Below are 57,671 nucleotides of genomic sequence, written 5' to 3' on the forward strand. Positions count from 1 at the left end.
ATAAACCAAATGAGCCAAAAACATTTGGTATGTATGTAAATGAGAAGTGGTATAAGCTTACAGTGAAAGAGGAAACGTTTGATGCGAATGATCTCGTTAAAGGTTTAGATGTATCTATTCTGCAAGATCATTTATTAAGCCAAGTACTTGAAATACATGACCCGCGATCTGATTCACGTATCGATTTTGTCGGAGGAATCCGCGGATTGGAAGAACTAGAAAGCCTTGTAAAGAGCGGTGAATATAAAGCAGCATTCGCATTATATCCGACATCAATGGAAGCTTTATTAGCAATCGCAGACGCTGGAGAAGTTATGCCACCAAAATCAACGTGGTTTGAACCGAAACTGCGCAGCGGGTTGTTTGTACATTCATTAAAGTAAATAGACTTCTTTAGATTGAAAAACCGAAATGATTATAGTTTCGGTTTTTCTTATGTTAAAAGTGTTTTTGAGGAGGGATAGGGATGAAATTACAAGTAGGCGAAAAAATCACCTTCGAGCGAACTTTTACGAAAGAGGATGTTGTTTTATTTACAGAAGTATCGAAAGATGAAGGTGTTCATCATGTTACACCAGATGAGCAGGGGAGATTTGTTGTACAAGGGCTGTTAACATCAACGCTGCCTACAAAAATTGGCGGTGACTATAACGTACTAGCTCGCAAGATGGATTTTGAATTTTTACGTCCTGTTTTTAGCGGTGATACAATTCGTTGTGACGTAACCATTGAACAATTTGAACCCGATGAAAAACATCGTACAAAAATTATTGCGATGTTTATATGTAGGAACCAACTTGAAAAGGAAGTTATGAAGGGGAGTTTTTCGGGGATTATTCTTTAATTGATAGGAAAAGTAATGAATAGGTGGGGGCCATGTCACTTGGGATTAGGTTTTTAATTCCACTATAACGAAAATGATATGCACTGCTGCATACTGATAATATACTCTGTTATTTCTTATTTTGAATAAGCTCGTCAACAAAAAGGACATTCCTAGTATTACAAGAAATGTCCTTTCCACTAAATTATAAGGTATTTAGCTAACATTTAAACTCTAAAATTAGTTTACTAGTTTGGCCTGTAAACTGATAATGATAGGATCCTCTCAGGTTTTCTAAGTTACCGGTAGCTTTAATAATTGTTCCTGGGGAATCTAAATTTCCTTTATCAAATATTCCTTGCTCTATAGCTGTAAATGTCCCTTGTTGCCCCTTATAAACTCCTTCAAAGTGTAAAAATCCAGAAATTTTAGCAGTAGCTAAGTGACCATCATTTATATTGGAGTCTAAATAATATAATAAGTATTCAACAAAAGCTTTTCCTTTTAATTCACCATCAATATCATATTCGACATGTGCAATATTAATAGGGAAATCTTTTTTAGTATCATCGATAGGTTTTTCATCCCATTTACTTACCGTAAATGTTACTTCCATACACGTAATCTCCCTTCAATTATAAACTTTTAAAAAGTATCCATTCACAGTCATATCTCATGAGAGTGTTTTTATTCATTCCACGCCACTCTCTAAAATAGAGAAAGACCCATTTTCAAAATCAATTTCTGCCATCACGCCGTAAGGTAAAATAAACTTCGGTTCAGTATGGCCAAAATTTAAATTATAAAGAATCGGCAAATCTTCTAAGTTATGTTCTTTCATAACTTGCAGTATTTCATGTTTATATTCTTCATAATACATTTCGTCTTTTGGTTTACCAAAAATGATTCCTTTTGCTTTTTGGAGAATGCCTTGCGCTGCGTAATTTCGTAACCAATACTTTATATAGCTTGGTTCTGGATGGTCTTCAGAAGTTTCAAAGAAAAGGATGCTATTCTCCCAATGTTTTTTCTCAGGCCAAAGCTCCGTTCCTTTTGCAAATTCCAGTACTTCTATACAACCACCAATTAAGCGTCCTTGTACAGTCGTAGAGCCTTGAAGTAGCTCATATCCTTTGTTTTGTTGCATCGTACGCCTTGTATCCTTATTGACCTCGATCCATTCTAAACGCTCACTCGTCCATTCAGGAGCTGGTTGAATTTCGCCAATCGTTTCATTTGAAAAGAGAGTTCGCTTTACCATTTCAACCGTATATGGATTCATCTCTATATTTTCAGCGAAATCAGTTAAAATGGCTGGACCGTAAAAAGAGGAAATTCCTGCTTTATGACAAAATAAGTGTGAAACGGTAACGTCAGAGTAGCCCATAAAAATTTTCGGGTTTTCACGTATTACATTAAAATCTATAAAGGGAAGCAAGCGAATGCTATCTTCACCGCCAATATTCGCAATAATTGCTTTCACGCGCGTATCTTGAAATGCTTTCATTAAATCTTCTGCACGAGCCTGTGGGTTGCTATAAATGAATTCGCTACCTTTTAAACTATTCGGCATTGGAACAACGGTAAGACCGAAAACTTCTTCTAATCTCTTTACTCCTTGATCATATCGCCATCGTATCTCAGAATCACCTGCGCCTCCCCACGAAGGACTTACTGTTGCCACGATATCACCTGGCTGTAATCTGTTTGGTTTCTTTAACATGTTAACTCCGCTCCCACATAATGTAATGGACTACGACTATACAAACTGTAGTATTGAAAAATATGATGCATGACATTAGTTTCTTCATCATCAATCTGTTTACCTGCTGTGATTCAAGGATTTAGCATGCGTGTTGAATATATTTAAAAGTTACAGTATGCAACATTGTATGAGAAAGCTGGTTGCTATTTTCTGCAATGTGTAACTGCAATTATTACAAGTTGGTCGTATTCAATCCAAAAATAAAATCATCATGAATGGAGAGGTTACAGCTTTTCCTAAACAAGAAAGCTATCGCCTTTAGGCATCGGAGTGTCATTAAAGATCGTAATGTTCGTGGTGCTAAAGTGTCTGAAGTATAGGTAGTTTATTCGATTTTTTTGTTGGGATTTTTAGGGGAGTATTCTTTAATTATTAGATAGAGAGGTAAAATAAAAAATACACCTAATTACTAGGTGTATTTTTTAGACTTGAAAACCACATATGTATTGGGAATTTTTCTACGGCAGAGTGTATCACAATAGAAATCATGTATATACGTAATATTCGTTACATCAAATGGTTTCCTTGTAAATATATGAAAATGGTAAACAAAATAGATTTCAATTTGGGTAACTTAAATACTTGTACCAATTTCAGAATTAGCAGGAGCGCCGCCAGTATGGCCATGAGCTTCAACTTTTGGAGCAGGGAAATGTGCATGCCCTTCTTGTTTAGGAGCCCCACCAGTGTCACCGATGTTTAATGCAGGAGCGCCGCCAGTATGGCCCTCAGAAAAAGAAGGAGCTGGTGGAGACGGGAAGTGAGTATGTCCAGCTTGATTTGTGAAACCTGCGTTTAAGCCAAATGTAGTAATACCTGTAAATGCAATACCTACAGCGATTTTACCAATTGTTTTTTTCATTTCTTTAACCCTCTTTCATTTGATTTTTTTGCTATTGTACTATTAAAGAAGTATAAACTTGCTTTTTCATGTTGTTGTTTGTTATAAAACGCAAGAGCTAGTTTTTCAAGATACTCAGAAACATAGATATATAAAGATTCTTTATTGAAGTATTCAATTCCTTCTAAAACAATCGGTTCAATTTTGTCTAATTCAGTTTGATTCGTGAAAGCTTCTAGTATAGCAAAGTGATGTTTGTGCTCTTCATTACCAAGTTCAGAAATAAGTTGTTTTCCTATTTTAATGTAGTGGTTTGCTTTGTCGATAAGTCCTAATTTTTCATGTTCTTGTGCAAGTAAGAATATAGCTTTGTAGTGAGATGGGATTTTTTCAACAACTTGTGTCAAGTGACGGATCGCTTCTTCAGAAAGATTCTGGCTAGCATATAGATGACCTAGATTACCGCGCACATACAGTTGTAATGATTCTTCATTTAATTTTTGGAGAATATCTAACGCTTTGTTATAGCTTTCCTCAGCTTGTTCAAAATGTCCTACGTCTACATAAGAAGCACCAAGTACACTTAAACAGGAAGAAATATTTCTATCACATCCGTGTTGCGTTTCAAAAAATTCTAATGCTTTAGAAGCATTTACAATCGCAAAACTTGGTTGTTGTTGGTGACAATGATAAGCAGCGTATCGGTAATAGAAATCAGCTTGTTCAATTTGACTGTGTCCGGATAAAAGTGCCTGTGCTTTTAAGAAATATTCTTCCGCTTCTTGATAATGATTAATTGCTGCAAAATAAATCGCTTTATAATAATGATATAGATAAGATAAATGTTTATCTTCTGGTTTTTCTTGGTCTTCTATGATTTGAAAACTATCTTTCGTGATTGATAGTCCATCTGTCAGAGCTGTATGTCGGAACTGGAGTAATGCGTAATATAAATGATAAAGTGGAAATGTTTCTGTTTCTTTCAATAGCATTTCTTCATGTTCTTTTTTAGCTTCTTGAAATTGAATTTGTGCTTCCTTAACGTTTTGCGTTAAGATTGCATGGTACCAAGCTTCTAAATGTTTTGTTGTATATGTATGCCCCTTTAATGAAATGTTCATATTAGCCCCCTTGTATATTTTTCTATATAATTGTAACTATAATGGTAACACAATAAAAAGTAATTATATGGAATTTTTTGTTGATAAATAATATTCTGATTTTTTAAAACTTGTAAATCCATGTGTTTTTATAGTTTTGCCTATGTTTTTGGGGGGAAGGGATCAGAATTGACTATAGAATCTTAATAAAATGATGTCACATGTACAGTATTAAAATAAAAGTTGAGAAAGTATGCATGAGGTGTCAATAGGATGAAAAAATAAACCGCCTAGCTATGTAGCTAGGCGGTTTATGTTAAATAGTTTCACCGTGAGCTTCTAGTTTTGGAGCAGGGAAATGTTCGTGCCCCTCAAGTTTCGGAGCAGGAGTATCCCCATGAGCATCTAATTTCGGAGCAGGAGTATCCCCATGAGCATCTAATTTCGGAGCAGGAGTATCCCCATGCCCCTCAAGTTTCGGAGCAGGAGTATCCCCATGCCCCTCAAGTTTCGGAGCAGGAGTATCAGCATGGCTCTCAAATTTCGGAGTCGGCGTATCACCAACATTTAAAGCAGGAGCGCCAGTATTACCATGCGCTTCTAACGTAGGAGCAAAGAAGTCAGCGTGACTCTCTTTTTTAGGAGCCATTCCTTCTCCATGAGTATTTGTATAAGAAGGAGCCCAAGTATCTCCTTTATTATATGATGAAATAGGAGGTCTTCCATGATCATAAGCAGGAGCCCATGAATCTCCATGTGAATCTAATTTAGGAGCAGGAGTATCACCAACATTTAAAGCAGGAGCGCCACCGTAGTCCCCATGGCTTTCTAATTTTGGAGCAAAAGTTTCACCATGCTCCGCTTTTACAACGCCGCCATCTCCAATATTTACACCCAAAAGACCAAAGCTAAACACTGATAACCCTACAACAGCTGTACTAATTTTTCTTTTCAATCTATCTCTCTCCTTTTGCTATGGTTTTCCATTTTGTCTAAACGTGGTAGATAAAATGAAATGAATCGTAAAAAATTTCCAATTATATTACGATATACGAATAATTCTGTGTAATATTTTGTAAAACCTCCTTGAAATTTGAATTTTATGAAAATAAAATTCGACATGGTTCATTTTTCAACTAGTTGAATAAATTTTGATTGAGTTTTTATAAAGCTATTTGTTAACCTTAGGACCGAAAGTAGTTCTTAATTTCTTTATACCGTGGTCATAAGGTTATTTTAGCTTTGAATTAAATTAAAGCTCTCTTGCTGTATATTTCAAAGTTACAGTATGCAACATTGCATAAGAAAGATGGTTGCTATTTTCTACAACCTGTAACTATAATAGTTACAGGTTGGTCGTATCCAATCAAAAAATATAATCATCATGAATGGAGAGGTTACATATGGGTATGAAAAAATTAATTTTAGCAGGTGCTTTAGGGATCGCAGCATTATCAGGAACGAATTTACCAGGATTCGAACTGTCAAAAGTGAGTGCGGCTTCTATTGAGTCGAACTTCTCGACGTTAGAAGGACGAGTAATAGAAGTAGATAAAGGTGTGATTGTTGTAAAATCTAAGCAATATGAAGAGCCTGTTAGTGTATACGTGGATACTTTCTCAAATGTGAAAGTAGGGGATGAGGTTAAAGCTACTGGATCTATGATGCGTAATTTCACGGAATACATGATTGCAAATACAGTTGAAAATACTTCAAATAAATTAGGTATGCACATGAAAGAAGACGACTCTCCTGATTATGTGATTGGGGAAGTATCAAAAGTAGGATCGATGGTAGAGGAGGGAAACGGTTCTACTAAATATGTCGTAGTTGAGTATCCATCACTAAACGGGAAGAAAGTTATCATTGATGTTTTTTTAACGAAGGGACAAGTATTTCATACGGGTGAGACAGTGAAAATTGATATGAAGTATGTGGGCTGGGGTGGAAGTTCTATTAACTGGAACACAACGGATCATATTGAAAAAGTATATGAGGTAAAGAGCAACGTTGAAAATAATGATGATGTTTGGATCTGGTCTTAATTAGATTCTTATAAAAATGTATCATGCAGTACCCATCGAATGATCATATGTATGACAATTCGATGGGTACTTTTTGTTTTGTGTTTTTTGAGAATAATGGATTTTCGATTAGAATATGATGTTAATACTGGAGTGAAGGTGAAAACATACAATAGGGAATGAGGTGTTTAAGGATGGAGCAAGATGAGGTTTATTTACGAGCTAAAAAAAGGGTCGAGAATTTAAAAGCTTTTTACATTCATTTAACGGTTTATATACTAGTGAACGTAATGCTGTTTATTATAAATATAATCTCTGATTCAAGTAAATTATGGTTTTTATATCCACTTGCAGGTTGGGGGATCGGTATCGTTATACATGGTTTGACAACTTTTCCAGTTGGGATATTCGGAAAAGAGTGGGAAGAACGAAAGATTAAAGAATATATGGAGAAAGATAAGTGAATTTATTACTGGAATGTATGAATATAAAATTTTATATAAATCTCTATGATTACACGCTTGATGCGAAGTTTATTCTATAGCTTCGCCTATTTGCTTTGTATTCAAATTTTGCGCGAGTGAGAGTGTTTATATTCATTTTTTAGGCTGAATGGCTTGTGAAATCAAAACTTTATTTGTAGTACATAATAAATACAGTTGTTTTACTTTTTTAATTACTTGTGGATGTAGGATGAAGTTGATTTATTACCCTATATTAAAATAAAAATAAACCACTGTTCGATTTGAATATTCCACGATATAATGGTGAGAGTTTATGACAGAATAAATATTTACATAAGAAGTGAGGTACTGTATGAAAAAAAGAACGACAGACATTATTTTTATTATTATCGGTGCATTTCTTTTTGCGTTAGGTGTTAATTTGTTTGTTATCCCGAATGAGTTTGGTGAGGGTGGGGTAACAGGTATCACGATTATTACGTACTATTTATTTGAATGGTCACCGGGCTTAGTTAACTTAATTTTAAATTCGATTTTGTTAATAGCCGGTTATAAGTTTTTAAATAAGATTACAACAATTTATACGATTATCGCTGTAGTTACAAACTCGCTATTTCTTCATTTGACAGAAGGCTGGACGATTGCTTCGGATGAAATGCTCGTAAATGCCATTTTCGGAGGAATATTTATTGGATGCGGGATTGGTCTTATTATTCGCGTTGGCGGAACAACTGCTGGTACTACCATCTTAGCAAGGATGACGCATAAATATTTAGGTTGGAGCATTAGCTACGGTTTACTGTTCTTCGATTTAATCGTTGCGTTTTCATCGTATTTCATCATTGGTGCAGAAAAACTGATGATAACAATTATTATGCTATATGTAGCAACGAAAGTGATGGAATTTGTAATTGAAGGTTTAAATCCGAAGAAGGCTATTACGATTATTTCTGATAACCCGAATGAAATTGCCGGGAAGGTTACTACCTTAATGGGCAGAGGGGTTACCGTGTACTCAGGTCATGGCTATTACACGAAAACGCCGAAGGAAATTCTTTATGTTGTTATTAATAAGCAAGAAGTAGTGAAGCTAAAACGGATTGTTCAAACTACGGATCCAGCTGCGTTTATCGCTATACACGATGTTCGTGACGTATTTGGAGAAGGATTCGTTGATATTTCTAAAGCTTAGAACTTATTTTTCATTAAAATAATCTTAATACTAAAACGTAAGAATCTATTTTGAATAATCTTTTTTCAAAATAGATTCTTTTTCTTTTTCTTGCAAAAAAACCAATTGTTTCTTAATGTAAGAAATGTAGAAGGATGAACAAGAGAGGGTTTAATGAAGATGATACATATTTTATTAGCTGATGATGATAAGCATATTAGAGAGTTGTTGCATTACCATTTACAAAAAGAGGGGTTCAAAGTTTTTGAAGCAGAAGATGGAAAGGTAGCGCAAAGCGTTTTAGAAAAAGAAAATATTCATCTTGCGATAGTAGACATTATGATGCCGTTTGTTGATGGCTATACGTTATGTGAGGAAATCCGGAAGTATCATGATATACCGGTTATTTTATTAACTGCGAAAGATCAGTTAGTTGATAAAGAAAAAGGATTCATTTCTGGTACGGACGATTATATTGTAAAACCGTTTGAGCCAGCTGAAGTTATTTTCCGTATGAAAGCATTACTACGTCGTTATCAAATGCTGAGTGCTGATATTATTACACTGCACGGTACGACAATTGATCGAAAAGGCTTTGAAGTGAAGTGTAACGGTCAAACAATTCTGCTTCCATTAAAAGAATTTGAATTGTTATCGCAACTGGCTAGTTATCCTGGAAGAACATTTTCAAGAGAAGAATTAATTGAATTAGTATGGGGAATGGATTTTGAAGGAGATGAACGAACAGTTGATGTTCATGTGAAACGACTACGAGATCGTTTCTCAAAACGAACGGATGATTTTCAAATTACGACAGTACGCGGACTCGGTTATAAGTTGGAGTTGAAATAAAATGAAATCATTATACTCTAGATTTGTTTTTATGACGGTTGGGATCATGCTACTTAGTAGTATGATCGGTTTTTTATTAACAAATGTGTACTATCAAGTGAAGTTAAAACCGTATAACAGTGAAAAGATTTTAATGTACGCGGAAGAAGTTAAAGCGTTATATGAAAAACAAAGTGAAGAAAATAAAGAGGCGTACTTACAGTCTATTGCGAAATTAGGATATGAAATTTACATTGTAGATGACAAAAAGAATGGAAAGCGTATCGGTAATGCGTTTCGTAAAACGTCTATTAGTGATGATACTGTTCATAAAGTGTTGCAAGGGGAAACGTTTAACGGCGTTTCCACATATCCAACGCGCCTCTTTATTACAGGGTTTTTCGATAATGAATTAATTAATAGTGTCGGTGTACCAGTGCAACACAGTGATAAACAGTACGCTTTATTTATTCGTCCTGACATTCAGAACCAATTTGGCGAGATGCGAATTTTTCTAGCGGTATTACTCGGTTTCATCGTTGTATTAAGTATCATTTTTATAGCGATTGCAGCAGGTTATATCGTTCGTCCGATTCGTACATTTACGAAAGCGACGCAAAAGATTGCAAATGGTGAATATGATATCGAATTAGATGAAAATCGAAAAGATGAAATTGGTACATTAGCAACTAATTTTCAAAAGATGACGAAAAGTATTAAAGAATTAGATGAGATGAGACAAGAATTCGTTTCAAACGTTTCTCACGAATTCCAATCGCCGCTTTCTTCCATTCAAGGATTCTCGAAAACGTTACAGTCAGAAGAGATGAGTGCGGAAGAAAGAAACCATTACTTACAAATTATTGAGGGCGAAAGTAAGCGAATGTCTAGTTTATGTAAACAGTTACTTACGCTAGCTTCACTAGATAAAGAAGAGAAAGTATTACAAATAAAAGAATTCAATTTGCAGAAGCAAATTAAAGACGTTATTTTTATGCTCGAGTGGAAATGGCGTGAAAAAGATATCGCCGTTGAATTTGATGTGCCGGACATTACAATACAAGGTGATGAAAACTTACTTCATCAAGTATGGAGTAACATCTTTACGAATAGCATTAAGTTTTCAAACGACGGTGGAACGATTGAATTTGTTGTAGAAGAATTAGAATCAAGTGTGATGATCTCTATATCAGACAACGGAATTGGTATGGAAAGAGAAGAAATGGACCGTATATTTGATCGTTTTTACAAAGTAGATACAGCTAGGGCAAGAAACGTAGAAGGCAGCGGTTTAGGGTTATCGATTGTACAGAAGATTGTGGAACTGCATCAGGGGAACGTTTCAGTGTATAGCATGAAAGGGGAAGGGACTACTGTTCAGGTGGAGCTTCCGAAATAGATGCAGGGAAGAGATCATTTGGAATGGTCTCTTTTTTTGTTCGTTAGTCTACGTGTAAAGTGAAAAAATGGGAGTCATTTTCATTACATAATCGGACGAGTTTGTGGATTGGGAACAGGAGGAAGTTTATTTAAAAATGTAGAATCTCTACAGAGTTAGAAGGATTGTATTAAAACTTGAACCGTGTAGGGGGGGAAATTACTTTGAAACGAACTGACTTGTTATTAAACGTACTAGATTCAACATTCGATAAAGAGAGTTGGTATGCACCGTTTAAACATGCTATAGAAGGACTTACAGCCGAACAGGCTATGTGGAAACCATCTGGTGAGGCAACGAATACCATTTGGGAGAGCGTTAATCATCTCATTTATTACAAAGAGAGGCTTGCTGCAAACTTGGAAGGCCATGAATGGACACATTATCTTGACGGTAATGACACTTTTTATCTTACTAAGCAATCTAATAATGACACGGAATGGAAGGAAGTCGTTGAACGTTCTGAAAGTGCTCAGCGTAATTTAAGACAGGTATTAAGCGCAATTTCCGAAAAAGAGCTTGAACAAAATTCACTTGAGGGGAAATTATTAGACATCATGCTTCATGATGCTTATCATACAGGCCAAATTATTCAATTAAGGAAAATGCAGGGGTCTTGGCCATCAAATCGTTAATTGAACGTTATAGTTGGTGCTATTGTTATATTTTTAGTGAAGTACTGTACATTCAAAATTAAATAACTACAAACATAACCCCGTCCTATATTTAGAACGGGGTTATGTTTGTTTCTACTATAAAGCCGCACCTTTCCCGCGCTCTACTTTAAACCGAACCCCAAAAGTATCCGTTGTAATTTCATCAGCTTTCGGCAATGCTCGTAATTTCGGATGAAGTAGCCATACGAGAGAAATGAAGAAAATCCCTATGCTAGCTAGTGCGAAAATGAGTTGGCTACTAAATACATTCGCAGCATATCCACCAATTAAAGAGCCGAATGGCATAGCAACTGTGCCCATACTTCGCATGACTGAGTTAATGCGTCCAATATATTGGTTTGGAATTACAATTTGACTAATTGTTGCAAATAATATATTGGTCGCACCAATTGGAATCCAAGCTAGGCCGAATAAGAGAATAGATAGCCATTGAAACGGTACGATCGTAGAGAGAAACCAAAAGATAGCGCCAGTCGCAAAACCAAGAATAGAGACACGGCCAACATTACGTTTACCAACCCATGAACTGAATAATGCACCGATGAGACTACCTGCTGATATAGCAGCTAGAAAGAAGCCATATGATTTCACGCCTCCTAAAGAATCAGCGAAAGAAGGGAGTATCGCCATCGTCATACCGATTGAAAAATTAGCGACTACTGAACCGATTAAGAATACGCCCATTAATGAACGAAAGACGATGGAAAAACCTTCTTTTAAATCAGAGAAATATTGTTTAGTTGATAGCGATGTATTGGTTTCTGCTTGTTTTGGCATTTTTAATGAAAAGAACAAAAGGGCAGTAATCGCGAATGTAAAAGAGTCGATTACATATAAAGTGATGGCTCCAAGTAGTGCTACTAATATGCCAGAAAGCGTCGTACAAATTAAGTCAATGCCTTGATACGCAAATGAAAAGAGTGAATTTCCTTTTAATAATTGTGTTTTATGCAGTAGAAGTGGTAAAGCTTTTGATTGTGCGGGATAGGCGAATTGTTCGATAAAGGCTACGATGGGCATAATGATGAGTAGTAGTTGAACAGTTAATAGGTCGAAGTAGTGTGTAATAGGAATGATTAATATTAGGACACATTGCAGAACTTGTGTGATGACGAGGGTGTTTTTAATTGACCATCTATCAATGAATGGCCCAGTAAGAAATTGAAGTGCAGAAGGTAATAATGTAAGAAAACCAGCCAATCCAGAATAAAAAGGATTACCACTAAGTTCATATACGAGCCACATCGCAGCTACATAATATAAGCTATCTCCTATGTTCGTAAAAATTCTCCCTAAAAATAATAAGAGGAAATTCCGTTTTTTTAATATGTCCACTTTATCTACTCCTTTATAAAAAAATTATTCGGTAAAATAAATTTGACCGTTGGTGTAAAAAAAATCGTATTACGATTTTTCTTCTTTTTTAACAAATCGCTGCATTGCTCGTTCGTCGATTTGTAGTGCAGTAGTAGAAATGTAATAAGATTTACTATTTGGATCTTTATCCGCGTCTTTTGTGATCTCGTTTAATTCACCCATTAATTCATGAAACTTTTTCACCCACACTTGAAATTGTTCTGGCGTGGCATCAAACTCCCAGCAAGATGAAACGTAATTCCACTCAGCTGGATCTTCGCTTACTTTTCGTAATGTAAAAGCTTCTTCTGGTGCAGCGAGAATGTGGCTTTTTGTTCTTTCTGTCATTTGTAAAAAGATTTGGCGACCTGATTCGCTTAACATTTCTAAATGAGGTAATAGATCGGCGGCAGGGGTGAAGCCTCTAGCGACAGATTGATAAAATTTTTGAATGATGCCATTCTTTTCTTCTGTATAAACAATCTCTATAAAACCATTCTTTTCTAATTCTTTTAAATGATAATGAATTTTCGCCCTTGGAATGCCGAATTTCTCAGATAGTAATTGTCCTGTATAAGGACGTTCGCATAGACGCATCATCATTTCGACACGTAGTGGATCGCTTATTGCTTTTAGTTGGCTATAAGTAGTGAGTGTTAACATGGGCTTCAACATGATCAACTCCTTAAATGAAATTACTCGGTCAAGATTATTTGACTGAATTGTATCAAGGATTCTAATTATTTTCAATACTTTCTGAAAATTAAATCTTCCCCTCTGTAATCTTCTGTTCATATTCCGTTCATATTTCTTTTTTATGATAAGTGCATAGAAAGAAAGAGGAAGGAGCGAGCGAAATGTTTTTAGCTCTGCGTGAATTAAAACAATCAAAATTAAGATACGGATTAATCGGACTGATTATGGTGTTATTATCATTTTTAGTTCTTGTTATTTCAGGATTAGCAAATGGACTATCATATGATAATGCTTCATCGATTCAAAATATGGAGGCAAATAAGTTCGTTTTAGCAGGTGATGCGGAAAATAAATTACTTCGTTCACAAATTAAGAAAGAAGATGCAGATAACGTAGTTAATCAAGTAGGCGAGAAAGAGGCCGTTCCGTTTCGTGTGAAAGTTTCAACGTATGAAAAGAAAGATAGTTCGAAAAAAGTGGATATTGCCATTTTCGCAAGTGAACGAGATTCATTTTTAGAACCGAAAATTGTAAAAGGTGAGAAATTAGGTACAGCAAACAACGAAATGGTTGCTGATGAATCTATTAAAGAAAAAGGAATCGATATCGGGGATACAATTATTGATCCTGTTTCAAAGAAAGAATTTACAATCGTTGGATTTACGAAAGATCAAATGTTTAGCCATACACCAGTCGTTTATGTAAATGAAGACGTATGGGGATCTATTTCACAACCAAACCAAAAAGATTATAGTGCAATTGCGCTGAATACAGATAAAGAAATTAAAAATGCACACGTAATTGACAAAAAAGAAGTACTGCAAAGTATTCCAGGATTTAAAGAAGAGCAAGGAACATTAACGATGATCATTGCATTCTTACTTGTTATCGCTGCGTTACTAATCGGTGTATTCTTCTACGTCATTACACTGCAAAAAACACAGCAATTAGGTGTATTAAAAGCAATCGGTACAAAGAACTCTTATTTAGCAAATAGTTTAGTCGTGCAGGCGTTATTCTTATCAGTTGTTGCAATGGTAATCAGTATTGTTCTTGTACAAGGATTAGAACAAATTTTACCAGCGGGTATGCCGTTCTTATTAACAACACCGATGATTGCACAATACGCAGCAATCTTTATCGTAATTAGTATTTTAGGAACACTTATTTCGTTATACCAAGTATTAAAAGTTGATGCATTAGAAGCAATTGGAGGCGGGATGTAATGACTTCATTATTGAAATTAGACAAAGTAAGTAAAGTGTACGGAGAAGGGAATACGGAAGTAACAGCCCTTCATCCGATGTCACTTGATGTGAAAGCTGGAGAGTTTATCGGAATCGTCGGTCCTTCTGGATCAGGAAAAAGTACGTTATTATCAATTGCGGGTGCGCTATTATCACCGTCAAAAGGGGATATTTACATTCGTGAGAAAAATATTACGAAGTTATCGGAAAAGGAAATGACAGACATTCGTTTGAAAAAAATCGGCTTCATTTTCCAATTCGCAAATCTTGTTCCATATTTAAATGTAAAAGAACAATTACTTTACATTGCAAAGCTTAAAAAAGACAATAAACAAGAATCAGAAAAGCGTGTGGATCATTTATTAGCGGCATTTGGATTAGGCGAAAGAAAAAAACATTATCCAAATCAATTATCTGGTGGGGAAAAACAAAGGGTAGCAATCGCTCGTGCGTTTATGAACAACCCAGACCTAATATTAGCGGATGAACCAACGGCAAGCTTAGACTCAAAACGCGCACGTGAAGTCGTAGAAATGATGAAACGTGAAGTGAAAGAGAGCCAAAAAGCAGCAATTATGATTACACATGATGAAAGAATGCTTGATGTATGTGATCGTATATTGACACTTCGAGATGGGAAGTTAATATAAAGAAAAAAGACAATCGCACAAGTGTGCGGTTGTCTTTTGTATAAGTGCTTTATTTTGAGAATAACGCTTTAATTTTATTACGCGTAAGTAATAAAACGCCGCCTAATACAGATAACATACCTAAAGCCATATTGTTTGATTGCTCACTACCAGCGTTAGGAAGTTCTTTAGGATTATTGTTTGTGTTTGTAGTACCAGTCTTTGTTTCAGTTTGTTTTGATTGAGATACTTCATTAATTTTGTTATCTACATTTTGCTTCGTTGTATGTACCTCAGCTAATTTGTCTTCAATTTTTTTCTCAGTATGTTTAAAGTCGTTGATTTTAATATCTAAGTCTTGTTTTTTCTTTGTTAAATCATCTGAAACAGTTTGTTTCGCTTGTTTTATCTCGTTAATTTTATTTAGTAATTCTTCTCTAGCTTTTTGTAATTCAGCAAGTTTGTTTTTTACATCTTGTTTAGCTAGTTCTAAGTTAGCGGAAAGACTATCTAAATTGCCTTTAATTTTCTTAAGTTCCTCTAACGTGTTACCAGTATTCGGCTTATTTTCTTTTAGCTCAGCAAGTTTGTCCTCAGCAGTTTGTTTTGCTTTCTTTAACTCAGCTAATTTTTCATCTATCTGTTTTTTAACTTCCTTAAGTTCATTAACCTTTTGATCGATGTTCTCTTTATGTTGCTTAATTTCATTCACTTTTTCATCGACAGTTTGTTTATGCTCTTTAATCTCATTCACTTTGTTATCGATATTTTGCTTATGCTCTTTAACTTCAGCAACTTTGTCTTCTACTTGTTTTTTATGCTCTTTAATTTCAGCGATCTTATCTTCGGCGATTTGCTTGTCTTGCTGAAGTTTTGCATCTAACTCTTCTTTACGTTGTTTAATCTCATTGATTTTTTCATCAGCAATTTGTTTACGCTCATGTAGTTCATTAACCTTCGTATCAACATTTTCCTTAACTTGGTTAAGTTCATTCAATGTTTGATCCACGTTTTCTTTGTGCTGCTGCAATTTCGCATCTAACTCTTGTCTATGTTGCTTAATTTCAGCTAATCGATCTCCCGTACTTTGCTGAGGAGTAGCATCAGTTACTTCCGCATGAGCAGAGTTTGCGCCAGCAATCATTGCTAAAGCTAGTGTAGACGCAGCAATTGTTTGTTTTGTTTTCATATTTTTGTACCTCTTTCCTATGAATGCACTCTATTGTGTAAAATTGAGCATATAATAATAGATTATTACATCATTATATACCATGTACGATGTCTAGAGGAAGTATTTGCATAATAATCTATCATTATGTAATTCTCATAGTCTCCTATTTTGGAGTAGGGGACAAATCTTTAACAAGATGCACAATTTCTTCTATAGTAAAGTTTATATCCTTGCTATTGCGAATAACAAACAAATAATCAGCCTCGTTTTCTATAGGATCTACTACATCTTCTTGTAGTGATTCAGACTGTTGTCGATCGAGTACTTCTTTGAAACTAGAATAACTGCCTCTAAAAATATTCGTACTTCGCGTGCTTCGAGCTACTCTTTCGTAAAGTACATCATCTGGAATATCAAAATGAACGAGTATGCGTACATAGTCTTCTTTTGGAAACAATTCATTTAGTAAATACATCCGGCCATTTCGGCTTCTATTTGAGTTGCAAATAATAAGGTGTAAATTTGTATGTTCTTTTGCATAATCAACAATGAATTTCGAAAGACCGTGTTTAAAGGTATTGGCGCCTTCAGCCGGCTGTAATTTTTCATAATGCGAGTTAATAAATTCTGCTTGGTTATCTTGATCCATAACGAAAGAGTGGGGTACCTCTTTTTCTAGTTCTTGAGCAAATGTAGTTTTTCCGCTGTGTGTTTTTCCTACGGTAATGATCACTAATCGTTTCATATTGGCCTCCATATGTATTGTTGTAATTTGGAACATTCTGTGTGGATCGACAATTTTCCTGCTAAAGAATATACAAATTGTTGGAGTGATAGCAGGCTGGAAAAATTGACAAAAAAACTTATTTGTGCTATAATTTACCAACGTAAAAATAAAGTGTATAATAGGGTTCTCCTGGCCAGGGGAACCCTATTTTTGTTGTGAAAATGAAGGAGTGTATGTGCGTGAAAAAAGGTGAAGCAAGTGTAACGTCGCTAGTATCAGCTTTCGGAAGGGCGTATCATAGTGAATTTGATCGTCCTAAAATCTTTGATGATTATGTAGCTAAAGATTTCATTCCACAAAAGGAACGTAACGATATTGAAATGAACATGGTTCAAGGAATACATTTTTTTAATACAGACATTGCAGAGAAGTTTCAAGACAATCCACAAGAAATATTAAAATGGATTACACAAGTTCAATTATCACCAACACCTTTGGCACGCGCGGCATATTGTGAAAGAGTATTACTACATGAGATTACATTAGGAGCAAAACAATACGTCATACTCGGTGCGGGCTTAGACACATTTAGTTTTAGACACCGAGAATTAGAAAATAAAATAGAAATATTTGAAGTGGATCATCCTTCTACGCAAGTGTTTAAAATACAAAGAGTGAAAGAAGCAGAGTATGAGATTCCAAGCAACCTTCATTTTGTTTCGATGGATTTCACGAAAGATTTCTCTAAGAAAACATTAGCAAATGAAGGATTTGAAAATAAAAAAACTTTCTTTAGCCTATTAGGTGTTACGTACTATTTAACGAAAGAGGAGCTTTCTAGTTTAATAGAATATTTATTCGAGATGGTTCCAGAGGGAAGCTCTATCGTTTTCGATTATCCGGATGAAAACTTATTTACAGAAAAAGGGCTGTCCAATCGAGTTGAAAATATGGTGAAAATGGCTGCAGTAGGTGGGGAACCGATGAAATCGTGTTTTTCTTATACCGAAATGGAAGCACTGTTAGAGAAGGCGGGCTTACTCATTTATGAACACTTATCACCAAAAGACATTCATACATTATATTTTGAAGGACGAAACGATTATTTAAAAGCTTTTGAGACGGTGCATTACGTGCATGCAGTGAAGAAGTAGAGGATTAGTAGGCATGGGGAGGAATCTCTGTGTCTTTTTTTTGTATTAAATTCACTGCTCTCGAATAAAGAACAGTAACCCCCTAAGTATGTAGAACTTTGATTTTTATTACAATTTTGTAAGGTTAAGTAATAAAAATCGATAGAATGGGATACTCTGATTGACGGGTAGAATATTCTGAAAAAGGGGTAGAGCAAATGAAGAATAGGCAAAAAGCATCGATAATATGCAAAAGTATTTTATGTTTAATGATTTGTATATTCATTACGAATGAAGCATGGTTTACAAATGTGGTGAGGGCAGAATCGGGCACGTTGACTGATAGAAGTATAGAGGATTTCAAAAAAAAGCTGGATGAACAGGTACCAAAATGGCAGGAGAATTATGAGGTACCAGGGGTTGCAATAGGGATTGTACATGAGGGGCGTATTGCTTATACACTTAATTACGGTTATGTAGACAAAAAGACAAAAAAAGCGGTGAGTGATGATACATTGTTTCAAGCTGGTTCCATATCTAAAAACCTTACAGCATGGGGAATCCTACATCTTGTAGATGAAGGTCGTTTATCACTAGATGATCCCGTTGGAAAATATCTGACCAAATGGAAATTACCTAATTCAGAGTTTCATAATAATGAAGTCACAATAAGAAGATTGTTAAGCCATACAGCAGGGCTGTCTGCACATAAAGGATACCTCGGGGTTGCACCAGGGAAACATCTTGACTCTATTGAGGAGTCTCTGTCTGGAAAAGGAGGGCTTAATGAACCAGTGGAGGTTACCAATAAACCAGGTTCAGAAACAATTTACTCTGGTGGCGGATATACAATTTTACAACTTGTAATGGAAGAGGTTACCAGAATACCGTTTGATCGTTATATGGAAGAACAAATTATGAAACCTTTAGGAATGAAATCTAGTTCATTCTTACAACGTCCTGAAAACCATAACCTGTCGAAAGCTTATGGATATTTTGGAGAGGAGCTCCCTAGTTATCAATTTACCGAACAGGCTGCTGCAGGTCTCAAGACAAATGTTACGGATATGATGACATTGATACTTGCAAGCATGGATGCAAATAATAAAGGTAATGGTGTCATCAAAAGTGAACGTGTTACGGAAATGCAAAAGCCGGTATTAGGGGAGAATGGTTTAGGTATATTTGAAAAAAAACTATCTAATCAATGGAAATTACTTTATCATTCTGGTGACAATCGAGGGTGGCATTCTTTTTATGGTTTCATTCCTAATACAAAGGATGGATTGGTAATCCTTACAAATGGTGAAGGTGGTATAGATTTACGACAGGATATTTACCATGCATGGATTGAACATGAAACGGGAAAATTACCTGAAAGTTACTTCTCTCTAGCTGAGCAGAGAAAAAACAACTCTATTACATCAATTGTTATTGGAGCCACACTTGGTTTATATTTGCTGCTATTTGTAATTAGATTGTACAAAGGTAGAAGGACTTTCATTTTTAAGCAAGAGAAGAAATCCTACATCGGATTAGTAGTTAGGACATTTTTACTTAGTATTACTGCTATCCTCGTTTTTTGTGCTGCCTATTTGTGGAGAATTTTCAGCTTGAATTCTGGTAATACAATAAATTTTATTCTAATAATGGCATGGATGATAACATTATTAATTAGTGGCTTTTTCCCGAAAATTAGAAGTAATAAAAAACAACGTATGAAACGAAAAGATTTAACATCAAAATTTACATGTATGTAATGTTAAAGGCTAGAAAGCTAGATTGGCGTGAAGCTCGAATTGTGGGTTGCAATGAAAAGATAAAATCTCTTAAAAAACTCTTAATTTTTTATCCAATCTACCTTTACAATCCCTCCCTATAATGTGAAGTGGACAAGCACCTAAGAGAAAGCAGAACATGTCAGTTTGTACAATTATTTATTAGGGGGAGAATTTGTATGAAAAAGACAGTTGCTTCGTTAGCAGTTATGGCGGCATTATTGCCGACGTTTTCAGTTCACGCAGAAGGGAAAGAGCAAGTCCGAAAATCAGCTACAACTTTTAATGTTATTAGTGATATTCAAGGGGACTTAGGGGATTTTGACCACGTATTAAAAGATATGAACAAAGTGATGCCACTTTCTAGAGCACTTATTATGAATGGGGATATAACGTCAACTGGACAACAGTCACAATATGATAATGTGAAGCGTGTGCTAAACACAAATAAGCATCCAGAGAATGTATGGTCAACTGTGGGGAATCATGAGTTTTATGCTGGTAAATGGACAGTTGATGGAAAGCTCTCTCAAAGTACATGGCCAAATGGTGTAACGGAAGAAACGCTATTCAACCGTTACTTACAATTTAGTGGGCAAGAAAAGGTGTATCATAAAAAAGAATTAGACGGTTATCCGCTTTTATTTTTAGGAACTGAAAAATATATGAAATACCACGATTCAAAAATGTGGGATGAAGTATTTATGAGTGATGAGCAATTAGGTTGGTTAAAACAAAATTTAGAAGAATATAGTCAAAAAGATAAAAATAAGCCAATTTTCATTTTCTCTCATCACGTTTTACCTGATACAGTATCTGGATCAAGACAATCACCGTACTTACAAGATTATTTAAACGTCGATAAGTTGTACGATATATTAAAAGACTATCCGCAAGTTGTTTTCTTCACGAGTCACACGCATTGGGATTTAAACTTGCCAGACTGGGCTGGTAAAAAGAAAATTGCAGGCGGAGATAAAAAAGGATTTACTGTAGTAAATACAGGCGGAATTGAAACGGGCTGGATGTCAGCTGGACCAAATGGCGGAGAGAAGACTGCTCCTGATGGTTATTCATTTAAACAAGGGCTACAAGTGAAAGCATATGGTAACGACGTAATTGTAACAGCTTACGACTATAAACGTGATAAGGATATAAAGAAGCTATTAATTAGTGATGCGAAGGTCGCACAAATGGCACCAAATGTAACCGCTGATGATAGTAAAAATATAATCGTCGGTGCAACGGAGTATATGGAGTACTCTGTAGAAGGAACGAGTGAGTGGAATACGTATAATCCAGGGAATCCACCAAAATTTGATGGGGATAAAATTGTATACGTACGCCATAAAGGCGAAATGAATTTAGAACCAGGATTAACGCAGCTTCTTCGATTTTCGGCAAATAAGTGATTGGAAGAGGGCCCACTTTTTAATGAGTGGGTCTTTTTGTGTTGTCGCTTTTTGTCGATAAGTCGATATATTGAAAAAATCGTTGATATATTTCAAGTTATGAACGATATATGTGAAAAATCGCCGATATAAATTTCATGTACCGTAATGAAATTTATATCTTTAATGCAATTTCATGCACCAAAACCGAATTCCAATACATTTTTCCTCCAGAAAGGTGACTTCATCATTTTTACATGTAATAATAGTATCGTTACATACATTGTGAAAGAAGTACAAAGGAGCGTTATTAATGAATTTAGCTAAATTCCCGAGAAAAAAATATACAGAATCATATACACCAATTGAAAAATTAAACAATTTTTCTGAGGCACTTGGCGGGCCGACTATTTATTTTAAGCGAGATGATTTACTTGGTTTAACAGCTGGTGGTAATAAGACGAGAAAGTTAGAGTTTCTAGTTGCGGATGCACAGGAAAAAGGGGCAGATACGTTAATTACAGCTGGTGGTATTCAGTCAAACCATTGCCGTCTAACACTTGCAGCTGCAGTAAAAGAAAAAATGAAATGTATTCTTGTATTAGAAGAAGGGCTTGAGCCAGAAGAGAAGCCAGACTTTAACGGAAACTATTTCTTATATCATTTACTAGGTGCTGAAAAGGTAATTGTTGTACCAAACGGAGCAGATCTTATGGAAGAGATGCATAAAGTAGCGAAAGAAGTTAGTGAAAAAGGTAATACACCATATGTAATACCAGTTGGTGGATCAAACCCTACTGGTGCAATGGGATACGTTGCTTGTGCGCAAGAAATTATGGCACAATCATTCGATCAAGGAATTGATTTCAGCACAGTTGTTTGTGTAAGTGGCAGCGCTGGTATGCACGCTGGTTTAATTACTGGTTTTGCTGGAACACAAAGTAACATTCCTGTAATCGGAATCAACGTAAGTAGAGGAAAAGCAGAACAAGAAGAAAAAGTAGCAAAACTTGTAGAGGAAACGTCAGCTCACGTTGGGATTCCGAACTTTATCCCGCGCGAAGCTGTTACATGCTTTGATGAATATGTAGGACCAGGTTACGCGTTACCAACGCCAGAAATGGTGGAAGCAGTTCAATTACTTGCGAAAACAGAAGGTATTTTACTGGATCCAGTGTATACAGGTAAAGCAGTAGCGGGACTAATCGACTTAATTAAAAAAGGTACATTTAATAAAGAAGACAATATTTTATTCGTACATTCAGGTGGTTCACCAGCTTTATATGCGAATACATCTTTATTTGCGTAAGTGTAAAAAAGCATTGGGTATCCAATGCTTTTTTGTTATATAATGGAATTATTAGGGGTGAGGGGGAAGTATATGAGTTCAAATGTAAAATGGATTATATACACGATACTCAGCATTTCTATTTTACTAATTTTATTTGTGGCTTATGGAGTTTATTTATATTTCAATTAAGTGAAATGGTAACCAAACCAAAGGAAAAATAAAATGATCGCTGTGTTAAATAGAGTAAAACATAACCCGATAATGGCTAAAATTTTTTTCTCAGCTCGGCTACAAAAAGAGATGACCGCTAATAGGATTGCTATAACAGCGGAAGCTAATATGAAGTAGGCGAAAGGCACGACATATTCTACTCCAACTCGGTCTAAAATAGGTGTGAAGAGAAAGAGATTAATAGTAACGAATATACTTACAATGAGAAACGTATAACTTTTCCAAGTGTATGTTTGTAACTGCATGGAACGATACTCCTTTCTCTTTATTATTTCTATTTTTCAGTTTAAATTAATTACCTTTATTTTACAAATTAAAATATTTTGTATGGAAAAGAGGGTATTAATATGAAATTTAGAAATTGGTCTCTAGTTATTATTAGTATCTGTATATTCATAATAACCGGGTGTTCAAATGTACTAGAAAATAAAGATCAAAGAATCGAAGTGCAAAAACGTATTGGTGATAATGAATATGAAGATCTTAAGGTAGTGACAGATAATAATGAAGTGTTGCAAGTAAAGAAAATATTACATGATACTACTTTTGAAAATAAAAAAGTGGAAATGTCTCGTCCAGCTGATTATCATTTTATTTTTCAATTTAAAAATCCGAACATAGAGGCGAAAGCTGTGTTGTATCAAATTTGGGTAAGTGCTAATAAGGAGAAATTGGAAATTAAGGCGGGGGATAATCAGTACGCTCTATTAGAAGGGAAACATGCAACCACGTTGTTTCAAATCGTTACAGGGGAGAAATTAGCTGAATAAATGTATATAGGGTTATAGGAATTCAGTTCGTATTTTTCATTTTGAGAGATACTTATTTTTTAACAAAATAGTTATCTTTTTATATTGGAATAAATATTGAGAATCGGATAAAATGGAAATTGGACATTGACTTGATGAGCATAGATTTCTACGCTTACAAGCAGGTTCATGCATCTTAAGGTGTGCAGTAATCTGCCAATGAATAATAAAATTAGGAAATATATTGTTTTTACAAAGATTCGATGTTATGTTTAATTTTCTTAATATAATATTTCTCTTATATAGGAGTGGCTATTTGAAGAAGTTAATATTATTAGTTTTATTGGCTACATGCTGCCTCACCATTGCAGGATGTTCTAATAATAGGATTACAACAAAGGATGAGTCTAAAACTTCAACACCTGTAAAGATTAAACGTATCAATAAAGCGTGGTATAAACATATATAATAGTTTAAAGAATCTTGAAATTGTTGATGATAAAGATTATAAGGTGAAATTAGTTAGGCCGATAGTAAATGATGTGAAACATGGTGGGAAGCAGGAGCATGATTTGCATTTAAATGTATATAATATGCGCCATTAAAATATTCACAAAAAAGAGTCTACATGTAGCCCTTTTTTTGTGGATATTTTTCATAAATAATAAACACCCTATGGTGCCTCCCTCTGATTTGAACCATTTGAAAATTATTTTATCAAGTTAAGTAGTATCGTTCTTCAAAATTCAGGGAATGCGAGGGGCCAGTAATAGCTCGATTGATAAGGTCCTTTTTTCATTTTATCTACCATCTTAATGTATCTATCTATTAAAAAATCTAACTTTAATCGATTAAATGAGATAAAATCTGGTAAAAACAATGAAATTTTAGGGAAAATAAGGTACACTATTCAATGGTTTTGGTTTAAAATCGATTGACGTTAATGTATACGGGGGAAAGATTGATGAATAACAATACTGTAAAAGAATCAGTTGAAGAAGTTGAGAAAAAAAGGGTAAGATCAAAAAAGCGTTTTACAAATTGGAAACTTATCGCAGCGGGTGGCGGTGTAGTTGCAATTCTTATTGGGGGAATGAGTTATTACCAGGCAACTCACTTCAATTCAAATGTTACGATTAATGATACAAAAGTCGGTGGTTTGAGCGCTGATCAGGCAATGCAGGAATTAAAAACATCTGGACTAGCAAACAAAGTCTATATTGATCAACAACAAATTTTAGATGAACAAGATACAAAAACGGAGCTAACGGAAAAAGACTTGCCACAAATTAAGAAACTATTAAAAAGTCAGTGGACATTTTTCCCTTCTACAAAGGAAAAAGATTATTCATTGTTACCGAAAGAAGCGGATCAGTATCGTAGTGAAACGATGAAAAAACTTGTAGAAGAAAAGCTTGTTTCTATGAATGAAAATTTAAAAGCGCCTCAAGATGCTATGGCGAAGCTCGAACAAGGAAAAGTTGTAATTTCGAAGAGCGTTGATGGGAAGCAGTATAACGTTACGAATCTACTAAAAGATTACGACAAGCAGAAGCATAAAAGCGAAATTCATTTAAAGTCTGCATACATACAACCTATTAAAGAAGACGATCCAATCATCAAAAAAGAAGAGAAAGCATTACAGAATCTTCTTGGGCAGTCTGTTGATTATAAAGTGCAGGATGAAGTGTACTCATTAAAAGCGAAAGATCTAATTCAAAATGCGTCTATGTCAAAGGATATGAAAGTGACAATCGATGCGAGTGATATTAAGAATAAGATTACTGAAATTAATAAGGCAAAATCTACACTACATAAAGACTTCGCTTTTAAAACACATTCTGGTTCGGTCATATCAGTAAAAGGACAAGGATACGGCTGGGCACTAGATGTGGAAAAAGAAACAAAACAAGTTCAACAAGCCTTTGAGAAAGGTGAAAAATCGCTTTCTGCTTCTAATATTCACGGAAATGGTTGGGAGAAGGAAGGTATCGGCTATGAAACAACATCGAATAATGGCATCGGAGACACATATGCGGAAGTTTCCATTGCAGATCAACAAATTTGGATTTATAAAAATGGAAAATTAGTCGTTACAACAAATGTAGTAACGGGTAAACATAGCACGGGTGAAGATACATCACCAGGTGTGTGGTACGTTTTATATAAACGAACTCCATACACGCTGAGAGGCAGCGCAGTAGGGAAAGCTGATTATGCAGTGAAAGTAGATTACTGGGTTCCATTCACAAATAGTGGTCAAGGATTCCATGATGCCGGCTGGCGAAAAGACTGGGGAAATAATGCTTATGTAACAGGGGGATCAGGCGGGTGTGTAAACCTTCTTCCTAATGTTGCAAAAACTGTATATGATAGTTTGAACACGAATGATCCAGTTATCGTGTACTAGAAAATAGCTACGTATTAAGAAATACATAAAGCAGGAAATTTTACTTAATGGTACATGAAAAGACACCTCTTGAATTCGCATACGAAGTATGTAAATTTAATGGAGGTGTTTTTTGTTGGAAGATAAGAGTTCATTGCCTATAAGAAACAAATTAGGAAGAGATTGAGATGATAGGTATTCAAATAGTCAATAAAATTGACACTGAATATCATTTTCATTTATGATGGAATCGTCGTATGTAATTGGACATGATTTTTGTGCGAAATTTTACTAATATAATAGATTTTTATTAAGGTGTCACATTTAAGAATTTAGACATAGGAAAGGGTAATATAAAAATGAACTGGAAAAAAGGCGGATTATGGATTATTATTTTTTTCATTGTAAAAGGTACAATATCTACACTTTTAATCGTTACAGGTGCTAAATATTTTGATTTGTCATTTATGCAGATTTTCGTACTAATACTGGTCTTATTACTGATTTCTCTCATAAGTCGAAAAGTGCTGCATAGACATAGACAAAATAAAAAGCAAAAAGAGCTAAATGTATAATAATGAAATGAATCCGAATAGTGGTATATAAAAAAACACCTCCATTGAATTCGCATACGAAGTATGTAAACTCAATGGAGGTGTTTTTCATTTGAAAGTAAAGTTTTATGATCTAGAAGAAATAAAATGAAAAAGTGTGGTTATTCAAATCAAAAATCGCTTTTCTTAATGAATTACAATTCGGAGAGTTCTTTCTGGACTTTCAGACGATAGTCTTTATTACCAAGTAATTTTGATTCGAACGAATTCAAATTGTTTCGAATGAGCATTCCCTGCCACAAGTTTAAGTTGTCTGTTAAGATAACCATTTCAATCTTATCACTATTATGATTTTCTGAGTATAATGCGTCGTTTGCTATAAATGCAGTTGATCCACCTTTTGCACCAAGATGAACAAAACGCTTATGGTTGCCTTCGTTCATCTGCATTGGCCACTCCAGTAAATCCCTTGCTGTTTCAGCAGCTTTCACTGGCAGTTGATCATTTGATATAATAGCTAATAACTTCCCATAATCATTGGCTGATGCACCAATTAGACGATTGGACCATACTCTTTGTAAATCTAAGGACAAGTCAAATGAATAGTCTTCACTTTTGATTGTTCCTTTTTTCATTTGCTCACTTAAATCTTTCGCTAAGTTCCGGTATTTCTCAATCGGCATCGCTTCAAGCTCTTTTACTAATTTTTTGTTCTCTGTTGATCCATTTTTCAAGTGCTCTGAAATTAAGAGGGCACTGACAATCGGATAGACTTCCTCATGTTGCGTAAGTCCAAGGGATTTTGCCCGCTCATTGATAGCTGCTGCGCCAAGCACATCAATAAGATAATCTGTATTGGCATTAGAGCTATAGCTTATCATTCCTTTTGCAACGTCATGTAGCGTTACTGCATTATTTTTAACTTTTCTTTCACTATCTATCGATTTCAACCACTCTTCATGTGCATTGCCATCCGTTCCTTTTAAATAATAACGGGTTAACTCATCAAGTGACACAGTGCTATCTTTATCTAACAAGCCTGCATCAACCTGCATCGCATATTCTACAGCTATTAGCATCTTCACGGTGCTTGCTAATGGTCGAACGACATCTGATTGATAAGTAATTAATTCAACACCATTTTCCGCCAAGTAAAAAGATGTTGTTTGCGGGTTGTCTTTCAAATGGTTCAGAACGTAATCCGGATTGTCCCGGAATACAGAGTAGGCTGCAATTCCTAACATAAGAATAATCGAACCATAAACCAGTAATCTCTTCTTTGTATATGTTTTTTTATCGAATACAATCATTGCAATAAAACCAACCACAACTGCAAGTAAATAATTCACATTAAAAAATAAAACCGCAATGATAATTGTTAGCACAATTACTAATGTCACAATAACTTTTCTAATTTCCTCTTTTGTCCTGTTCTCTTTTTTTAGTAAAGGCAAAGGTGCGGTAATTAAAATTCCTAATATCCCAATCCAAGCCCAAATATTCATACTGCCAACCCCTTTCTTACGATAGATAGAAGTGACTTAATATTTTCTTCTTAGTACCGTTATGATGGTTGTATGAAGGATCATTAAACCTGAGATTAAAAACCAAATAACTAATTTGTATGTAGCATAATCCAGGTGACTAATGAATTGGTCATACAATTCGATCAAAAACCATCCCAAAGGCATTAAAGGAAATACAATACCATAGGATTTATTTGAAATGCTCTTCCCGCGCTCATCCTTATTCTCTTCGCCCATTTCGAATTTCAGTGAAATAAAGACTGCAATAAAGAAAATAATTACATAACTAATACGTAGAATAGCTAGAAAAATTTCCATATTTATTTCTCCTCCTCTATTTCATATTGAAAAACTTCATGTAAATCCACATTGAACATGAGTGCTATGTCATAAGCTAATTTTAAAGATGGATTATATCTGTTTTTTTCAAGTGAAATAATTGTTTGGCGACTTACACCGAGCTTATCAGCAATCTCTCTTTGTGATAATCCTCGTTCAGCTCTTAATACAACAATCCTATTACGAATCTTTCTTTCGTTACTTAACGGCATCTCAGCTCACCTCTTATATTTAGAAAGGTAATATATTTTTGACCTAAAGTAAAGTTTTTTTTACATTTAGGATGAAATATATTACTTTTATCCCGCTTTAATGGGCAGTAAGACCCCGACCTCAAAATTCAGCGAAAGCAAAGAAGTTAGGCGGGGGTCGGGCTGCCATAAAAGTCCGATTGGTGAGGGCTAATAATCAGTGGGGATGAAGAAAACCCCCACTGATTAAAGTTTCACTTTATTACTGTGGGTATTAAAAGTATGTATAGAATCTATAAAAGAACTAAACTAGGATGAAATTTTAGTATGAAAAAGTAAAGTATATAAAATGCTGCTTTTTTCTATGTGGACATTTAGAAATGAATAATCAATGGAAGTGAAAAAAGATGACTTGTTTTATGCTAAAATTCATTTAGTGTATATTTTCGTTAAAATGTGGGTGGGACCCCTTTTAGCAAAACCGGAGTGGAAATGATGAGTATAAACAGTTTTGTGGGATTGATAAAGGATGACTTATTAAAAGAGGTAAGCATAAGAAGTGAGGATGAATTCGAGCCTGTAGTAGTTAAAGATATTCCTAGACTTTGGAAGTGTTTAGGCATAGGTAATTATGCCGCAGTATTCATGCACAAAGAATACAAAGATTGGGTAGTGAAAGTTTACGCACGAGAAGGAGAAGGAATTGAAAAAGAGTCAGAAGTATACCGAAGAATCGGAAACCATCCTTCTTATTCGAAGCTTATATATAAAGGAGAAAATTTCATAGTATTGAAACGTTTAAAAGAAATTACCTTATACGATGCTATTCATAAGGGGATTAAAATTCCTAAGCAGGTGATCCTTGATATCAATGAAGCATTAGAGTATGCAAGGGAACAGGGATTAACTCCTTGTGACGTTCACGGGAAAAATGTGATGATGGAGAACGGAAGAGGATATGTAGTCGATGTATCTGATTTCTTAAAAACAAAAGAAGATAGTAAGTGGAGAGACCTAGAAAAGGCATATTTTATATTTTATTTGCCGTTCATTTATAAATTTCCTTTCCCTATTAAAATACCGTATTTTATGTTGAACATTGTTAGACATTCGTATAGAAAATACAAGAGGTTTAAAAAGAAATTCAAATGGTAAAAGGACCACATACTTATCTTTAGGTTAGATAAGTGAATCACTAGTAAACAAAAGGACCGTACATGTTAGATATGTCTATTATGTACGGTCCTAATTTTATAGCCTCATGAAGTAATCAGTAAGCTTTACATTTTCTTTTTCACGCAATTACTTATTTTTCCTCTATCTTTTCAATTCTTCTTTTAAGAGAAGCAATGAAGGCATCTTGATTGTTCTCGTTTTGTTTAAACCTAGGATCCACAAATACTTTTTCTTGTTGATTTCGCAAGAATTGATGCGTTCTTTGAGCTCTGTATGGTTATACAGTGTGGTTTTACTAAGTAGGATTCTTTTTGCCACACTCCAGAAGTTAATTATATTTTTCGACGTACGAAATAAAAAGCTAAGGACCCCATAATTACAGGTACAACGAAATCAAAGAAATGGGAAACATAAAATGGAAAAAGAAAAAGAAATGGTATAAGTGTATAGATAACTGCTTGTCCTATAAATATAGGAATTCCAAATTGAAATTCTCTACATCGCTTGATTTTCCTGTATAGCACTTCTCCAATTAGACAAGCTACAAGAGCCGGTATACTACCATAAGTGACGATCGTTTTAATGAATCCTAATACAACGTTCGGGTGAATAAAGCTAGGATGAGAAATATATGAAATCAAGAACCACCCAAAAATAAAAGCAAACAGACTTGCAGCATAACTAATTACAAATTTTATCAACGTAATCATCCTCACAGTTTTCTAATAGTAACTCCATTGTATGACATAACGCATCGTTAACAGTAGTCAATGATGCATATAATTTTCGTTTTTTGTGGAATTTGCTTTTTCTTAACATGATAACGAGGGGGAGCTATAAATTGTGGGAAATCTCCATACTTCTATTAAATCGATAGTTGAAGAAGAATTTGTTCCACAACTCTTAAGGTATTATAATATAAAAAAATGAAATTCTTCTTCTGAAATTTATTCAAATGACTAAATTTCATCATCTAATGAATTCCCTGAAGTGATAAACATAAGCAAAATAATTAACTATCCTATGCAAGAAAGTTGGGCTAGTTAATCGCATATGTTTTATGGAAGGGATGTGATGGAACTATGGAACGGCCGAATTGGGGAATTGGAGGATTAGTATTTGTTGGCTGCATGTTTCTTGGCGGAGGAGTGGGATCTATGTTAGGTGATGCTCAAACTGGATGGTTAATAGGAATGGGTGCTGGATTTATTGGGATGGCTTTAACGAGACTGATTAGGAAGTAATATAACGGGATTCTGCTTCGAGTAAATAAGGAAATATGTATGTAAGTAATTCATGGTATAAGAGCTCTATAAATTATAGTTAGAAACTTCCGTTTTCTAAATTTCTCCATACATAGATATGCTTCTCAAATCGGGGGATGGCACCTTAGGGTGTTTTTTTTATGCTCTCTAAAAATGCCTCACCATATAATAGACTTAGCTAGATTCCGATAATATTTTTTGTAGTAGAATAGATACATTACCGTTTCAGACCTACGTATTCATTCATAACCTAACAGTAAAAGGGGGGATGATTCAAGGCATGGCGTTTAATGATGAATTAATTTGTCAACAGTTTGCAAGAATTATCGGTGGTCAAGAAGGATTTGCCGGTGGGAAATGTGTGGCAACAATAAATCGGGATGAAATACATGCAACTATTTTAGGAAAACGTTTTAGGGTAACAACTTCTTTCTCATTCGAATTACGAGATAATAAAACTGGACGAGCATTATGTCTAGGGCGGGTAGCGTTATTGCAGAAGGAAGTCAATGGATTTGTTGCAACTATTATTAAACAAGGAATAATCGTTTCTTCTATACACAATGAGTGGTTATGTGATGATCCAAATTTGATTTACATTAATATTGAAGATGTTGAGGACCCGCTAATTTTCGCAAGGAAGGTTAGAAGAGCGTTATGCAATTAACCAATTTATTTCATTAAAATAGCAATATAAAAGGATCTTCAATCGAAAGATCCTTTCATACATAAGATAAAGGTTTTTCCTTGTATTTCATTAATTAAGTTTAATTGACTAGTAAACAAATGTAATTTCTGTGCACGAATAGATATAATAATCTTCGCTTTTATTGTAGGATCAGTCTTTTAGTAGAAATTACATATATACGACAAATTGTGACAAAGAAATACATGTACTTTTGTTATGCTATGAAAGTTATTGATTTGTAACGTATATATAGGAGGATTTTTCAATGTTAAAGAAATTGTTATTATGTGTACTTATGAGCTTATGTGTAATGGCTTTAAGTGCTTGTAAAGGTGATGAAGAAAAAGTAAAAGTAACAGAGGATGAGCAAAAAATAGATGAAGATAAAAAAGTAGCAGAGGAAGAAAAACGTAAACAAGAAGAGCAACAAAGAGCAGAGGAAGAAAAACGTAAACAAGAAGAGCAACAAAGAGCAGAGGAAGAAAAACGTAAACAAGAAGAGCAACAAAGAGCGGAGGAAGAAAAGCGTAAGCAAGAAGAGAAACAAAGAGTAGAGGAAAAACGTAAACAACAAGAGCAGAAGACTCAGCAACAACAGTCTATACAGCAAGAGAGAACACAAAAACAAGAAAAAACAACACAAGCAACAGGTGGGAAGCCAACAAGATCACAAATTTCAGTTGGTTCACATGTAGTTATTCAATTAGATAATGACTATAGTAAAACTGTAAGTGGTGTTGTGAAAGACATTTTAACGCATAGTGAAACACATACGTACGGCATTAAAGTTCGATTACAAGATGGACAAATTGGCCGTGTTCAAAGTGTTAACTAGTGAAAAAAATTGACGACTTTTCAAATAAATAAACGCTACAAAAAACCGGTTCTTTCGTAAAGAAACCGGTTTTTTTGTAGCGCTTTACTTAGCGTACGAAACTTGCGTTTTGTTGATGTCACCACACCTAAATCAAGTTATCACATACAAGGTAAAAGATGTTTTTATAATTTGAAAAACGAGGAAACGGACTTGGAGGGAGTATGTTTGAGGAGATTAAAAGGAAATGGTTTTTAAGTTTTGGCTATGGACCTATCCGCCTGCTCTAATTAACTAAAAGAAGAACTTCCCCATACCGATTAGACTACTAAGCATTCCGATTCCATTCATGGTGCCTTTTCCTGCTGTCAGTAAGTTTCCAAGCATTCCGTTATTCCCCCACCCCATGGGACTTACCTGTCCTCCCCATCCTGAAGGATTTCCAAAAATACCCCAGTTATTATTAGTATTAAAATGAAAAGGCTTGACTGGCGGTGATAGTAAAGCAGCAATATGACCTTGTGCGAACATCCCTGTATGATTGAATGGTTGGGGCCAGGAGAGGGGGTGTTTTTGAAAATTAAAACCTGCATGGCCTTGTAATGGAGCCCAATTAGCAGGATGTCCTTGGGGCATCATCCCTGCATAATGGATTGGCTGACCTAAAGAGAAGGGAGGGGGCCCGGGATTGAAACCCGTATAATTGGCTGGTGAATCCCAACCAAATGGATAGACTCGACAACTCCAATTCTCAGGAACCTTCAGACCATCGACGCTCTCAGCTTTAGTTATTTGAGGCTGTGAATGTAATGATGACATTGCAATTTGGTTATTATATTGCTCCCCGTTTCCATTTGAATTCAAATACCAATATTGGTGCATAAGCTTATTCCCCTCACTTTAAAAATGTAATGTTAGACTTAGCCTATGTAATATTCCTTTTTATGGATGGTTACATAACTAGATTTACAAGCCTGTATTTAAAGGAATAGGTGTATGAACTTGTTGATTTATTCCGCTATTTGTGGGCAGCAAGACATCTCTATCTCAAAATACAGCGAAAGCGGCTGCCTGTAAAAACACCACTGATTAAAGTATCACTTTATTTTAGAAGGTTATTTTCAGTCGCTCCTTTTGTTTAATTCAGCCTAATTTAATTTTGGTTAACAAACGCGTTTATAAAGGTTTAATCAATAAAAAAAATTAAAAATGTTATGTTGAGCAAGTTGAATTGCTAAAAAGAGAATATCTATTCGAAGAGTTTGGCAAAATACTGCAAGGACAATGTATTCTTGTGCAGATATGCAAACGATTTAAACGAATCAATGGAATTTATAATGAAGGGGCAAATGAATATATGAGTGAAACATTACATAAAAGACAACCACCATATTTAATGCTTGTAATCCTTTTTATTGGCGCATTTGTTTCATTTTTAAATAACTCGCTTTTAAATGTAGCCTTGCCATCAATAATGAAGGATTTAGACATTAAAGATTATTCAACGATCCAGTGGCTGTCTACAGGGTATATGCTTGTAAGTGGTATATTAATTCCGGCATCAGCATTTTTAATAACCCGCTTCTCCAATAGGAGCTTATTTATTACATCTATGGTGATTTTTATTTTTGGTACGGCATTAGCAGCTTTAGCACCGAACTTTGGTTTATTACTTACTGGCCGGATGGTTCAAGCAGCAGGTTCTTCAGTCATGGGACCTTTGTTAATGAATATTATGCTAGTAAGCTTTCCAAGAGAAAAAAGGGGAACAGCAATGGGGATTTTTGGGCTAGTTATGATTACAGCCCCAGCAATTGGACCGACACTATCGGGTTATATTGTAGAGTATTACGACTGGCGTTTGCTTTTTGAAATGATTTTACCGTTAGCGATCATTAGCTTACTGTTAGGGATTTGGAAATCGGAGAATGTCATGAGACAAAATAAAAATGCAAAACTTGATTATCTCTCATTACTATTATCTTCTGTTGGTTTTGGTGGTTTGTTATATGGATTCAGTTCTGCAAGCTCGGATGGTTGGACGAATAAAGTTGTTTTAACAACCTTAAGCATAGGCGCTATTGCCTTAATTGCTTTCATTATACGTCAATTAAAAATGAATGAACCGTTATTGGATTTACGTGTTTACAAGTACCCAATGTTTGCACTTGCGTCTGTAATTGCAATTGTCAACGCAGTGGCCATGTTTTCGGGCATGATTTTAACACCAGCTTATGTACAAAACGTCCGCGGTATTTCACCGCTGAGCTCTGGGCTGATGATGCTTCCAGGTGCGGTAATAATGGGGATTATGTCACCAATTACAGGTAAATTATTTGATAAATATGGCCCTCGTATTCTTGGTATAGTAGGACTTTCCATTACAGCTGTTTCAACTTATATGCTAGCAAATCTGCAACTCGACTCTAGTCACACACATATTATTCTTATTTACACATTGCGGATGTTTGGGATGGCGATGGTGATGATGCCGCTTATGACCAATGGCCTTAATCAACTGCCAACTCGCTTAAATCCGCACGGTACAGCTGTTAATAATACAGCTCAACAAGTGTCCGGTTCGATTGGTACCGCTATTCTTGTTACGATTATGAATTCTGTAACAAAAACAAAAGCTGAAAGTCTAATGGCGGATGTAGATCCAACAACCTTCACTGAAACTACGAAGGCAATATTAACTCAGAAGGCTTTATTATCCGGAATTCAATATTCATTCTATGTAGCGCTTGGCATGAATGTTGTTGCCTTACTATTAGTCTTTTTCGTTAAACGTGTAGATACAAGCGCGGAAGCTGTCGAGAGGTTAAATCGGTAGAGCAAAATAAAACTCTAGATAATGATTTCTACAAGTTTTTTGCTGATTAGACAGTCGTAAAAAGAGGGGGATTATCGCCCTCTTTTTTTAATTCTAATTTGGTGTCACTAACAAAGCTATTAGGAGCAATAGCGTTAGCGCATATTGAATTAGCTTTTAAGGCGCCGATAATGAAAAGAATTTCAATTAAGTTAACGTTGTACGTAGAGTAGTGCACCATATAGAACAAGAACGCTCCAATACATGAAGAACAAATATCACTAGAGGAATTTATCAAATTACATATTTCTTCTATAATGTATGGAATGAATTTTGCAGTAGAAAAACAATAGGTAATTCATTTGACAATTAAAATAACCTACTTTAATATATATGCCATAGCATATAATTAGTGAAACAAGCAAATGCACGGTGAATAATTGATATGCTATACCCTTTTATATTTTAATTTATCGAGGTGATATATGAACTTACATGATTTAATAGGCTATCTCGTTCATCGAACTGATGTGAAAATGACTAATTATTTTACTAAGAAATTAAAGCCTTTTGGAGTTACACCAGAGCAGTGGGGGATTATTAGTGTTCTTTGTAGCCAAAGGGGCACTACTCAAAAAGAGTTAGCAGAAGCTATTGATAAAGACCAAACTACTGTTGTAAGAATGATACAGTCAATGGAGAGAAAAGGGATTGTAAAGAAGGCTTTGAATGACCAAGATAGGCGTTCACACAACCTTTTTTTAACTGAAAAAGGTGACGAGTTAAAAAATACAATCTTGCCTGTAGTGAAAGACGCTCATCATTTCGTTACGAGTAATTTGAGCGAAGAAGAGATTAAACAATTACAATCATTATTAAACAAATTGTATGATACACGCTATTAATATTTGTTCCTTATTGATGCTATGCTATTTATAAGGAACACAATCCGTTTTATATATGCTATAGCATGTACTTTGTATCTCTTTAATATTGGAAAAGGGGAATTTACATTGAATCAGCCTCAATAAGGTAAGGGGTAGTGGCTACTATCTGAACAATAATGAATTTTTATGAAATAAATAAGAAAGATGTGATTACTATTTTAATATTCATTAATATTGTAAAAGTTGTTTTGTTTCTATTCTTTTTAATGACAGGTCCGAAAATTATATCTGGGAAAATGGCAGATGAGTTCAAACGATTTGGTTTACCTTCGTTTTTTAATTTCTTAACGGGAGCTTTTGAGATTGTAGGAGCAATTGGAATGTTGATAGGAATTTGGATTCCAATGGTAGCTTTATTGGCAGGATTGTTGTTAGGCGGTACGATGCTTGCAGCTGCATTAACTCTTATCGTATTAGCGAAAGATCCTTTTAAGAAAGCGATACCTGCACTTGTTTTGTTTGTTCTTAGTGTAGGGATAAGTTTGTATCATATTTTTTAAACATAATTTAAATCCGTTAAAATGTACGCGTTCAAGTTGTTATCATTTTGTAATTATTTTATAAAGGGGCTGTGAAAATGCAGGTGAAATCTTAAATGAATGCAGGAATAATCGCAGTACTCATTTAAGGTATTACATGCATTCGAATTGAAAAAAGGGGTGAGTGGAAATGGCATATTTATTACAAGTTGATTTTCCGTTTGAAGGTCCTTTTGGTGAAGAAATGGAAAAAGCATTTCGGGATTTAGCAAAAAGTATTAATGAAGAAGAAGGATTCCATTGGAAAATATGGACAGGGAATGAAGAAACGAAAGAAGCTGGAGGCATCTATGTATTTGAAGAAAAACAAGATGCTGACAAATACGCGGAAATGCACAAGAATAGACTTCAAGCATCTGGTATTAAAAATATTAGAGCAAGAATTTTTCACATCAATGAAAAGTTAACTAAACTGAATCGTGGTTATAGTAAATAATAAGGGCTACGGAATTCAAAAAAGAAGGGGGAATCCCTTCTTTTTTTGAATTGATTCTACAGAAAGAATAGCGTTTTTTTATTATAGGGGGCATCTCTTTTTGATAGTTTGATATCAATGTGACAATACCCCGTTATTATTTTTCAGACTTCCCTTGTTCTAGAATGTATGCTTCTTCTTGTTCCGGTGTCGCTAATTCATATGCTTGACCAGTACTGTTATTGTCCAATTTCCATAATAAATTATGCTCTTCAACGGATTGAGAGAAATCGCCTTCATACCAACGAACCAAAATCTTGAGGTACTGTTCTTTATGTTGTAAGGTTCCACTATTACTTTCATCAATTACTCGACGTACTGTTTCGATGTTTTCTGGAGTCATTTTAATAAATCCTTGCTTTTCGTGAGATAATACTTTTTGATGAGTCATTTTGTGCATTGCATTGATTATATGACGATCAGAATTGAGGTCAAGTATTACCTCTTCTCCTTTAATTTTCTCAGTCTGCTTTTCCTTAACGTCTGAACCTGCATACGTACCGACTTTGTAACCAGTAAAAATACCAACTGCTATAGCAATAACTAAGCTTAATGTGATTTTAATCCACTTTTTCAAACCTCGTACCCCCTTTACTGAAGTGTACCATAAAAGAAGAGCTCTATATCCCTATCTATCTGTTTAATCTACATAAAGCGTCATTATCAGTAGTCAGTGATACTTTACGAGGAACTGCTTGGTCTAGCATTCTCAAAAAAGAATGAGACTGGTGCGATGATTAAACTAGAGGATTTTGCTCTATTACTCACTCCTGATTATATTCTTAATGAAAAGCTTCAACAACATATAATCATTCTTAAGAATGTCATTGAAATGTACCAATAGATGTTAGTGCAGTAAACTAAATTGTGTTATGATGTGAGGAAATATAAAGCTATGTAACGGAGGGAATAACATGCCGCATGTTGTGTTTCGTGGAATTACTACTGAACAATTAAAAAGCATAAGTAAGCCATTAGTAGAAGAGCTCGCAGAAATCTGTGAGTGTGGTACGGATAATTTTACGTTGGAACTACCAAGTTCTACGTTTGTATTCAATGGAGAAGAAATAGAAGCGTTTCCTCTTATTGAAGTGAAATGGTTCGAGCGTGGACAGGAAATTCGTGATCGATTTGCCAAGGCCATTACTACATATGTAATGGATTTTGGACTTTCAGAAGTAGAGGTTGTATTTACGGTTTTCACAGAATCAGCGTATTATATTAACGGGAAGCATTGTGCAAGTTAGAGCTATTTGAAAGATTTTTATAACATTAAGAAAAGAAATAGGAGAGAATATCCTATTTCTTTTTATTTCTATAAAAAAATATAACTGCTAAATCTAAAGTAATGATAATAATTAGAAGAAATACTTCTATAAGTGCATCAGTTTTTCCGTTTAATAAAGACTTTATAAAGAAATCCCATTCTGTTTCATAGGGAGGCTCTGACCAATTTCGTTGCATTCCTAGCACTATTCCATTTATGAAAAAGATAATACTTAATAGAATTCTTCCAACAAATACGGCAACTACTTTTAAATTCCAATACTTTGTTTTGATTATATACAGAATAGGGAATAGTATAAGTATCCAAAAAATAATAATATAGATTGTATTGATTATTCTTTACTCCTCATAAAATACTTGTTTTTAACCCGCGAAATAAAGGTTTATCTCTCCGTCTCAAAAAACTCAATCCATTCTCCATCAGGACCAGCGAAGAATATGTAACGTGTTCCATCTGGTAATGTTTCAATTTCTTCTCCTAGTAAAAAGGTTATTTCGTGTTTCTTGAGTCTTTCGATTTCATCCTCTAATGAATCCACTTTAAAGCAAATGTGATGTACTTTTCCTTCTGCCGGAAGAGAAGAGTTGTAGCCTTCAATGAGTTCTAGTATCGTTTCCTTCGATTCTTCTACACCTAAAAAAGCGAGTTGTAAGTCTGGATTCGGGTGCCCCATACGTTTAATGAGCTGTAAGCCGACTACTTCTTCATAAAATGAAATAGATGTTTCTAAGTTTGCAACCATAAGTCCAACGTGTTCGATTCTTCTAACTGGCATGTAGATTCCTTCTTTCTGAAAATTATATACAATATATTATTGAAAATTAAGAAAATAATCAAGATAAAAACCTTACAAATTTTAGCGTGTTATATGGTATAGTGAGAAAGTATGTTTGGGGAGAAGGAAGGAGATTATACGATGAATACACCTACTCAAACTCCTTCATTATCGGCAACGATGAAAGAGTGGCATTATGCATTAGCGTATGAAATTAAACATTGGAAAACGATAGGTGGTAGTAAAATTTCTATCATGAACGGTCGTTTTTTATATACAGATTATGAAAGTACAGTATACGTATTTCAACTTATATCGGAAGTAAGCTTACCTGAAGGTTCACCGATTCGAATTGAGTTTGATGGTGAGGAAGCGACAGGAGAAGTATTATCTGTACACGGATTAGAAATAGAACTGAAATTAAATGATTATATACAAGGTGAAATACGAGAGGCTGTTTTATACAGTGAACCGTGGCAATTGTTAGAGCAACTACAAGAGCGATTGAAAGAGGCACATAAAGATAAGTTAAAACGTAATCGTATAAAGCGTCTTGTTGACGGGACGAGCAGTCCGAAACATATTGAGAAGATGAAAAATCTGAAAAATGAATTGGCGTATCGTTCGTTTTACAATCCGACAACGTACGTGTGGGGACCACCTGGAACAGGGAAGTCTTACAATTTATCACGTATTATTTCGGCGCATTATCAAAAAGGAAAATCGGTACTTGTATTAGCTCATAGTAATGCGGCAGTGGACGTATTAATGAGTGAAGTAACGAAGCAAATTGAGAAGAAAAAGAAATGGACGCCTGGCGAAATTGTTCGTTACGGTTATAGCCAGCATGATCATATACGAAATCATGAAACGTTGCTTGCATCGAAGTTAGTTGAAACGACGAACGGATCTTGGGGAGAAGAAAGACTCTATTTAGAGGAAACACGACAAGATCTTCGTGAAAAGATTTTATCATATAAAGCGACTTCTGCTGATAAGAAGCGTATACAAGAGATTGAAAGTGATCTTCGAAAGCAAAAAGCGAAAATTAAAGAAGTAGAAAAAGAGTACATTGAAAATGCGCAAGTAATCGGCGCGACCTTGTCGAAATGTGCCATTGATTCACTGATTTATGAGCGCACATTTGATTTAGTTGTTGTAGATGAAGTGAGTATGGCATATGTTCCGCAAATCGCATTAGCTGCTTCACTTGGAAAACGCATTGTCGTATGTGGTGACTTTTTACAATTACCTCCAATTGCGATGGCGAACCATGAACTCGTTCGAAAATGGCTCGGGGAAGATATGTTTTACCATGCCGGCATTGTTGAGTCTGTTAATAAATCAGAAGCACATCCGAACCTCTTTATGTTGCAGGAACAAAGACGTATGCATGCGGATATATCTAAGTTTACAAATTCATTTATTTATAAAAATAGAGTGTATGATCATCCGTCTGTTTCAGACCGTAAAGAACTTGCGCAATTGCAACCATTTGCAAATGAGGCGAGTGTTTTATTTGATACGAGTCTAATGGGTGCCTTTTCGTTAAAAGACGCTGCTTCAGGTTCTCGTTTTAATATTATGTCTGGTTTAGTAGCGATGCAAATGATGTTAATCGGACTGTTAGATGGTGTTCAATCGATCGGTGTTGTTACACCTTACAGGGCACAATCCCGCTTTTTATCAACGTGTATCAGGGAAATATTGCAGAGAACGAAATATCAAAACATACCTGTTTTAGCAGCGACGGTTCATAAGTTTCAAGGGTCTGAAAGAGATATGATGATTTTTGATACAGTGGATAGTTATCCGCAAGAACGACCAGGCGTGTTATTCTTTGACCATAAAAATCATCGCCTCGTCAATGTTGCAGTGACAAGGGCAAGAGGGAAGTTCATTCAACTATCAGATTGTCATTATATGCGTAAAAACCTTTCGAGAAAACAAGCGTTATCACAATTAACAGCTCATATAGAACGTCACGGAGATGTGTATGATCGCACAACATCAAGACAATTGTGGGAGCGGAAAATTTCGAAACGTTTACGCTGGTTTATGGAAATGAATCTTGAAGAGCCGAAAGTGTTATTAAAAGATATTTTAGCTGCAAAACGAAAGATTATTATTTCACTTCCAAGCACAAAGCAAGTGGATAAACGAGTATGGCAAGCGTTAATGCGTACAAATGCGCAAATAACAGTGTATAGTGATGGACCAGTTCCGTTAAAAAATGTAAAGTTACAAAGACAAAACAAAGCATTCCCGTTTATCGTAATCGATGATGAAATCTTCTGGGCAGGAGCGCCACTCACATCTCAAATGATGTTTGAAGGTAGTACGGAATTTCCATACGTATGTGCAAGGCTGCAAGCACCAGAAACAATTGGTGTATTAAAAGGGTTTTTAGATATTCGGTAAATTCGGATAGGAATTCCTTGACTTTTAATCGGAATGAACTTAGAATGAATGTAATTTAATATAATTTTATGAAAATTCTTATCAAGAGAGGTTGAGGGACTGGCCCTATGACACCTCGGCAGCAGATTCGTTATGAATACTGTGCCAATTCCAGCAAGGTAACTTGAAAGATAAGAAAGAAGCTCATTTTGACTGTATATGCAGAAGCCTCTTTCTATCTTTTAGAAAGAGGCTTTTTTATGTGAAAATATAAGGGGGAAGAAAAATGGGAGCGACAGGAGTAACGTCAAAAAGAAAAACAATTGAAGAGAGTATTGAAAGAAATAAGGAAAAGTACATAGAAACAAGTCACGATATTCATGCGAATCCGGAGATTGGTAACCAAGAGTTTTACGCATCAAGAACGTTGAGTTTATTACTAGGAAGCGCAGGTTTTCAATTACAACACAATATAGCTGGACATGAAACAGGTTTTATCGCGCGAAAAAGTTCAGGAAAACAAGGACCAGTTATCGCATTTTTAGCTGAGTATGATGCTTTACCAGGACTTGGTCATGCGTGTGGTCACAATTTAATTGGCACAATTAGCGTTGCGGCAGCGATCGCATTATCAGAAACGCTTGAAGAAATTGGCGGGGAAGTTGTTGTGTTTGGTACTCCGGCTGAAGAAGGAGGACCAAACGGTAGTGCGAAAGCGAGTTATGTAAAAGCGGGCTTATTTAAAGATATTGATGCGGCACTTATGATTCATCCGAGCGGAAAAACAGCGACAACGAGCCCTTCACTAGCAGTCGATCCACTTGATTTTCATTTTTACGGAAAAACAGCTCACGCCGCAGCTTCACCAGAAGAAGGAATTAACGCATTAGATGCGATTATCCAGCTGTATAACAGTATTAATGCACTTCGCCAACAACTTCCGTCAGATGTGAAGATTCATGGCGTTATTACAGAGGGCGGAAAAGCACCTAACATTATTCCTGACTACGCTGCAGCAAGGTTCTTCATCCGTGCAGCAACGAGAAAAAGATGTGCGGAAATAACAGAAAAAGTAAGAAATATCGCAGAGGGAGCAGCATTAGCAACAGGTACGAAAGTGAAAATTCATCAATTCCAAAATGAAATCGATGAACTACTCGTAACAAAAACATTTAATGACGTCGTAGCCGAAGAACTAGAATTACAAGGTGAGGACGTAAATCGTAAAGATAGATTTGGCATCGGTTCAACAGACGCAGGAAACGTAAGCCAAGTCGTACCGACCATTCATCCGTACATTAAAATTGGTCCAGACGATTTAATTGCGCATACGAATGAATTTAGAGAAGCAGCTCGTTCAGAATTAGGAGATAAAGCGTTAATTACGTCCGCAAAAGCACTAGCAAATACAGCGTATCGATTAATTACGGAAGAAGGGTTGTTAGAGAAGGTGAAGGAGGAGTTTAGAGAGGCACAGAGGAATCAGGGGTAAGTGAGCAGGAGAAGTATCTCTGGATTTTTTAGTAGGAAATTGAATGAAAAAAGAACCAGCCATAGGCTGGTTCTTTTTATATTATATAAGAATTTTTCCACATACACTCGGTATCTTTAGCTTAGTACCCTCTTATCAGAACGACAATTTCTCCTCAAACTCACTCTTTAAAACAATTAAAGGAGACGATAATCCAAATTGCATTAAAGAGTCTAAAAATGCAGCGAGGGAATCCATCGAATTGCTCATGACCTTCATCATATAATTAAATTCCCCGCTAATTCGATATAAATCAGTTACTTCAGGAGCGGCATTACAATATTGGATAAAATCAGAGCATTGGCTCGTTTTAAACATGATGAATGCTTGGATGTTCTTATTAATTTTAGAAGGCTCAAATTTCGTTCGGTATGCAGCTATAACGCCTTGATCTTCAAGCTTGTTAATGCGTTCTTTTACAGCAGGCTGCGTCATGGATATAATACGTCCTATTTCTGAAACAGAAATTCTCGCATTTTCATGCAACAAGTTCATAATTTTATGGTCAATTTCATCTAGTTTTACTGTGTTTTGCATTGGATAGCACCCCTTTTTATTTTCTAAAGTAAATCGTAAATTATAACTATAATATCATAAGTCAAGGGACTAAATTACCTATAAATCTATATTTAAAATTATTAGTATTTACATAAAAATATAAGTATAGGATTTATTAAACGAAAATGTAGGAAGGATGGAAAAAATGAAGAATCTTGATGGGAAAGTAGCGGTAGTAACAGGGGCGAGTCGAGGCATTGGCCGTGCGATTGCGATGAGATTGGCGAAAGATGGTGCATTAGTTGCAGTTCACTACGGCCGAAATAAAGCAGCTGCAGATGAAACAATTAGTGAGATTGAATCTAATGGAGGAAAGGCATTCTTAATTGAAGCGGATTTCAATTCAATTGATGGTATCAAAAAGATAGTAGAACAATTGAAGAATGAATTACAAATAAGAGTTGGTACATCAGAGATTGATATTTTAGTAAACAATGCAGGGATAGGTACACAAGGAACAATTGAAAATACGACAGAAGAAGTTTTTGATGAAATTATGTCTGTAAATATTAAAGCACCGTTCTTCTTAATTCAGCAAACATTACCATTACTACGAGTAGAAGGGCGTATTATTAACATTTCATCAGCCGAAGTACGACTTGGCTTTACTGGATCAATTGCATACGGTTTAAGTAAAGGAGCATTAAATACGATGACACTTCCCCTAGCTAAGCATCTTGGAGAAAAAGGTATAACAGTGAATACAATTATGCCCGGATATACGAAGACAGATATTAATACGAAATTGCTAGATAATCCAGAAATACGAAATTTTGCTACGAATTCATCTGTGTTCGGACGAATAGGGCAAGTTGAAGATATCGCAGATGCAGTCGCATTCCTTGCTTCTTCGGATAGTCGCTGGATAACAGGGCAGATTTTAGATGTTTCTGGTGGGTTTTGTTTATAGGGGCACTACTTCATACACATCACCCTAAATTAAAATTTTCTTTCTCTACAGATAGTTACTTTGAGGAGTCAGCTTATTTTTTTCGTTTTGGAAAATTTATTTTTCTTAAGTTGATAGGCATGGGGTACCGCCACACAACCATCAACTTAAGGATTTAGACTATTTTTGAAATTAAAAGCACATTACTATTCTCTTATGTTAATCAGAAAGGGTGACGTGCTTTTTATGAATATGCACCAAAAAAAGAGTTATCTTTATTTGCCGAAGCGTTATATCGATTTTTTTCATTTGGGGGCATTTGGTTTTCTTAGCTTGATGGTGATGGGGCACTACTCTATAATGGTCAAATTAAAATTTAAAACAGTTATAGAGACTCCATTCCTCGGGAACATTGTAACCATTAAGTTGTAAAGAGAACCATAGTTTTTTATTTTTGAAAAGGCTATGGTCCTTTTTAGCTGTAGCAGAGATATGATGTGAGGAAGTTTTTATAAATCAAAAAAAGTTGATTAATTAGTTGCATAATAAATTAATCAGCGTATATACTATAAATATCAAAAAAAATTGATGAAGGGAGAATGAACTAAAATGGCGCAAGATTTTCAGCTCTATGAGAAAAAATTTAAAGCGTTGGCAGATCAGAAGCGTTTAGAGATTATGTATGAACTTTGTCAGCGAGGACAGACTTGTGTATGTGATTTAACAGAGGTTTTTGACATGACGCAATCTAAGTTGTCCTATCATTTAAAGATCTTATTAGATGCAGGTTTAATTGTAAAAGAAACAAAAGGTACGTGGAGTTATTATGATTTAAATGATGCGGAAGTAAATAATTTATTATCAGAAGAATTGTGCTGTATTTTTAGAAAAACAGGCAAAGGTAGTTGCTGTTAAAATTTTGTACTATTAATCAAAAAAAATTGATTAATAACATATAAAGAGGAGGAATAAGCTATGAGATATATTCACGTTGGTATAAATGTTACGGATTTAGAGAAGTCTATCGAATTCTACGAAAAGGTATTTGGTGTGTCACCAGTTAAGGTGAAAGTAGATTATGCAAAGTTTTTATTAGAGACGCCAGGACTTAACTTCACGCTGAACGTAAGAGATGAAGTGAAGGGAAATCAGGTAAATCATTTCGGTTTCCAAGTGGATACTGCTGAAGAAATTACGTTACATAAAGAAAGATTAGAAAAAGAAGGTTTCTTTGCGCGTGATGAGATGGATACGACTTGTTGCTATGCGGTTCAAGATAAGTTTTGGGTAACGGATCCTGACGGGAACGAGTGGGAATTCTTTTATACAAAAGCACAGAGTGATGTTCATAAAATTGAAGATCCATCTTGTTGCACGACTTCTAACGTAGTAGAAAAAAATTCTTGTTGTTAATAGGAGATGGAAAATAAAATGAAACGTTTATCTTTTCTAGATCGATATTTAACACTATGGATTTTTCTAGCTATGGCTGTTGGGATTGGTTTAGGGTTTGTATTTCCTAGTGTAGTAGACGGACTGAATACATTACAAGTTGGAACAACGTCTATCCCGCTAGCTGTCGGTTTAATTGTCATGATGTATCCACCATTAGCAAAGGTTCGTTACGAGGAAATGGGCCGAGTATTTAAAGATGTAAAAGTATTGGTTTTATCTTTAGTACAAAACTGGATTATTGGACCTGTACTTATGTTTGTTTTAGCAATTATTTTTCTTCCGGATAAGCCAGAATACATGGTCGGACTCATTATGATTGGTTTAGCACGTTGTATTGCAATGGTAATTGTTTGGAACGACCTTGCAGATGGGGATAAAGAGTATGCAGCAGGTTTAGTGGCTTTTAACTCAGTATTTCAAATGTTATTCTTCTCCGTTTATGCATACGTGTTTGTAACAGTCATTCCAGAATGGTTAGGAATTGAAGGGGCTATTGTCGATATTACAATGGTAGGAGTGGCAAAATCCGTATTTATCTACTTGGGAATTCCTTTTATAGCAGGCATGTTGACACGCTTTGTACTCGTTAAGTTAAAAGGAAGACAGTGGTATGAAAAGGTGTTTATACCGAAGATTAGTCCACTTACATTACTGGCACTACTATTTACAATCATCGTTATGTTCTCTTTAAAAGGGGAGATGATTGTTAGCGTACCACTAGATGTAGTAAGAATAGCGATTCCGTTATTAATCTATTTTATTGTGATGTTTTTTGTTTCTTTCTTTATGGGAAGAAAAATTGGTGCAAACTATCCAGTGACAACAACGTTAGCATTTACAGCAGGTAGTAATAACTTTGAGTTAGCGATTGCTGTAGCAGTTGGTGTGTTTGGTATTCATTCAGGCGCAGCATTTGCAGCTGTTATCGGGCCATTAGTTGAAGTACCTGTAATGATTGCCCTTGTAAACGTCGCTTTTTGGTTTAAGCGTAAATATTTTAATAATCAACCAGTATAATTTAAAAACAAAGGCGGAAAACAACGTGGAAAACAAAAAGACAATCTATTTCTTATGTACAGGAAATTCGTGCCGAAGCCAAATGGCAGAAGCATGGGGGAAACAATATTTAGGTGATAAGTGGAATGTATATTCTGCAGGAATCGAAGCACACGGAGTAAATCCAAATGCTATTAAAGCGATGAAAGAAGTAAATATTGATATAACGAATCAAACATCGGATATAATTGATGCAAACATTTTAAATAATGCTGATTTAGTCGTTACGCTTTGTAGTCATGCGGATTCTGCTTGTCCGTCGACACCTCCACACGTAAATCGTGTTCATTGGGGATTCGACGATTCAGCAGGAAAAGAGTGGTCTGAATTTCGACGTGTTCGTGATGAAATTGGAGAACGGATTAAAAGATTTTCTGAAACAGGGGAGTAAAGTAAAGAGTCAATCTCTATTTATAGGGATTGGTTCTTTTTTATTTTATATTTCATTAGTTTAAAACAACTATTAAAACGAATAGAGAATATTCTGTCATGATGGTAAAGTTAGAGTAGGGCAGTTTCAGGGGGGCATAACATATGATTTCTGAATTAAACATGAATGATTTTTATAAATGTAACGGTTTAGTAAATGAAAAAGGGCAATTAGAAGTGAAGGCTGTAATTACAGGGGTGAATCCTGGTCGTATATTTGTAGATAACATCTATTCTCCTAATTCAGGACTTATTTGGTTAGGGAATAACGATGGCTTCTTTTTTATAGGAAGTGCAGAAAATGAAAATTTTAATAATGAAATGAATAGTTTTATTGATAATGTGATAGAACCTGAGGCGAGAAAGGCTGGACTAAATTGCTTTGAAGCAATTGGTAATCATTCAAAGTGGAATAAAACAATCGAAAAAATATTTCAATATCGTAAATTAAAGAGTTGGAATCAAAGAGTGTATACGCTAAAGGAAGAGGATTATGAGGGGAATCATGAACCTAAAATTGAACAAGGGTATACAGTGATAAAAATGAGTAAAGCTCTCTATGAAAATCAAGGGAATGTATTGAAGAATATTGAATTTTTACAATCAAAAATTTTAGAGTTTTGGTCCTCACTTGATGAATTTTTTAACGAGGGAATAGGCTATTGTATAGTTTTTGACAACATGATTGTAAGTGTATGTTTTTCGGGGTTCGTTTTTGAAAATATACATTGCATAGATATTGAAACGATAGAAGATCACCAAGGGAGAAAATTAGCTCAAATGATAGCTCATAGTTTTGTAAAAGAATGTTTGGAGAATAATATCATTCCATATTGGGACTGTATGGAAATAAATAAGCCTTCTGTGGCCGTTGTAGAAAATGTAGGTTTTACAAATGTTTTTAATTATGTAGGATATTATTTTCCTTTTGAGTAAATTAAGTGTATGTTACAAACCATCATCAAAAGTTTTTACATGTAAGGAGAATAGGATGAAACAAATAATAAAAAACATATTAATAAACTACTTTAAAGAAATTCATACATTAGTAGTTGAAGAAGAACTACATAAGAACAGTTGGCATACAGATTTACACTATAAAATCATGGTGAATGGGAATCGGTATTCCGCACGGTTTATAAATAGCGATCGAACAATCAATCCGGCCTTTGGGACGTTATCAAATGAACAATTGAAAGAGCAAGTACGGTTTACATATCATTTAAGAGAGCATGGAATCCCATTTATGCAGATTAAGGAGAATAGGGAGGGAGATTTCTTTACATTACTCACTTGGAATGAGGAACAGTACCGGTTTGTATTATCTACTTGGATGGAAGGGGAACATATTACTCATTGTACAGAAACGATGGCAGAGGTTTTTGGAAAGAAAGCAAAAAAGATACATGATATTTCTAGTACATTTCAAAGCTCGACTTTTCAAAAGAAAGCTCATTTAGATGGATATGGTGAATTTATAAAGCTATTAGAAAATAAGGGTGGTACATGTAAGGAATTGCGAGGATATATAGATCTCGCTAAGTATCATATAGAATGCGCACATGCGAGTGATTTGGAGTTTATTGTTCAAACTGATTTAAATCCTTTAAATGTTATATGGGATACAAATCAATGTGTAAAAGGAATTATAGATTTTGAATCGATTGGATATGTTGATCGTATTGAAGGATTAGCCTTTTTAATAAAATGGTATTCCCGGACAGAAGGAATAGAGTCACATGTAGTATGCACGGAAGTTGCTAGAGCATTTTTAAAAGGGTATGGAGCTAATAACATTTTAACTTTAAATGATTATAAAAGACTTTCTTCACTACTATGGTTATCCGGTAGTCTAAATTGGAACTTCGTTAAAAAGACGATGAGTCTATTAGGTGACGAGAGAAAAATAGAGGAACATTTGAGAGTTTATAAAATAAGGGGAGAAAGACTGTCGTCATTGTTAATTTGTAGATAACATTTATTCTTCTAATTTGGGATTCAAGAAAGAAACCATGTGAGGTGTTCAAAAAATGAAAATACAAATTGTATTGTTTGATGGTTTCGGAGAGCTTGTCTCCTTTGCTCCTTTTGAAGTATTGAAAAGAGCAATTGAAGAAGGGGCTCCGTTTACAGTTGAATTCGTAGCAAGTGAACAAAAACAAGAGGTTACTACTTCGTTTGGAGTGACGATTACACTACATGATTTTTTACGAATGGATAATCGTCCAGATTTGTTAATTGTACCTGGTGGTGGCTGGAATCATAAAGCTGAGAACGGGGCACGAAAGGAAGTTGAGCTTGGTACTTTAACTAAAATCATTAGAGAGATGCACAATGAAGGAACAATTGTTGCGGGAGTTTGTACTGGAGGTATGTTACTAGCTGCATCCGGTATATTGAATAATAAAAAGGCGACAATGCATCATTTGGCGCAGAGTGAAATGAGTGAATATGGAGCAGAGCTTCTTCCTTACAGAATTGTAGATCAAGGAAATGTTATTACTGCAAGAGGAGTTACTTCAGGAGTTGACTTAGGACTTTGGATTACGGAAAGGTTCGCAAGCTCCAAAATTGCAGCTGCTGTTGAATATAGAATGGAATACGAGCGGCGAGGTGTTGTTAGTAGGGAGTCATAATAAAAATAATACGTCATGTAAATCTAAAATATTTATGGAAATAGAAAGTCCTAGTTATCGTGTATGAGTAAATGGTAGCCATATGTGGATTCACTTATCAAGGACCTAAAATATAAAAAAAGCAGGAAATCACGAGTGATTTCCTGCTTTTTTCGTCTATAAAACTACTGTTCTTACAGTTGGGGTTTTCATTATACTCACAGTAATAAGGAATGCAATTTAAAAGCTAGATTTCTTTTTCTGCCATTACCATATTAATGCGATCTCGTTAACACCATAAACAAAGTAATGAACGAAAAAGCAATTAACGCTAAGAAGGGGATCGTTATAAAACCGAACCAATTAATATAATCGACATTACAAGGGACACCTTGCACGCACGGGTTAATCTCTGAAACGCCAGGGATTTTTTGTATTGCATAGTGATAAAGTGAAATACTCCCGCCGATAATAGAAATTGGTAATACATATTTTTTCATATTCTTTTCATTATAGAACGTTGCAATGCCTAAAATAATACAGAGCGGATACATCATAATTCGTTGGTACCAACACAATTCACACGGTATGAACCCAAGAATCTCACTGAAAAATAGACTACCTAGTGTCGCAATCATTGATACAATCCATGCAAAATATAAAGTGTAATTACGCCATTCAAAATTCTTTTTTGTCGTACTCATCATTTTTTGTCCTTTAATGCTTTTTCAATTAAATTTTTGATTTGTTCATAATCATAAGGATCAGACAACATCGTTCCATTTATGGCAATGCTCGGTGTTTGTTCTACACCGTAATCTTGCGTTAGTTTTTCATCTTTATTTACTTCTTCTTGCGCTGTTTGTTTTTTCAAATCTTCTTCAAGTTGAACAGCATTAATACTTGGTGTATATGTTTTCGCAATTTCTAATAGTTTTTCAGGAGTAATCCATGGATCATCGTGATTTGCTGGCTGTGCGTTAAATAATTCTTTATGGAAGCTCCAATAGGCTTGAGGGTCTTGTTTATAAACAGATTCAGCAGCTAAAGCAGACAATTTAGATTCCGTTCCGTGGAATAAAACATTTACATATGAAAATTTAACTTTCCCTGTATCGATATAGTCTTTTTGAAGCTGAGGGAAGATACGCTCACCCCATGCTTTACAAGCAGGACACTTAAAGTCGCCAAACTCAATAATAGAGACTGGTGCATCTTCTTTTCCTAAAGTAGGTTGCTTGCCGATAGGGTGTAAATCTTTTATTACTTTATTTGTAGCAACTTTATCTTCTTTATTGAATACGACGAAAGCTGTAATAGCAGCGAAAAGGATTAATGTGGTAAGTAGCAATAATTTCATGTGAGAGCTTTGCTTTTTTTTCATATAAACACCTCGGATTTTTTAGTTTAATAGAAACATAATAGGCGGTTTTTATTTAGCGAATTCTTTTAATGTCACGGATCATATCTTCATACGGTGTGTTTTGAAGGCCTGAATATTTCTTCACAACTTTCCCATCTTTATCTACAAGATAAAAGCTTGTACCATGTATAACTTGTGTATTATTGTCTGGTTTCGTTACAAGTGTTTGGAAGTTATCTTTTGCAAACTTTTCAATTTCTGGTCGCGTATAACCTGTTAAAAAATGAGTTCGCTTCGCATCCATTTCGTAGACCTTCATAAACTCTGTTATTTTTTCAGGTGTGTCCACTTCAGGGTCTACACTAAACGATACAAACTCTACATCTGTAATACCTTCTTTTTGCAACATGTTTTGAAGTTTTGCCATATTAGCTGTCATAGGAGCGCAAACGGTTTCACAACTTGTAAAAATAAAATCGGCTACCCAAACTTTATCCTTCAATTCAGATGAACCAAACTTTTTGCCATTTTGATCTGTAAATGTAAACTTTTCTACATCCCAATCGAGTGAATCTCTTAATTTACTATCACTACATGCTCCTAAAATCGTAATGATAGAAATAAGCATGAGTAATGTAATGACACGCATTTTTTTCATATGTACATCCTTTCAAAATTTATTTAAGGTACGGAGCTACTAGGTAGCCCCGCATCTTATTATTTGTTTCGTAATAAACGCATACTGTTTAGGATTACAATAAGCGCAGCGCCTGTATCACTTAGTACAGCCATCCAAAGAGTAAGCCAGCCTGGGAAGATAAAGGCAAGGGCAATAAATTTAATAATCAATGAGAACCATATATTTTGTTTAATAATGTGCAATGCTTTCCGGCTAAGTTTCATCGTATACGGAAGTTTTTCAAGATTATCTGCCATTAATACAATATCTGCCGTTTCCATTGCTGTATCAGTTCCAGCACCGCCCATAGCAATTCCTAGATTTGCAGTAGCGAGGGCAGGGGCATCATTAATACCGTCCCCAACCATAGCTACTGTTTTTCCTTCAGATTGAAGTTGTTTTACAGCATGCACTTTGTCTTCTGGAAGTAAGTTAGCAAAATAACGATCTACTTTTGCTTTTTGTGCAATATGTTCAGCTGTTCCTTCGTTGTCTCCTGTTAACATAACAGTTTCCTGAATACCTGCTCGTTTTAATTCTTGAATCGTTTCATAAGTAGTAGAGCGAATGGAATCCGCTACTGAAATCATTCCTAAAATAACTTTGTTCGTTCCAACAAGTATCACGGTTTGACCAATTCTTTGCATCTCTCGAACTGGTTCATTCCACATTTGAAGCGAAATTCCAAACTCTTCATATAATGCTTTATTTCCAGCGTAGTATGTTTCGCCATCTATTGTGACTTGCGCACCTTTCCCTACAATAGCGCGGAAGTCCGTTCCACTTTGGATAGAAATTTGATGCTCCTTAGCATATGCTGTAATGGCTTTTGCAATGGGATGATTAGAATATTCTTCAATTGTTGCGGCAATTGATAATAATTCATCTTCCGTATAATGTAAGATTCGCACATGCATTACTTTTGGTTTTCCTTCAGTCAATGTACCTGTTTTATCAAACGCAATAGCATTTAATGCACCTGCAATTTCTAGTGCAGTACCACCTTTAATGAGTACACCGTTTCTTGCGGCATTTCCTATTGCAGATACGATTGCAACAGGAGTTGAGATAACTAAAGCACAAGGACACGCAACAACAAGAAGTTCTAACCCTTTATAAATCCATTCCATCCATTCGCCCATACCAAGAAGGGGAGGGATGATCATGACACCGATTGCTAATACAAAAACGATAGGTGTATAGATTTTTGCGAAACGATCCACAAATGCTTCTGTCGGTGCTTTCTTTTCCTGTGCTTCCTCTACAAGGTGGATAATTCGAGATAACGTAGTATCCTCAACGAGTTTAGTTACTGTAATCTCAAGTGAACCTTCCTCATTAATCGTCCCCGCATATACGGAATCACCAATTTGTTTATCAATTGGGATAGATTCACCAGTTATCGGAGCTTGGTTTACAGTAGAAGTACCGCCTGTAACTGTGCCGTCTAATGGGATCTTTTCACCAGGTTTTACAACAATTGTTGTACGCACTGCAATATCATCTACAGATTTTTTTATAAGTTCAGTACCAACTTGTACCCAAGCTTCTGACGGTGCTAAATCAATTAATCCGCGAATAGATTCTCGTGTACGTTCAATTGATTTATTTTGTAAAGTTGCACCTAATGCAAATAACCAAACAACGGTTGCACCTTCTAGCCATTGACCAATTAATGCAGCACCAATTGCAGCTGATATCATAAGAACATTCATATCAAGTGATTTACTTCTAATTGCATAAAAGGCGCTTTTAGCGGGTTTATAACCACCGATACCGATACTCGCCGCATAGAGAAGTGTAATAAGAAGAGGTGATATGTTTGTAAAACTTCCTCCAAACCCTAAAGCTAAAAATAATCCTGAAAGAATTAAAGTTGTATTTTTAGCTTTTTGAACAGGAGCGGACCCTCTGCGGGCTCCTGCTAAGGAAGCCCCAAACCCTGCATTAGACACTTCTTTTATAATGTCATCCACATCGCGGTCATGACGAATATGCATTTTTCCAGTAGCAAAGTTTACTCGAACTTCTTCTACGCCTGAAACATTTTGTAGATGCTTTTCGATTGTTAAGGCACATGCACCGCAATCCATTCCGTCCACTACGTATGTTTGTACACCGTCTCCTACTATTTTCTGAGTAGCACGAGGAGGAGATGGATCTTCGCATGAGTTGTCACTACAGCAAGAAGACTTTGATGTCGTTTGTTCTTTTTCTTGAGCTAATTCAGATGAACAGCAGGAAGAGCTATTTTCTGTTTTTATAGAATCATTGTTACTACTACAACAAGAGGTTTCCTTCGTGATAGAGATAATTGGAATCTCTTTTTTAGAGGAGCAACATGACGAATCTTCTATTTCTTTTTCAGTACTACAACAAGAGGTTTCCTTAGCAATAGGAACAATCAGAATCTCTTTTTTTGAAGAACAACATGGTGAAGTTTGTTTTTCCTTCCCGTTCTTATTTGTCATGACAGTTTTCTCCTTTTTGAGATAAACAAGCATCGTTTTTATCACATGACGCTACTTCATTTTGTACTTCATGAAAAACGACATCAAACATAGTGAGTAACTGTTCAATTTGCTTATTGCGTAAGGAATAGTGGACGTATTTTCCTTCCTGTCTACCTAGAATGATTCCGCATCCTTTTAAACAGTTTAAGTGCTGAGATATATTTGACTGATTTCCTTGCGTGATTTCCACAATTTCAGATACTGTTTTTTCACCATCCATCATACATTGAAGAATTTGTAATCTTGTTTTATCAGCAAAGCCACGGATGAACTTGGCTTTTACATCTGAATCATTTGAGTTGCACAATTGTATCCTCTCCATTCGTATTAGTAATTACTAATATGTTATTCTTTATTCATATTAGCATTGGCTAATATGTGTGTCAAAATGAATTGAGAAAAGTTTAATATTTTTGTTTTTTAGAGGCAAGTTTTCACGATATATTCATAAAGTAATAAAAAGCGGTTTACAAATTTGCATCTAGCTTATATAATTTGACTCATATAAAAAAGTTTCCTCGAGGAAACTTTGGTGTGAATTTACATTCGCATTATATTTTTTTATTTAAAAGTTGCCTTAGTGCAAAATAATTATATAGATGAAAAAAAGAAAGGGGAATGCATAAAAAATGGATGAGGCTATAATTGTCAAAGATTTGTTTGTATCTTATCAAGGGAATCAAGTAGTTCAAAATGTTTCCTTCGATATTGAAAAAGGGAAACTCGTTGGAATTATTGGTCCAAACGGAGCGGGAAAATCTACTTTAATGAAAGCTGTTCTAGATTTAATCCCAAATGATAAGGGATACGTTCAAGTTCTTGGAGAGGATATTCGGAGCGCTAGAAAACATGTTGCTTATGTACCACAAAGAAGTGATGTAGATTGGGATTTCCCGATTACAGTTTCAGATGTGGTGCTAATCGGAACGTATCCATCTTTAGGGATGATGAAAAGACCGAAGAAAGGGCATCGAGATTGGGCTTTTGAATGTCTAAAAAAAGTCGGTATGGAGGAATTTAAGAATCGTCAAATTGGTGAGCTTTCAGGTGGGCAACAACAACGTGTCTTTTTAGCGAGAGCTTTAGCGCAAAAGGCGGAAATCTTCTTCTTAGATGAACCGTTTGTTGGAATTGATGTAACAAGTGAAGAGACAATTATTAAAATTCTTAGAGAATTACGCAAAGAAGGAAAAACGATTGTTGTTGTACATCACGACCTAAGTAAAGCAGAGTCCTATTTTGATAAATTACTATTATTGAATAAGAGCTTAATTCATTACGGAGAAGTAAGGCAAGTATTAGAACCAACTGTTATGTCAAAAGCGTATATAAATCACGGCATATTGTTTAATAATGCAGCGGAGGTACATTCATCATGAAGATTGTAGAATTTATAGATGCGTTAACGCAGTACAGTTTTCTGCAGAAGGCGCTATTAACTTCCGTTATGGTAGGCGTGATTTGTGGGGTAATAGGATGTTTTATTATTTTACGAGGCATGGCATTAATGGGTGATGCAATCTCACATGCTGTTCTTCCCGGAGTAGCGCTTTCTTATATGATTGGTATGAACTATTTCATAGGGGCTGTTTTAACTGGTGTTATTACTGCAGTTGGAATTGGGTTTGTAAGTCAAAATAGTCGAATTAAGCATGATATGGCGATAGGGATTATGTTTACATCTGTTTTTGCCGTAGGGATTATTTTAATTACCTTTATGAAGAGTAGTTCTGATTTGTATCATATTTTATTCGGGAATGTCCTGTCAGTTCGTTCTTCTGATATGTGGATGACACTTATTATCGGAGTAGTCATTATTGGGCTTGTGATGTTGTTTTACAAAGAATTACTCGTATCTACTTTTGATCCAACGATGGCGCAAAGTTACGGATTACCGAACAAATGGATTCATTACGGCTTAATGATTCTACTTACAATGGTTACAGTTGCATCGCTTCAAACTGTAGGAATTATTTTAGTTGTCGCCATGCTTATTACACCAGCGGCTACAGCGTATTTATTAACAAATCGTTTATGGGTCATGATTTATTTAGCTGCAGGTATTGGTGCTCTTTCATCTGTAGTAGGGCTATATTTTAGTTTCTCTTATAATCTTGCTTCAGGTGCAACAATTGTTCTTGTCGCAACATTCTTGTTCGCATTAGCATTCTTTTTCTCACCGTCACAAGGTTTGTTTTGGAGAGCTATCAAAATTAGAAAAAATAGAGCAGAGTTGTCATAATTGATTGGAGGATAAAGATGAAATTTAAAAATGTTTTATTATCGATACTTTGTATTTTCGTATTTGCATTAACAGCGTGTTCGAGTAACACCAATGGAAAAGAAGAGGGTAGTGGAAAATTAAAAGTTGTAACTACATACTCCATTATATATGATATGGTGAAGCAAATTGGTGGAGATAAAGTTGAGATTCATAGTCTTGTTCCGATTGGAGCTAACCCGCATGAATATGATCCACTACCAAAAGATGTTATGAAAATGACAGATGCAGATATGGTATTTTACAATGGGCTAAACCTAGAAGAAGGCGGAGCATGGTTTAAAAAACTATTAAAAACGGCAAATAAATCAGAAAAAGATGCACCTGTTTATAAAGTAAGTGAAGGTGTAGAAGCTATTTACTTAGAAACAAAAGGATTAGAAAAAGAACCAGACCCACATGCATGGATGAATATTAAAAACGGTATTGCATATGCTGAAAATGTGAAAAAGGCATTAATTAAAGAAGATCCTAAAAATAAAGAGTTCTATACTAAAAATGCCGACAAGTATGTAGCAGATCTTCAAAAGTTACACGATGAGACAGTGAATAGAATTCATCAAATTCCTGAAGAAAAACGTTTCTTAA

63 protein-coding genes and 1 riboswitch (2 of these 64 only partly in view) are annotated in these 57,671 nt (G+C 35.2%); of the genes, 39 read left to right on the forward strand and 24 right to left on the reverse strand.

The window, feature by feature from the left end; all coding sequences use genetic code 11:
- Both MR115_RS16955 and MR115_RS16960 read left to right on the forward strand, forming a co-directional pair.
- A protein-coding gene (locus MR115_RS16955; protein WP_242242062.1) for a DUF1015 domain-containing protein crosses the window boundary here: on the forward strand, positions 1–383 show its final stretch. The gene continues 865 nt to the left of window position 1, outside the view; 383 of the gene's 1,248 nt are visible here — the last part of the coding sequence; its start codon lies beyond the left edge, outside the window; the stop codon is at positions 381–383.
- Positions 384–466: 83 nt separating this feature from the next.
- Complete coding sequence (locus tag MR115_RS16960; RefSeq protein ID WP_002033079.1) at positions 467–844, forward strand: hotdog family protein; 378 nt, start codon at positions 467–469, stop codon at positions 842–844.
- Positions 845–1,043: 199 nt separating this feature from the next.
- Here MR115_RS16960 and MR115_RS16965 read toward each other — a convergent pair whose 3' ends face one another.
- The 5 genes from MR115_RS16965 to MR115_RS16985 all read right to left on the reverse strand — a co-directional run bounded on the left by MR115_RS16965 (position 1,044) and on the right by MR115_RS16985 (position 5,484).
- A complete protein-coding gene (locus MR115_RS16965; RefSeq protein WP_132132943.1) occupies positions 1,044–1,439 on the reverse strand; it encodes a DUF3224 domain-containing protein in 396 nt (131 codons plus the stop codon).
- Positions 1,440–1,514: 75 nt separating this feature from the next.
- On the reverse strand, positions 1,515–2,546 hold the full coding sequence (locus tag MR115_RS16970) for a S66 family peptidase (protein WP_242242063.1): 1,032 nt from the start codon (positions 2,544–2,546) through the stop codon (positions 1,515–1,517).
- 616 nt (positions 2,547–3,162) lie between these two features.
- Entirely contained in the window at positions 3,163–3,450 is a 288-nt protein-coding gene (locus tag MR115_RS16975) for a hypothetical protein (protein ID WP_242242064.1), read from the reverse strand.
- Positions 3,447–4,550 carry a tetratricopeptide repeat protein gene (locus MR115_RS16980; RefSeq protein ID WP_242242065.1) on the reverse strand — a complete coding sequence of 368 codons (1,104 nt, stop codon included), beginning with the start codon at positions 4,548–4,550 and terminating at the stop codon, positions 3,447–3,449. The genes MR115_RS16975 and MR115_RS16980 overlap by 4 nt, the downstream gene beginning before the upstream one ends.
- A gap of 295 nt (positions 4,551–4,845) precedes the next feature.
- A complete protein-coding gene (locus MR115_RS16985) occupies positions 4,846–5,484 on the reverse strand; it encodes a hypothetical protein (protein WP_242242066.1) in 639 nt (212 codons plus the stop codon).
- 448 nt (positions 5,485–5,932) lie between these two features.
- On the opposite strand from MR115_RS16985, the gene MR115_RS16990 reads away from it, so the two are divergent.
- The 6 genes from MR115_RS16990 (at position 5,933) to MR115_RS17015 (ending at position 11,092) form a co-directional block, all read left to right on the forward strand.
- Positions 5,933–6,574 carry a hypothetical protein gene (locus MR115_RS16990; RefSeq protein WP_242242067.1) on the forward strand — a complete coding sequence of 214 codons (642 nt, stop codon included), beginning with the start codon at positions 5,933–5,935 and terminating at the stop codon, positions 6,572–6,574.
- A gap of 173 nt (positions 6,575–6,747) precedes the next feature.
- Entirely contained in the window at positions 6,748–7,017 is a 270-nt protein-coding gene (locus tag MR115_RS16995) for a 2TM domain-containing protein (protein WP_098144526.1), read from the forward strand.
- A gap of 352 nt (positions 7,018–7,369) precedes the next feature.
- Positions 7,370–8,209, forward strand: a complete 840-nt coding sequence (locus MR115_RS17000) for a YitT family protein (RefSeq protein WP_242242068.1) — start codon at positions 7,370–7,372, stop codon at positions 8,207–8,209.
- Between the two features lie 153 nt (positions 8,210–8,362).
- On the forward strand, positions 8,363–9,040 hold the full coding sequence (locus tag MR115_RS17005; protein ID WP_088029662.1) for a response regulator transcription factor: 678 nt from the start codon (positions 8,363–8,365) through the stop codon (positions 9,038–9,040).
- 1 nt (position 9,041) lies between these two features.
- Positions 9,042–10,418: a sensor histidine kinase gene (locus MR115_RS17010; RefSeq protein WP_242242069.1), complete on the forward strand. Its 1,377-nt coding sequence runs from the start codon at positions 9,042–9,044 to the stop codon at positions 10,416–10,418.
- 203 nt (positions 10,419–10,621) lie between these two features.
- Positions 10,622–11,092, forward strand: coding sequence for a DinB family protein (locus tag MR115_RS17015; RefSeq protein WP_242242155.1), 471 nt, complete (start codon positions 10,622–10,624; stop codon positions 11,090–11,092).
- Positions 11,093–11,209: 117 nt separating this feature from the next.
- Here the strand turns inward: MR115_RS17015 and MR115_RS17020 are convergent, their stop codons facing one another.
- Complete coding sequence (locus tag MR115_RS17020) at positions 11,210–12,469, reverse strand: MFS transporter (protein WP_242242070.1); 1,260 nt, start codon at positions 12,467–12,469, stop codon at positions 11,210–11,212.
- A gap of 69 nt (positions 12,470–12,538) precedes the next feature.
- Positions 12,539–13,165, reverse strand: a complete 627-nt coding sequence (locus MR115_RS17025; RefSeq protein ID WP_242242071.1) for an ArsR/SmtB family transcription factor — start codon at positions 13,163–13,165, stop codon at positions 12,539–12,541.
- Positions 13,166–13,347: 182 nt separating this feature from the next.
- Here MR115_RS17025 and MR115_RS17030 point away from each other — a divergent pair, with 182 nt between their 5' ends.
- Together MR115_RS17030 and MR115_RS17035 are read left to right on the forward strand one after the other, a co-directional pair.
- Positions 13,348–14,412, forward strand: a complete 1,065-nt coding sequence (locus MR115_RS17030) for an ABC transporter permease (RefSeq protein ID WP_242242072.1) — start codon at positions 13,348–13,350, stop codon at positions 14,410–14,412.
- On the forward strand, positions 14,412–15,083 hold the full coding sequence (locus MR115_RS17035) for an ABC transporter ATP-binding protein (RefSeq protein ID WP_242242073.1): 672 nt from the start codon (positions 14,412–14,414) through the stop codon (positions 15,081–15,083). Before MR115_RS17030 ends, MR115_RS17035 begins: the two co-directional genes overlap by 1 nt.
- Before the next feature lie 49 nt (positions 15,084–15,132).
- Here MR115_RS17035 and MR115_RS17040 read toward each other — a convergent pair whose 3' ends face one another.
- Entirely contained in the window at positions 15,133–16,251 is a 1,119-nt protein-coding gene (locus tag MR115_RS17040; RefSeq protein WP_242242074.1) for an LPXTG cell wall anchor domain-containing protein, read from the reverse strand.
- Between the two features lie 145 nt (positions 16,252–16,396).
- The gene (locus MR115_RS17045) at positions 16,397–16,990 is read right to left on the reverse strand and encodes an ATP-binding protein (protein WP_242242156.1); all 594 of its coding nucleotides are present in this window, start codon (positions 16,988–16,990) and stop codon (positions 16,397–16,399) included.
- A gap of 209 nt (positions 16,991–17,199) precedes the next feature.
- Here MR115_RS17045 and MR115_RS17050 point away from each other — a divergent pair, with 209 nt between their 5' ends.
- The 4 genes from MR115_RS17050 (at position 17,200) to cuyA (ending at position 22,571) form a co-directional block, all read left to right on the forward strand.
- Positions 17,200–18,114, forward strand: a complete 915-nt coding sequence (locus tag MR115_RS17050; protein WP_242242075.1) for a class I SAM-dependent methyltransferase — start codon at positions 17,200–17,202, stop codon at positions 18,112–18,114.
- A 197-nt stretch (positions 18,115–18,311) separates the two neighbouring features.
- Positions 18,312–19,853 carry a serine hydrolase domain-containing protein gene (locus MR115_RS17055; protein WP_242242076.1) on the forward strand — a complete coding sequence of 514 codons (1,542 nt, stop codon included), beginning with the start codon at positions 18,312–18,314 and terminating at the stop codon, positions 19,851–19,853.
- 197 nt (positions 19,854–20,050) lie between these two features.
- Positions 20,051–21,283, forward strand: a complete 1,233-nt coding sequence (locus MR115_RS17060; RefSeq protein ID WP_242242077.1) for a DUF4073 domain-containing protein — start codon at positions 20,051–20,053, stop codon at positions 21,281–21,283.
- A 292-nt stretch (positions 21,284–21,575) separates the two neighbouring features.
- Positions 21,576–22,571 carry a D-cysteate sulfo-lyase gene (gene cuyA, locus MR115_RS17065; RefSeq protein ID WP_242242078.1) on the forward strand — a complete coding sequence of 332 codons (996 nt, stop codon included), beginning with the start codon at positions 21,576–21,578 and terminating at the stop codon, positions 22,569–22,571.
- 167 nt (positions 22,572–22,738) lie between these two features.
- On the opposite strand, the gene MR115_RS17070 is transcribed toward cuyA, so the two are convergent.
- On the reverse strand, positions 22,739–23,029 hold the full coding sequence (locus tag MR115_RS17070) for a hypothetical protein (protein ID WP_242242079.1): 291 nt from the start codon (positions 23,027–23,029) through the stop codon (positions 22,739–22,741).
- Between the two features lie 102 nt (positions 23,030–23,131).
- Between MR115_RS17070 and MR115_RS17075 the strand changes: the two genes are divergently transcribed.
- From MR115_RS17075 to MR115_RS17085, 3 genes are all read left to right on the forward strand, one after another.
- Positions 23,132–23,554 carry a YhfM domain-containing protein gene (locus MR115_RS17075; RefSeq protein WP_163096983.1) on the forward strand — a complete coding sequence of 141 codons (423 nt, stop codon included), beginning with the start codon at positions 23,132–23,134 and terminating at the stop codon, positions 23,552–23,554.
- Positions 23,555–24,497: 943 nt separating this feature from the next.
- Complete coding sequence (locus tag MR115_RS17080) at positions 24,498–25,943, forward strand: L,D-transpeptidase family protein (protein WP_242242080.1); 1,446 nt, start codon at positions 24,498–24,500, stop codon at positions 25,941–25,943.
- A gap of 338 nt (positions 25,944–26,281) precedes the next feature.
- A complete protein-coding gene (locus MR115_RS17085) occupies positions 26,282–26,497 on the forward strand; it encodes a hypothetical protein (protein WP_242242081.1) in 216 nt (71 codons plus the stop codon).
- 173 nt (positions 26,498–26,670) lie between these two features.
- Here the strand turns inward: MR115_RS17085 and MR115_RS17090 are convergent, their stop codons facing one another.
- From MR115_RS17090 to MR115_RS17100, 3 genes are read right to left on the reverse strand one after another with little or no spacing between them, the layout of a single operon-like run.
- Entirely contained in the window at positions 26,671–27,981 is a 1,311-nt protein-coding gene (locus MR115_RS17090; protein WP_242242082.1) for a serine hydrolase, read from the reverse strand.
- A 36-nt stretch (positions 27,982–28,017) separates the two neighbouring features.
- Positions 28,018–28,320 (reverse strand): hypothetical protein, encoded by a 303-nt coding sequence (locus MR115_RS17095; RefSeq protein ID WP_061677752.1) that lies wholly within the window; start codon positions 28,318–28,320, stop codon positions 28,018–28,020.
- 2 nt (positions 28,321–28,322) lie between these two features.
- Entirely contained in the window at positions 28,323–28,553 is a 231-nt protein-coding gene (locus MR115_RS17100; RefSeq protein WP_061677751.1) for a helix-turn-helix transcriptional regulator, read from the reverse strand.
- Between the two features lie 474 nt (positions 28,554–29,027).
- Here MR115_RS17100 and MR115_RS17105 point away from each other — a divergent pair, with 474 nt between their 5' ends.
- Positions 29,028–29,687, forward strand: coding sequence for a protein kinase family protein (locus MR115_RS17105; protein WP_088029676.1), 660 nt, complete (start codon positions 29,028–29,030; stop codon positions 29,685–29,687).
- Between the two features lie 353 nt (positions 29,688–30,040).
- On the opposite strand, the gene MR115_RS17110 is transcribed toward MR115_RS17105, so the two are convergent.
- Positions 30,041–30,418: a hypothetical protein gene (locus tag MR115_RS17110; RefSeq protein WP_242242083.1), complete on the reverse strand. Its 378-nt coding sequence runs from the start codon at positions 30,416–30,418 to the stop codon at positions 30,041–30,043.
- A 372-nt stretch (positions 30,419–30,790) separates the two neighbouring features.
- Here MR115_RS17110 and MR115_RS17115 point away from each other — a divergent pair, with 372 nt between their 5' ends.
- From MR115_RS17115 to MR115_RS17125, 3 genes are all read left to right on the forward strand, one after another.
- Entirely contained in the window at positions 30,791–30,952 is a 162-nt protein-coding gene (locus tag MR115_RS17115) for a hypothetical protein (protein WP_242242084.1), read from the forward strand.
- 301 nt (positions 30,953–31,253) lie between these two features.
- Positions 31,254–31,640 carry a DUF1259 domain-containing protein gene (locus tag MR115_RS17120; protein ID WP_242242157.1) on the forward strand — a complete coding sequence of 129 codons (387 nt, stop codon included), beginning with the start codon at positions 31,254–31,256 and terminating at the stop codon, positions 31,638–31,640.
- A 286-nt stretch (positions 31,641–31,926) separates the two neighbouring features.
- A complete protein-coding gene (locus tag MR115_RS17125) occupies positions 31,927–32,496 on the forward strand; it encodes a YwbE family protein (protein ID WP_242242085.1) in 570 nt (189 codons plus the stop codon).
- A 273-nt stretch (positions 32,497–32,769) separates the two neighbouring features.
- On the opposite strand, the gene MR115_RS17130 is transcribed toward MR115_RS17125, so the two are convergent.
- Positions 32,770–33,357: a hypothetical protein gene (locus tag MR115_RS17130; protein ID WP_242242086.1), complete on the reverse strand. Its 588-nt coding sequence runs from the start codon at positions 33,355–33,357 to the stop codon at positions 32,770–32,772.
- Positions 33,358–33,832: 475 nt separating this feature from the next.
- On the opposite strand from MR115_RS17130, the gene MR115_RS17135 reads away from it, so the two are divergent.
- The 4 genes from MR115_RS17135 (at position 33,833) to MR115_RS17150 (ending at position 37,212) form a co-directional block, all read left to right on the forward strand.
- The gene (locus MR115_RS17135) at positions 33,833–35,311 is read left to right on the forward strand and encodes an MDR family MFS transporter (RefSeq protein WP_242242087.1); all 1,479 of its coding nucleotides are present in this window, start codon (positions 33,833–33,835) and stop codon (positions 35,309–35,311) included.
- 464 nt (positions 35,312–35,775) lie between these two features.
- Positions 35,776–36,195 (forward strand): MarR family winged helix-turn-helix transcriptional regulator, encoded by a 420-nt coding sequence (locus MR115_RS17140; protein WP_097818675.1) that lies wholly within the window; start codon positions 35,776–35,778, stop codon positions 36,193–36,195.
- A 191-nt stretch (positions 36,196–36,386) separates the two neighbouring features.
- Positions 36,387–36,737 (forward strand): DoxX family protein, encoded by a 351-nt coding sequence (locus tag MR115_RS17145; RefSeq protein WP_242242158.1) that lies wholly within the window; start codon positions 36,387–36,389, stop codon positions 36,735–36,737.
- A gap of 169 nt (positions 36,738–36,906) precedes the next feature.
- Positions 36,907–37,212 (forward strand): monooxygenase, encoded by a 306-nt coding sequence (locus MR115_RS17150; protein ID WP_242242088.1) that lies wholly within the window; start codon positions 36,907–36,909, stop codon positions 37,210–37,212.
- 136 nt (positions 37,213–37,348) lie between these two features.
- On the opposite strand, the gene MR115_RS17155 is transcribed toward MR115_RS17150, so the two are convergent.
- On the reverse strand, positions 37,349–37,828 hold the full coding sequence (locus tag MR115_RS17155) for a PRK06770 family protein (RefSeq protein ID WP_242242089.1): 480 nt from the start codon (positions 37,826–37,828) through the stop codon (positions 37,349–37,351).
- 337 nt (positions 37,829–38,165) lie between these two features.
- Here MR115_RS17155 and MR115_RS17160 point away from each other — a divergent pair, with 337 nt between their 5' ends.
- Complete coding sequence (locus tag MR115_RS17160; RefSeq protein WP_242242090.1) at positions 38,166–38,498, forward strand: DUF1904 family protein; 333 nt, start codon at positions 38,166–38,168, stop codon at positions 38,496–38,498.
- 52 nt (positions 38,499–38,550) lie between these two features.
- Here MR115_RS17160 and MR115_RS17165 read toward each other — a convergent pair whose 3' ends face one another.
- Together MR115_RS17165 and MR115_RS17170 are read right to left on the reverse strand one after the other, a co-directional pair.
- Positions 38,551–38,874 carry a hypothetical protein gene (locus MR115_RS17165; RefSeq protein ID WP_098585838.1) on the reverse strand — a complete coding sequence of 108 codons (324 nt, stop codon included), beginning with the start codon at positions 38,872–38,874 and terminating at the stop codon, positions 38,551–38,553.
- Positions 38,875–38,921: 47 nt separating this feature from the next.
- Complete coding sequence (locus MR115_RS17170) at positions 38,922–39,314, reverse strand: VOC family protein (protein ID WP_061677736.1); 393 nt, start codon at positions 39,312–39,314, stop codon at positions 38,922–38,924.
- Positions 39,315–39,425: 111 nt separating this feature from the next.
- Between MR115_RS17170 and MR115_RS17175 the strand changes: the two genes are divergently transcribed.
- Complete coding sequence (locus MR115_RS17175) at positions 39,426–41,735, forward strand: AAA domain-containing protein (RefSeq protein WP_242242091.1); 2,310 nt, start codon at positions 39,426–39,428, stop codon at positions 41,733–41,735.
- 75 nt (positions 41,736–41,810) lie between these two features.
- A riboswitch (SAM riboswitch) is annotated at positions 41,811–41,912 on the forward strand.
- A gap of 88 nt (positions 41,913–42,000) precedes the next feature.
- The gene (locus MR115_RS17180; protein ID WP_242242092.1) at positions 42,001–43,206 is read left to right on the forward strand and encodes a M20 family metallopeptidase; all 1,206 of its coding nucleotides are present in this window, start codon (positions 42,001–42,003) and stop codon (positions 43,204–43,206) included.
- A gap of 135 nt (positions 43,207–43,341) precedes the next feature.
- Here MR115_RS17180 and MR115_RS17185 read toward each other — a convergent pair whose 3' ends face one another.
- Positions 43,342–43,782: an Lrp/AsnC family transcriptional regulator gene (locus MR115_RS17185; RefSeq protein WP_242242093.1), complete on the reverse strand. Its 441-nt coding sequence runs from the start codon at positions 43,780–43,782 to the stop codon at positions 43,342–43,344.
- A gap of 166 nt (positions 43,783–43,948) precedes the next feature.
- On the opposite strand from MR115_RS17185, the gene MR115_RS17190 reads away from it, so the two are divergent.
- From MR115_RS17190 to MR115_RS17225, 8 genes are all read left to right on the forward strand, one after another.
- Complete coding sequence (locus tag MR115_RS17190; protein ID WP_242242094.1) at positions 43,949–44,713, forward strand: SDR family oxidoreductase; 765 nt, start codon at positions 43,949–43,951, stop codon at positions 44,711–44,713.
- Positions 44,714–45,301: 588 nt separating this feature from the next.
- Positions 45,302–45,607: an arsenical resistance operon transcriptional regulator ArsR gene (gene arsR / locus MR115_RS17195; protein ID WP_025708626.1), complete on the forward strand. Its 306-nt coding sequence runs from the start codon at positions 45,302–45,304 to the stop codon at positions 45,605–45,607.
- Between the two features lie 60 nt (positions 45,608–45,667).
- Positions 45,668–46,105: an ArsI/CadI family heavy metal resistance metalloenzyme gene (locus MR115_RS17200; protein ID WP_098870648.1), complete on the forward strand. Its 438-nt coding sequence runs from the start codon at positions 45,668–45,670 to the stop codon at positions 46,103–46,105.
- An 18-nt stretch (positions 46,106–46,123) separates the two neighbouring features.
- Positions 46,124–47,164, forward strand: coding sequence for an ACR3 family arsenite efflux transporter (arsB, locus tag MR115_RS17205; protein WP_242242095.1), 1,041 nt, complete (start codon positions 46,124–46,126; stop codon positions 47,162–47,164).
- A gap of 25 nt (positions 47,165–47,189) precedes the next feature.
- The gene (gene arsC / locus MR115_RS17210) at positions 47,190–47,594 is read left to right on the forward strand and encodes an arsenate reductase (thioredoxin) (protein ID WP_242242096.1); all 405 of its coding nucleotides are present in this window, start codon (positions 47,190–47,192) and stop codon (positions 47,592–47,594) included.
- 143 nt (positions 47,595–47,737) lie between these two features.
- Complete coding sequence (locus MR115_RS17215; protein WP_242242097.1) at positions 47,738–48,568, forward strand: GNAT family N-acetyltransferase; 831 nt, start codon at positions 47,738–47,740, stop codon at positions 48,566–48,568.
- Between the two features lie 55 nt (positions 48,569–48,623).
- Entirely contained in the window at positions 48,624–49,607 is a 984-nt protein-coding gene (locus MR115_RS17220; RefSeq protein ID WP_242242098.1) for a phosphotransferase enzyme family protein, read from the forward strand.
- 55 nt (positions 49,608–49,662) lie between these two features.
- The gene (locus MR115_RS17225) at positions 49,663–50,268 is read left to right on the forward strand and encodes a DJ-1/PfpI family protein (RefSeq protein WP_242242099.1); all 606 of its coding nucleotides are present in this window, start codon (positions 49,663–49,665) and stop codon (positions 50,266–50,268) included.
- A gap of 254 nt (positions 50,269–50,522) precedes the next feature.
- Here the strand turns inward: MR115_RS17225 and MR115_RS17230 are convergent, their stop codons facing one another.
- From MR115_RS17230 to MR115_RS17250, 5 genes are read right to left on the reverse strand one after another with little or no spacing between them, the layout of a single operon-like run.
- Positions 50,523–50,954: a disulfide oxidoreductase gene (locus tag MR115_RS17230; RefSeq protein ID WP_242242100.1), complete on the reverse strand. Its 432-nt coding sequence runs from the start codon at positions 50,952–50,954 to the stop codon at positions 50,523–50,525.
- Positions 50,951–51,631: a DsbA family protein gene (locus MR115_RS17235; RefSeq protein WP_242242101.1), complete on the reverse strand. Its 681-nt coding sequence runs from the start codon at positions 51,629–51,631 to the stop codon at positions 50,951–50,953. The genes MR115_RS17230 and MR115_RS17235 overlap by 4 nt, the downstream gene beginning before the upstream one ends.
- 52 nt (positions 51,632–51,683) lie before the next feature.
- Positions 51,684–52,268 (reverse strand): SCO family protein, encoded by a 585-nt coding sequence (locus MR115_RS17240; protein ID WP_242242102.1) that lies wholly within the window; start codon positions 52,266–52,268, stop codon positions 51,684–51,686.
- A gap of 59 nt (positions 52,269–52,327) precedes the next feature.
- Positions 52,328–54,760 (reverse strand): heavy metal translocating P-type ATPase, encoded by a 2,433-nt coding sequence (locus tag MR115_RS17245; protein WP_242242103.1) that lies wholly within the window; start codon positions 54,758–54,760, stop codon positions 52,328–52,330.
- A complete protein-coding gene (locus MR115_RS17250; RefSeq protein ID WP_000336202.1) occupies positions 54,750–55,109 on the reverse strand; it encodes an ArsR/SmtB family transcription factor in 360 nt (119 codons plus the stop codon). The genes MR115_RS17245 and MR115_RS17250 overlap by 11 nt, the downstream gene beginning before the upstream one ends.
- Before the next feature lie 322 nt (positions 55,110–55,431).
- Here MR115_RS17250 and MR115_RS17255 point away from each other — a divergent pair, with 322 nt between their 5' ends.
- The 3 genes in view from MR115_RS17255 to mntA are tightly spaced (at most 17 nt apart) and all read left to right on the forward strand, a layout consistent with a single transcriptional unit that may run on beyond the window.
- Positions 55,432–56,181, forward strand: coding sequence for a metal ABC transporter ATP-binding protein (locus MR115_RS17255; RefSeq protein WP_242242104.1), 750 nt, complete (start codon positions 55,432–55,434; stop codon positions 56,179–56,181).
- A complete protein-coding gene (locus tag MR115_RS17260) occupies positions 56,178–57,044 on the forward strand; it encodes a metal ABC transporter permease (protein ID WP_000706185.1) in 867 nt (288 codons plus the stop codon). Before MR115_RS17255 ends, MR115_RS17260 begins: the two co-directional genes overlap by 4 nt.
- Before the next feature lie 17 nt (positions 57,045–57,061).
- On the forward strand, positions 57,062–57,671 hold the 5' portion of the coding sequence (mntA, locus tag MR115_RS17265) for a manganese ABC transporter substrate-binding protein/adhesin MntA (protein WP_242242105.1). The gene runs 326 nt beyond the window's last position; 610 of the gene's 936 nt are visible here — the first part of the coding sequence; the start codon lies at positions 57,062–57,064; its stop codon lies off the right edge, out of view.

The organism is Bacillus cereus group sp. BfR-BA-01309 (genome assembly GCF_022664315.1).
In the GTDB taxonomy this organism is placed as follows: domain Bacteria; phylum Bacillota; class Bacilli; order Bacillales; family Bacillaceae_G; genus Bacillus_A; species Bacillus_A mobilis.

Bases quoted from the DNA above. Each gene is read 5' to 3' on its own strand.
- MR115_RS16990 (WP_242242067.1), top strand. From the start codon at position 5,933: ATGGGTATGAAAAAATTAATTTTAGCAGGTGCTTTAGGGATCGCAGCA.
- MR115_RS17260 (WP_000706185.1), top strand. From the start codon at position 56,178: ATGAAGATTGTAGAATTTATAGATGCGTTAACGCAGTACAGTTTTCTG.
- MR115_RS17030 (WP_242242072.1), top strand. From the start codon at position 13,348: ATGTTTTTAGCTCTGCGTGAATTAAAACAATCAAAATTAAGATACGGA.
- cuyA (WP_242242078.1), top strand. From the start codon at position 21,576: ATGAATTTAGCTAAATTCCCGAGAAAAAAATATACAGAATCATATACA.
- arsB (WP_242242095.1), top strand. From the start codon at position 46,124: ATGAAACGTTTATCTTTTCTAGATCGATATTTAACACTATGGATTTTT.
- arsR (WP_025708626.1), top strand. From the start codon at position 45,302: ATGGCGCAAGATTTTCAGCTCTATGAGAAAAAATTTAAAGCGTTGGCA.
- MR115_RS17180 (WP_242242092.1), top strand. From the start codon at position 42,001: ATGGGAGCGACAGGAGTAACGTCAAAAAGAAAAACAATTGAAGAGAGT.
- MR115_RS16980 (WP_242242065.1), bottom strand. From the start codon at position 4,550: ATGAACATTTCATTAAAGGGGCATACATATACAACAAAACATTTAGAA.
- MR115_RS17110 (WP_242242083.1), bottom strand. From the start codon at position 30,418: ATGATTACGTTGATAAAATTTGTAATTAGTTATGCTGCAAGTCTGTTT.
- MR115_RS17200 (WP_098870648.1), top strand. From the start codon at position 45,668: ATGAGATATATTCACGTTGGTATAAATGTTACGGATTTAGAGAAGTCT.
- MR115_RS17120 (WP_242242157.1), top strand. From the start codon at position 31,254: ATGGCGTTTAATGATGAATTAATTTGTCAACAGTTTGCAAGAATTATC.
- MR115_RS17150 (WP_242242088.1), top strand. From the start codon at position 36,907: ATGGCATATTTATTACAAGTTGATTTTCCGTTTGAAGGTCCTTTTGGT.
- MR115_RS17025 (WP_242242071.1), bottom strand. From the start codon at position 13,165: ATGTTGAAGCCCATGTTAACACTCACTACTTATAGCCAACTAAAAGCA.
- MR115_RS17010 (WP_242242069.1), top strand. From the start codon at position 9,042: ATGAAATCATTATACTCTAGATTTGTTTTTATGACGGTTGGGATCATG.
- MR115_RS17230 (WP_242242100.1), bottom strand. From the start codon at position 50,954: ATGATGAGTACGACAAAAAAGAATTTTGAATGGCGTAATTACACTTTA.
- MR115_RS17140 (WP_097818675.1), top strand. From the start codon at position 35,776: ATGAACTTACATGATTTAATAGGCTATCTCGTTCATCGAACTGATGTG.
- MR115_RS17100 (WP_061677751.1), bottom strand. From the start codon at position 28,553: ATGCCGTTAAGTAACGAAAGAAAGATTCGTAATAGGATTGTTGTATTA.
- MR115_RS17075 (WP_163096983.1), top strand. From the start codon at position 23,132: ATGAAATTTAGAAATTGGTCTCTAGTTATTATTAGTATCTGTATATTC.
- MR115_RS17225 (WP_242242099.1), top strand. From the start codon at position 49,663: ATGAAAATACAAATTGTATTGTTTGATGGTTTCGGAGAGCTTGTCTCC.
- MR115_RS16970 (WP_242242063.1), bottom strand. From the start codon at position 2,546: ATGTTAAAGAAACCAAACAGATTACAGCCAGGTGATATCGTGGCAACA.
- MR115_RS17005 (WP_088029662.1), top strand. From the start codon at position 8,363: ATGAAGATGATACATATTTTATTAGCTGATGATGATAAGCATATTAGA.
- MR115_RS17170 (WP_061677736.1), bottom strand. From the start codon at position 39,314: ATGCCAGTTAGAAGAATCGAACACGTTGGACTTATGGTTGCAAACTTA.
- MR115_RS17115 (WP_242242084.1), top strand. From the start codon at position 30,791: ATGGAACGGCCGAATTGGGGAATTGGAGGATTAGTATTTGTTGGCTGC.
- MR115_RS17105 (WP_088029676.1), top strand. From the start codon at position 29,028: ATGAGTATAAACAGTTTTGTGGGATTGATAAAGGATGACTTATTAAAA.
- MR115_RS17130 (WP_242242086.1), bottom strand. From the start codon at position 33,357: ATGCACCAATATTGGTATTTGAATTCAAATGGAAACGGGGAGCAATAT.
- MR115_RS16975 (WP_242242064.1), bottom strand. From the start codon at position 3,450: ATGAAAAAAACAATTGGTAAAATCGCTGTAGGTATTGCATTTACAGGT.
- MR115_RS17135 (WP_242242087.1), top strand. From the start codon at position 33,833: ATGAGTGAAACATTACATAAAAGACAACCACCATATTTAATGCTTGTA.
- MR115_RS17055 (WP_242242076.1), top strand. From the start codon at position 18,312: ATGAAGAATAGGCAAAAAGCATCGATAATATGCAAAAGTATTTTATGT.
- MR115_RS17060 (WP_242242077.1), top strand. From the start codon at position 20,051: ATGAAAAAGACAGTTGCTTCGTTAGCAGTTATGGCGGCATTATTGCCG.
- MR115_RS17090 (WP_242242082.1), bottom strand. From the start codon at position 27,981: ATGAATATTTGGGCTTGGATTGGGATATTAGGAATTTTAATTACCGCA.
- MR115_RS17095 (WP_061677752.1), bottom strand. From the start codon at position 28,320: ATGGAAATTTTTCTAGCTATTCTACGTATTAGTTATGTAATTATTTTC.
- MR115_RS16965 (WP_132132943.1), bottom strand. From the start codon at position 1,439: ATGGAAGTAACATTTACGGTAAGTAAATGGGATGAAAAACCTATCGAT.
- MR115_RS17070 (WP_242242079.1), bottom strand. From the start codon at position 23,029: ATGCAGTTACAAACATACACTTGGAAAAGTTATACGTTTCTCATTGTA.
- MR115_RS17235 (WP_242242101.1), bottom strand. From the start codon at position 51,631: ATGAAAAAAAAGCAAAGCTCTCACATGAAATTATTGCTACTTACCACA.
- MR115_RS17125 (WP_242242085.1), top strand. From the start codon at position 31,927: ATGTTAAAGAAATTGTTATTATGTGTACTTATGAGCTTATGTGTAATG.
- MR115_RS17240 (WP_242242102.1), bottom strand. From the start codon at position 52,268: ATGAAAAAAATGCGTGTCATTACATTACTCATGCTTATTTCTATCATT.
- MR115_RS17190 (WP_242242094.1), top strand. From the start codon at position 43,949: ATGAAGAATCTTGATGGGAAAGTAGCGGTAGTAACAGGGGCGAGTCGA.
- MR115_RS17185 (WP_242242093.1), bottom strand. From the start codon at position 43,782: ATGCAAAACACAGTAAAACTAGATGAAATTGACCATAAAATTATGAAC.
- MR115_RS17080 (WP_242242080.1), top strand. From the start codon at position 24,498: ATGAATAACAATACTGTAAAAGAATCAGTTGAAGAAGTTGAGAAAAAA.
- MR115_RS16995 (WP_098144526.1), top strand. From the start codon at position 6,748: ATGGAGCAAGATGAGGTTTATTTACGAGCTAAAAAAAGGGTCGAGAAT.
- MR115_RS17215 (WP_242242097.1), top strand. From the start codon at position 47,738: ATGATTTCTGAATTAAACATGAATGATTTTTATAAATGTAACGGTTTA.
- MR115_RS17245 (WP_242242103.1), bottom strand. From the start codon at position 54,760: ATGACAAATAAGAACGGGAAGGAAAAACAAACTTCACCATGTTGTTCT.
- MR115_RS17045 (WP_242242156.1), bottom strand. From the start codon at position 16,990: ATGGAGGCCAATATGAAACGATTAGTGATCATTACCGTAGGAAAAACA.
- MR115_RS17220 (WP_242242098.1), top strand. From the start codon at position 48,624: ATGAAACAAATAATAAAAAACATATTAATAAACTACTTTAAAGAAATT.
- MR115_RS17040 (WP_242242074.1), bottom strand. From the start codon at position 16,251: ATGAAAACAAAACAAACAATTGCTGCGTCTACACTAGCTTTAGCAATG.
- MR115_RS17160 (WP_242242090.1), top strand. From the start codon at position 38,166: ATGCCGCATGTTGTGTTTCGTGGAATTACTACTGAACAATTAAAAAGC.
- MR115_RS17255 (WP_242242104.1), top strand. From the start codon at position 55,432: ATGGATGAGGCTATAATTGTCAAAGATTTGTTTGTATCTTATCAAGGG.
- MR115_RS17035 (WP_242242073.1), top strand. From the start codon at position 14,412: ATGACTTCATTATTGAAATTAGACAAAGTAAGTAAAGTGTACGGAGAA.
- MR115_RS16960 (WP_002033079.1), top strand. From the start codon at position 467: ATGAAATTACAAGTAGGCGAAAAAATCACCTTCGAGCGAACTTTTACG.
- MR115_RS17175 (WP_242242091.1), top strand. From the start codon at position 39,426: ATGTTTGGGGAGAAGGAAGGAGATTATACGATGAATACACCTACTCAA.
- MR115_RS17085 (WP_242242081.1), top strand. From the start codon at position 26,282: ATGAACTGGAAAAAAGGCGGATTATGGATTATTATTTTTTTCATTGTA.
- MR115_RS17000 (WP_242242068.1), top strand. From the start codon at position 7,370: ATGAAAAAAAGAACGACAGACATTATTTTTATTATTATCGGTGCATTT.